Annotated in this window: 47 protein-coding genes and 1 pseudogene; 27 read left to right on the top strand and 21 right to left on the bottom strand. The window is 60.8% G+C overall.

The window, feature by feature from the left end; genetic code table 11:
• A partial coding sequence (locus tag VF436_RS13650; protein WP_330904577.1) for an AIR synthase related protein occupies positions 1-312 on the bottom strand: 312 nt, incomplete at its 3' end.
• A 142-nt stretch (positions 313-454) separates the two neighbouring features.
• Between VF436_RS13650 and VF436_RS13655 the strand changes: the two genes are divergently transcribed.
• The 3 genes from VF436_RS13655 to hda all read left to right on the top strand — a co-directional run bounded on the left by VF436_RS13655 (position 455) and on the right by hda (position 3427).
• Positions 455-1453: a DUF2066 domain-containing protein gene (locus VF436_RS13655; protein ID WP_330904578.1), complete on the top strand. Its 999-nt coding sequence runs from the start codon at positions 455-457 to the stop codon at positions 1451-1453.
• 88 nt (positions 1454-1541) lie between these two features.
• On the top strand, positions 1542-2735 hold the full coding sequence (locus VF436_RS13660) for an AI-2E family transporter (protein WP_330904579.1): 1194 nt from the start codon (positions 1542-1544) through the stop codon (positions 2733-2735).
• On the top strand, positions 2732-3427 hold the full coding sequence (hda, locus tag VF436_RS13665; RefSeq protein ID WP_330904580.1) for a DnaA regulatory inactivator Hda: 696 nt from the start codon (positions 2732-2734) through the stop codon (positions 3425-3427). The genes VF436_RS13660 and hda overlap by 4 nt, the downstream gene beginning before the upstream one ends.
• Before the next feature lie 149 nt (positions 3428-3576).
• Here the strand turns inward: hda and VF436_RS13670 are convergent, their stop codons facing one another.
• Complete coding sequence (locus VF436_RS13670; protein WP_330904581.1) at positions 3577-4380, bottom strand: inositol monophosphatase family protein; 804 nt, start codon at positions 4378-4380, stop codon at positions 3577-3579.
• 266 nt (positions 4381-4646) lie between these two features.
• Here VF436_RS13670 and VF436_RS13675 point away from each other — a divergent pair, with 266 nt between their 5' ends.
• A complete protein-coding gene (locus VF436_RS13675) occupies positions 4647-5393 on the top strand; it encodes an RNA methyltransferase (RefSeq protein ID WP_330904582.1) in 747 nt (248 codons plus the stop codon).
• 211 nt (positions 5394-5604) lie between these two features.
• Here the strand turns inward: VF436_RS13675 and VF436_RS13680 are convergent, their stop codons facing one another.
• Positions 5605-6939 (bottom strand): hemolysin family protein, encoded by a 1335-nt coding sequence (locus tag VF436_RS13680; RefSeq protein ID WP_330904583.1) that lies wholly within the window; start codon positions 6937-6939, stop codon positions 5605-5607.
• Positions 6940-7092: 153 nt separating this feature from the next.
• Here VF436_RS13680 and VF436_RS13685 point away from each other — a divergent pair, with 153 nt between their 5' ends.
• Both VF436_RS13685 and VF436_RS13690 read left to right on the top strand, forming a co-directional pair.
• Entirely contained in the window at positions 7093-7722 is a 630-nt protein-coding gene (locus VF436_RS13685) for a pit accessory protein (protein ID WP_330904584.1), read from the top strand.
• A 55-nt stretch (positions 7723-7777) separates the two neighbouring features.
• Positions 7778-8902 carry an inorganic phosphate transporter gene (locus VF436_RS13690; RefSeq protein WP_330904585.1) on the top strand — a complete coding sequence of 375 codons (1125 nt, stop codon included), beginning with the start codon at positions 7778-7780 and terminating at the stop codon, positions 8900-8902.
• A gap of 104 nt (positions 8903-9006) precedes the next feature.
• Here VF436_RS13690 and VF436_RS13695 read toward each other — a convergent pair whose 3' ends face one another.
• On the bottom strand, positions 9007-9411 hold the full coding sequence (locus tag VF436_RS13695) for a hypothetical protein (protein WP_330904586.1): 405 nt from the start codon (positions 9409-9411) through the stop codon (positions 9007-9009).
• Between the two features lie 79 nt (positions 9412-9490).
• Between VF436_RS13695 and VF436_RS13700 the strand changes: the two genes are divergently transcribed.
• From VF436_RS13700 to ybaL, 3 genes are all read left to right on the top strand, one after another.
• Positions 9491-9832, top strand: a complete 342-nt coding sequence (locus tag VF436_RS13700; protein ID WP_330904587.1) for an MGMT family protein — start codon at positions 9491-9493, stop codon at positions 9830-9832.
• A gap of 143 nt (positions 9833-9975) precedes the next feature.
• A complete protein-coding gene (recQ, locus tag VF436_RS13705) occupies positions 9976-11793 on the top strand; it encodes a DNA helicase RecQ (protein WP_330904588.1) in 1818 nt (605 codons plus the stop codon).
• Positions 11794-11954: 161 nt separating this feature from the next.
• On the top strand, positions 11955-13634 hold the full coding sequence (ybaL, locus tag VF436_RS13710; RefSeq protein ID WP_330904589.1) for a YbaL family putative K(+) efflux transporter: 1680 nt from the start codon (positions 11955-11957) through the stop codon (positions 13632-13634).
• A gap of 15 nt (positions 13635-13649) precedes the next feature.
• Here the strand turns inward: ybaL and VF436_RS13715 are convergent, their stop codons facing one another.
• The gene (locus tag VF436_RS13715) at positions 13650-13910 is read right to left on the bottom strand and encodes a hypothetical protein (RefSeq protein ID WP_330904622.1); all 261 of its coding nucleotides are present in this window, start codon (positions 13908-13910) and stop codon (positions 13650-13652) included.
• 189 nt (positions 13911-14099) lie between these two features.
• Here VF436_RS13715 and VF436_RS13720 point away from each other — a divergent pair.
• A pseudogene (locus tag VF436_RS13720) lies at positions 14100-14702 on the top strand (MBL fold metallo-hydrolase).
• A 59-nt stretch (positions 14703-14761) separates the two neighbouring features.
• Here VF436_RS13720 and betA read toward each other — a convergent pair.
• From betA to betI, 3 genes are all read right to left on the bottom strand, one after another.
• Positions 14762-16453 carry a choline dehydrogenase gene (betA, locus tag VF436_RS13725; RefSeq protein WP_330904590.1) on the bottom strand — a complete coding sequence of 564 codons (1692 nt, stop codon included), beginning with the start codon at positions 16451-16453 and terminating at the stop codon, positions 14762-14764.
• Positions 16454-16525: 72 nt separating this feature from the next.
• Positions 16526-17998, bottom strand: a complete 1473-nt coding sequence (gene betB / locus VF436_RS13730) for a betaine-aldehyde dehydrogenase (protein WP_330904591.1) — start codon at positions 17996-17998, stop codon at positions 16526-16528.
• A gap of 41 nt (positions 17999-18039) precedes the next feature.
• Positions 18040-18630, bottom strand: a complete 591-nt coding sequence (gene betI / locus VF436_RS13735) for a transcriptional regulator BetI (RefSeq protein WP_330904592.1) — start codon at positions 18628-18630, stop codon at positions 18040-18042.
• 194 nt (positions 18631-18824) lie between these two features.
• On the opposite strand from betI, the gene VF436_RS13740 reads away from it, so the two are divergent.
• The 5 genes from VF436_RS13740 (at position 18825) to VF436_RS13760 (ending at position 23975) form a co-directional block, all read left to right on the top strand.
• A complete protein-coding gene (locus VF436_RS13740) occupies positions 18825-20375 on the top strand; it encodes a BCCT family transporter (RefSeq protein ID WP_330904593.1) in 1551 nt (516 codons plus the stop codon).
• Complete coding sequence (locus VF436_RS13745) at positions 20372-21175, top strand: TorF family putative porin (RefSeq protein WP_330904594.1); 804 nt, start codon at positions 20372-20374, stop codon at positions 21173-21175. Before VF436_RS13740 ends, VF436_RS13745 begins: the two co-directional genes overlap by 4 nt.
• 248 nt (positions 21176-21423) lie before the next feature.
• Entirely contained in the window at positions 21424-21696 is a 273-nt protein-coding gene (locus VF436_RS13750) for a hypothetical protein (RefSeq protein WP_330904595.1), read from the top strand.
• Positions 21693-22205, top strand: a complete 513-nt coding sequence (locus VF436_RS13755) for a hypothetical protein (protein WP_330904596.1) — start codon at positions 21693-21695, stop codon at positions 22203-22205. Before VF436_RS13750 ends, VF436_RS13755 begins: the two co-directional genes overlap by 4 nt.
• 117 nt (positions 22206-22322) lie before the next feature.
• Entirely contained in the window at positions 22323-23975 is a 1653-nt protein-coding gene (locus VF436_RS13760; protein WP_330904597.1) for a M28 family metallopeptidase, read from the top strand.
• Positions 23976-24377: 402 nt separating this feature from the next.
• On the opposite strand, the gene VF436_RS13765 is transcribed toward VF436_RS13760, so the two are convergent.
• Positions 24378-24620 (bottom strand): hypothetical protein, encoded by a 243-nt coding sequence (locus VF436_RS13765; protein ID WP_330904598.1) that lies wholly within the window; start codon positions 24618-24620, stop codon positions 24378-24380.
• A gap of 418 nt (positions 24621-25038) precedes the next feature.
• Between VF436_RS13765 and VF436_RS13770 the strand changes: the two genes are divergently transcribed.
• Positions 25039-32196 carry a beta-1,3-glucanase family protein gene (locus tag VF436_RS13770; RefSeq protein WP_330904599.1) on the top strand — a complete coding sequence of 2386 codons (7158 nt, stop codon included), beginning with the start codon at positions 25039-25041 and terminating at the stop codon, positions 32194-32196.
• 189 nt (positions 32197-32385) lie between these two features.
• Here the strand turns inward: VF436_RS13770 and VF436_RS13775 are convergent, their stop codons facing one another.
• Positions 32386-32829 (bottom strand): hypothetical protein, encoded by a 444-nt coding sequence (locus VF436_RS13775; RefSeq protein WP_330904600.1) that lies wholly within the window; start codon positions 32827-32829, stop codon positions 32386-32388.
• 274 nt (positions 32830-33103) lie between these two features.
• On the opposite strand from VF436_RS13775, the gene VF436_RS13780 reads away from it, so the two are divergent.
• A complete protein-coding gene (locus VF436_RS13780; RefSeq protein ID WP_330904601.1) occupies positions 33104-33295 on the top strand; it encodes a hypothetical protein in 192 nt (63 codons plus the stop codon).
• 483 nt (positions 33296-33778) lie between these two features.
• Positions 33779-35368 (top strand): MASE1 domain-containing protein, encoded by a 1590-nt coding sequence (locus tag VF436_RS13785; protein ID WP_330904602.1) that lies wholly within the window; start codon positions 33779-33781, stop codon positions 35366-35368.
• Here VF436_RS13785 and VF436_RS13790 read toward each other — a convergent pair.
• The 5 genes from VF436_RS13790 to VF436_RS13810 all read right to left on the bottom strand — a co-directional run bounded on the left by VF436_RS13790 (position 35346) and on the right by VF436_RS13810 (position 42006).
• On the bottom strand, positions 35346-35969 hold the full coding sequence (locus VF436_RS13790) for a hypothetical protein (RefSeq protein WP_330904603.1): 624 nt from the start codon (positions 35967-35969) through the stop codon (positions 35346-35348). The two genes, VF436_RS13785 and VF436_RS13790, sit on opposite strands and share 23 nt — an antisense overlap.
• A 415-nt stretch (positions 35970-36384) precedes the next feature.
• Positions 36385-37506 carry a hybrid sensor histidine kinase/response regulator gene (locus VF436_RS13795; RefSeq protein WP_330904604.1) on the bottom strand — a complete coding sequence of 374 codons (1122 nt, stop codon included), beginning with the start codon at positions 37504-37506 and terminating at the stop codon, positions 36385-36387.
• Complete coding sequence (locus VF436_RS13800; RefSeq protein ID WP_330904605.1) at positions 37503-38075, bottom strand: chemotaxis protein CheB; 573 nt, start codon at positions 38073-38075, stop codon at positions 37503-37505. Before VF436_RS13800 ends, VF436_RS13795 begins: the two co-directional genes overlap by 4 nt.
• On the bottom strand, positions 38072-38902 hold the full coding sequence (locus VF436_RS13805) for a CheR family methyltransferase (RefSeq protein ID WP_414649859.1): 831 nt from the start codon (positions 38900-38902) through the stop codon (positions 38072-38074). The genes VF436_RS13800 and VF436_RS13805 overlap by 4 nt, the downstream gene beginning before the upstream one ends.
• Positions 38899-42006, bottom strand: a complete 3108-nt coding sequence (locus VF436_RS13810; protein WP_414649860.1) for a response regulator — start codon at positions 42004-42006, stop codon at positions 38899-38901. The genes VF436_RS13805 and VF436_RS13810 overlap by 4 nt, the downstream gene beginning before the upstream one ends.
• A 417-nt stretch (positions 42007-42423) precedes the next feature.
• Here VF436_RS13810 and VF436_RS13815 point away from each other — a divergent pair, with 417 nt between their 5' ends.
• The 5 genes from VF436_RS13815 to VF436_RS13835 all read left to right on the top strand — a co-directional run bounded on the left by VF436_RS13815 (position 42424) and on the right by VF436_RS13835 (position 45310).
• On the top strand, positions 42424-43347 hold the full coding sequence (locus tag VF436_RS13815) for a hypothetical protein (RefSeq protein ID WP_330904607.1): 924 nt from the start codon (positions 42424-42426) through the stop codon (positions 43345-43347).
• Complete coding sequence (locus tag VF436_RS13820) at positions 43344-43904, top strand: GTP-binding protein (RefSeq protein ID WP_330904608.1); 561 nt, start codon at positions 43344-43346, stop codon at positions 43902-43904. The genes VF436_RS13815 and VF436_RS13820 overlap by 4 nt, the downstream gene beginning before the upstream one ends.
• On the top strand, positions 43901-44296 hold the full coding sequence (locus VF436_RS13825) for a roadblock/LC7 domain-containing protein (protein ID WP_330904609.1): 396 nt from the start codon (positions 43901-43903) through the stop codon (positions 44294-44296). Before VF436_RS13820 ends, VF436_RS13825 begins: the two co-directional genes overlap by 4 nt.
• A gap of 66 nt (positions 44297-44362) precedes the next feature.
• Positions 44363-44722, top strand: a complete 360-nt coding sequence (locus VF436_RS13830; RefSeq protein WP_330904610.1) for a hypothetical protein — start codon at positions 44363-44365, stop codon at positions 44720-44722.
• Between the two features lie 237 nt (positions 44723-44959).
• Positions 44960-45310, top strand: coding sequence for a VOC family protein (locus VF436_RS13835; RefSeq protein WP_330904611.1), 351 nt, complete (start codon positions 44960-44962; stop codon positions 45308-45310).
• A gap of 5 nt (positions 45311-45315) precedes the next feature.
• On the opposite strand, the gene VF436_RS13840 is transcribed toward VF436_RS13835, so the two are convergent.
• The 3 genes from VF436_RS13840 to VF436_RS13850 form a co-directional block, all read right to left on the bottom strand.
• Entirely contained in the window at positions 45316-45690 is a 375-nt protein-coding gene (locus tag VF436_RS13840; protein ID WP_330904612.1) for an ankyrin repeat domain-containing protein, read from the bottom strand.
• A gap of 452 nt (positions 45691-46142) precedes the next feature.
• Complete coding sequence (locus tag VF436_RS13845; RefSeq protein ID WP_330904613.1) at positions 46143-47933, bottom strand: DUF3300 domain-containing protein; 1791 nt, start codon at positions 47931-47933, stop codon at positions 46143-46145.
• Positions 47934-48492: 559 nt separating this feature from the next.
• Entirely contained in the window at positions 48493-48681 is a 189-nt protein-coding gene (locus VF436_RS13850) for a CsbD family protein (protein ID WP_330904614.1), read from the bottom strand.
• Positions 48682-49239: 558 nt separating this feature from the next.
• On the opposite strand from VF436_RS13850, the gene VF436_RS13855 reads away from it, so the two are divergent.
• The gene (locus VF436_RS13855) at positions 49240-50877 is read left to right on the top strand and encodes an MASE1 domain-containing protein (RefSeq protein ID WP_330904615.1); all 1638 of its coding nucleotides are present in this window, start codon (positions 49240-49242) and stop codon (positions 50875-50877) included.
• A 6-nt stretch (positions 50878-50883) separates the two neighbouring features.
• On the opposite strand, the gene VF436_RS13860 is transcribed toward VF436_RS13855, so the two are convergent.
• On the bottom strand, positions 50884-51306 hold the full coding sequence (locus VF436_RS13860; RefSeq protein ID WP_330904616.1) for a hypothetical protein: 423 nt from the start codon (positions 51304-51306) through the stop codon (positions 50884-50886).
• A gap of 1011 nt (positions 51307-52317) precedes the next feature.
• On the opposite strand from VF436_RS13860, the gene VF436_RS13865 reads away from it, so the two are divergent.
• Positions 52318-52566, top strand: coding sequence for a flagellar biosynthesis anti-sigma factor FlgM (locus VF436_RS13865; RefSeq protein ID WP_330904617.1), 249 nt, complete (start codon positions 52318-52320; stop codon positions 52564-52566).
• A gap of 202 nt (positions 52567-52768) precedes the next feature.
• Entirely contained in the window at positions 52769-53851 is a 1083-nt protein-coding gene (locus tag VF436_RS13870; protein WP_330904618.1) for a DUF6765 family protein, read from the top strand.
• A 160-nt stretch (positions 53852-54011) separates the two neighbouring features.
• On the opposite strand, the gene VF436_RS13875 is transcribed toward VF436_RS13870, so the two are convergent.
• The gene (locus tag VF436_RS13875) at positions 54012-54746 is read right to left on the bottom strand and encodes an SDR family oxidoreductase (protein WP_330904619.1); all 735 of its coding nucleotides are present in this window, start codon (positions 54744-54746) and stop codon (positions 54012-54014) included.
• Positions 54747-54992: 246 nt separating this feature from the next.
• Positions 54993-55367 carry an H-NS histone family protein gene (locus tag VF436_RS13880; protein WP_330904620.1) on the bottom strand — a complete coding sequence of 125 codons (375 nt, stop codon included), beginning with the start codon at positions 55365-55367 and terminating at the stop codon, positions 54993-54995.
• Between the two features lie 349 nt (positions 55368-55716).
• On the opposite strand from VF436_RS13880, the gene VF436_RS13885 reads away from it, so the two are divergent.
• Entirely contained in the window at positions 55717-56931 is a 1215-nt protein-coding gene (locus VF436_RS13885; protein ID WP_330904621.1) for a hypothetical protein, read from the top strand.
• Positions 56932-57531 lie beyond the last annotated feature (600 nt).

Below are 57531 nucleotides of genomic sequence, written 5' to 3' on the forward strand. Positions count from 1 at the left end.
GAGAAAGAACAGCGGCTCGGCGCCCTGGACGAGGATGTCGTTGACGCACATGCCCACCAGGTCGATGCCGATCGTGTCATGCCGCCCCAGTTGCTGGGCCAGCTTGAGCTTGGTGCCCACGCCGTCGGTACCCGATACCAGCACCGGCTCCTTGTAGCGCCCGGCCAGGTCGAACAGGCCGCCGAAGCCACCCAGGCCACCCATCACTTCCGGACGGAAGGTGCGCTTGACCAAGGGCTTGATGCGTTCGACAACGGCGTTGCCGGCGTCGATATCCACGCCAGCGGCGCGATAGGTGAGGGCGTCGGACATGGGGCGACCCAGGTGAAGTTCGGGAAGCGAGCAATCATACCAGATGAGCGTAGTCGCCTTTGGGCTTTGGCAACCCCCGCCATTGGACGATCGGTCGCGGATTCGGCAGACTTCCTCTGTTTCCCTCCACGGACGAATCCCCATGCGCCTGACCCGCCAGCTACTTGCCGGCTTTTGTTTCAGCCTGTTCCTGTTGCTGACGGTAGCCCATGCGCAGCAGGCGTCACCCTATACCGTGGCGATACCGGTCAAGGACACCTCCGAGCAGGCCCGTGATCAGGCGTTCGGCGAGGGCCTGGGACAGGTGCTTGCCCGTGTGGCCGGCGGGCAGGACCTGCGTGGCAAAGCCGGGTATGGCGACGTGATCAAGGGCGCAACCAGCCTGGTGCAGCAGTATCGCTACACGCGCAACGCGCCCAATGTATCGACTGGGGTGAGCCTGTCGATCACGTTTGACCAGGCCGCAGTCCAGCGAGCCATCGCGCAGATGGGGGTGGCGACCGCAGGCGTGAAGCCGCCGGTGTTGCTGGTCGTACGGGGAGAAGACCACCGCGTGCTGGACAAGAGCGCCCTCGCTACCCTCGGCCAGACTGTTGCCTCGCGCGGCTACGGCGTGGTGTTGGCCGATCCGGACCAAGTAGGCGATACGCCGACCGTATCGAGTGTGGACCCTGAGGAAGTCATGGCGCTTGCCAAGCAATATCACACGGGATTGATACTGGTGGGTCAGGTGCATGGCAATGGCAACTCCGCCGACTGGAACCTGATTTCCGGAGGTCCGCAGCAACGCTGGAGCACGCAATCGCCCGATGGCAACACCATGCAGGCCGACGCCGGCAACAACCTGGCCGATCGCCTGGGCAAGCAACTCAACATGATCGGTACATCCAACGTGGATGGAAAACTATGGGTGGTTGGCCTCAATTCGGCCATGGACTATGCCAACCTGCTGTCGGTGCTGCATAACGATCCGATGGTGCATCAAGTGACTACACTGAATGCCCAGGGCGACGGCATGCTGTTTTCGATCAAGGCCGGGTTGCCGATCGATGCCTTGTCGGCGAATCTGACCGCCAGTGGTCGTCTGTTGCAGGGGCAGGCCCATGAAGGCGCCGACGCCAGCCTGCGCTGGCTGCACTGATCGGGCAGCAACGCATCGGATCGATCACGCGCCGGCCATGTCGGCAACGTCACGATCCGATTCCACGTCATTCGTAAGGAAGGCACTCGTGTCGACACCGTCCCATACGCCCAATCAGCAGGATATTTCCCGCCGTTGGCAGATCCTCGCCATCACGGCAGTCATCTGCTACCTGGTGTGGCTGTTGGCACCGGTGCTCATGCCCTTCGCGGTTGCAGCGATGCTTGCCTACCTTGGCGATCCGCTGGCCGATCGGCTTGAGCGCATTGGTTTGGGGCGCACCCTGGCTGTATCCATCGTTTTCCTGGTAATCGCGCTGCTCGCGGTCGGCGCACTGTTGCTGCTGATTCCGTTGATCTCGCGCCAGATCGAGAACCTGGTGCAGAACATGCCGCGCTACGTAGAGTGGGTGCGTGTCACGGCGCTACCGTGGTTGCAGCACAAACTGCACTTGGACCCGGACGTGTTCGATACCGACCGCCTGGTGCAGACGATCAAGGAACACATGGATTCGATCGGCGGCGTGGCATCGACCGTCTTGGGCAAGCTTTCGCGCTCCAGTGTCGGGGTGGTGATGTGGATGACCAACCTGGTGCTGATTCCAGTCGTGGCGTTCTATCTGTTACGCGACTGGGATCGCCTGACCGCGTGGATCGATCACATGCTGCCACGTTCGATCGAGCCGACCATCGCCTATCTGGCACACGAATCGGACATCGTGCTCGGTGCCTTCGTGCGCGGCCAGTTGCTGGTGATGATGGCGCTGGGCGTGTTTTATGGAGGCGCACTGGGCATCGTCGGTCTTTCCGTTGGGCCATTGATCGGCATGATCGCGGGCCTGCTGAGCTTCGTACCGTATCTGGGCTTCATCGTCGGTTTCGGTTCGGCCATCATTGCCGTGCTGGTGCAGTATGGCGACTGGACCCATCTGCTGATCGTGGTCGGCGTGTTCATCGTCGGCCAATTGCTGGAAGGCTATGTGCTGGTGCCACGCCTGGTTGGCGAAAAGATCGGCCTGCATCCGGTTGCGGTGATTTTTGCGGTATTGGCTGGTGGCTACCTGTGCGGTTTTCTGGGGGTGTTGCTGGCCCTGCCGGCGGCATCGGTGATCATGGTGGTGCTACGTTACCTCGCCGAGAGGTACCGGCACAGCGAGCTCTACACCGAGGAAGGTCCTCAGGACCCAGTGATTGCCGAAGTGGATGTCACCATCGACACGGAAAAGGGTGAGGTCGAGACAGAAACCCGAGTGATCGAGAAGGGCGGCAAGACGTCATCATGATTCCGCAGTTGCCGCTTGTCCTGCGCTGGCCGCGTCGCCAACGCTTCGAGCATTTCTATTCTGGTTCCAATGACGCGGCGCTGGCTGCGGTGCAGGCTGTAGCTGAAGGCCGGGATGCCTCATGGCTGTACCTCAATGGCCCGTCCGGCAGCGGCAAAAGTCATCTGTTGATGGCGGCCTGTCAGGTCGCCAATGAGCGCGGCTGCACGGTGCAATACCTGCCGCTGTCGCGTCTGCCCGATCCAGCGGCGGCGATCCGAGGTGTCGTTGGTGGCGATCTGCTGGCCATCGACGATCTCCCGGCCATCGCCGGCCTGCGTGATGCCGAACACGCATTGTTCGACGTCTACAATCAGTCGCGCGCCGAGGGCACGGTGTTGCTCTTCGCCGCCGATGCCGTGCCGGCATCGCTGGGCCTGGGACTGCCAGATCTGCGCTCGCGCCTGGGAGCCTGCCAGCAAGTATCGCTGCGGCCGCTGGATGATGAAGAGCGTCGCACGGTATTGAAGAAACACGCGGCCGACCGCGGCATTGGCCTGGACGACACCGTCCTGGATTGGCTCTTTGCACGCTATGCCCGAGACCTTGGTGGCCTGTTCGACCTGTTCGATAAACTCGACCAGGCCTCGCTGGCAGCACGCCGTAAGGTGACGGTACCGTTCTTGCGAGAGGTATTGAGGGAATATCCGTGAGGCCGTCCGCTCCGCGGACAGTGAGAACCAAAAGAGCGTAATCCGAGGCGCTTGCTACGAGCGCCTAACTCCCGACGGGCTGCAAAGCCGTCGGCTTCACAGCTCGCGCAGCGAGCGGCCTTACAGGCTAGACCGAAGATCAGCCGACCTCACGCCTTCAGCAATGAAGGCGTCGCCTGCTGTCCGATCGCATCGACCATCGCCTGCGCGACATTCAGATTACCGGCGACGATATTGCCGCTCTCGGGAATGCCATCGCGACCGGCGAAATCGCAGTAGCGACCGCCTGCTTCGCGGACCAGCAGCACGCCTGCGGCCATGTCCCAGGGCTTAAGGCCGATCTCGAAGTAGCCGTCGTAGCGAGCGGCGGCGACATAAGCCAGATCCAGGGCGGCCGAACCCGAACGGCGGATGTCTTCGGCCTGGCCGAGGATGGCGCGCGTCATGTCCAACTGCGGCGCGAGATGCTCGCGCTGACGGTAGGGAAAACCTGTGGCGATCATGGCGCCGCCCAGGTTCTCGCGCTTGCTGACGCGGATGCGGCGATCGTTGAGATAGGCGCCATCACCCTTGCTGGTGGTGAATAGTTCATCGCGCAGCGGATCGAACACTACGCCATAAACCGGTTCGCCGCGGTCGAGCAAGGCGATGGACACGGAAAAGTGCGGGATGCCGCGAAGATAATTGTGCGTGCCGTCGAGCGGATCGATCACCCAGACCAGCGGGCCCTTACCAATCGAGCCACCTTCCTCGCCGAGGATGGCATGGGCGGGATAGGCGCGGCGCAGTTCCTTGACGATCTCGGCCTCGGCCATGCGATCGACTTCGGAGGCGAAGTCCATGCGTTGCTTTTCGACGACATTGAGGCCGTCGATGCGGTTCATGTAGCGCAGGATCACGTTTCCAGCGGCGCGAGCGGCGCGCACCGCGACGTTGACGGCGGGTCTTGGCATGGCTTCGGCTTTCAAAAGAGCGGGTTACGGTCTCACATTCTAGCAGGTTGGCAGGCTTCAGTGGGACGATCGATGCTTGGGGTCTTAGAGAACGGGGACGGGAGGCGGGGGTGCGACATCCCCGGTAGCAGGCCGTCCAGGTTGCGACAAATGCAGGCAATTTGGTCGTCAGGCGAAGGTCGGCGAACTGGCGCCCGGCTACCCGTCTCCCATCCCCCGCCTTGCATGCATCCTTTATCCTTGCCTATTTCCCCCTAAGCCTGCCCATGTCCTCTGAACTTATCCGTTTCGTCCTCGTCCGCACCTCCCATCCGGGCAATATTGGCAGCGCCGCGCGTGCCATGCGCACCATGGGGTTTACGAAGATGGCGCTGGTGGCTCCCCACCGGTTTCCCCATCCGGATGCGGCAGCGCTGGCGGCAGGGGCGGACGAGGTCATGGGGAGTGCAGGGGTGCACGAGGAACTGGTCGGAGGCCTGGCCGGCTGCAGTCTCGCCCTGGGATTATCCGCGCGTCGCCGTGGCGTAGACCTGCCCGAGCTGACTCCGCGAGAGGCTGCCGAACGCGTCCTGGCCGCCGCCGCGCGTGGCGAGCAGGTCGCCCTGGTTTTTGGCAATGAGCGCACCGGCCTGGAGAACGAGGAACTGGCCCGCTGCCATGCCATGGTGCGTATCCCCAGCGTGGACGATTTCAGCTCCCTGAACCTGGCCCAGGCCGTACAGGTGATGGCTTATGAACTGCGCTTGGCTTTCCTGGGCGATACCCCGCTGGCGCCGCCCCCGCGTGAAGACGCCGAGCCGCCAGCCGACGCGCAAAAGATGGAGCGCTTCTTCACCCATCTGGCGCAGACCCTGGAAGACATTGAATTCCACAAGGGCCGCTCGCCGGGCGTGATCATGCTCAGGCTACGCAAGCTGTTCCAGCGCGCCCAGATGGACGAACGCGAATTGCGTGTCCTGCACGGCATTCTGGCCGATGCACAGCGAATGGCTGGGTTGGCGAGGAAGGAGTGAGGTCGCTCGCTGTGCGAGCTGTGAGGCCGCTCGCTGTGCGAGCTGTGAAGCCGGCGCTACGCGCCTGTGAGACCGTCTGCTGCGCAGACTGTAAGGAGTGGAGAGAAAAAGCACAGAGCCAGACCGATAGCCTGGTTCATGCCCTTGCTTTTCTCTCCTCACAGCTCGCGTAGCGAGCGGCTTCACAGGCGCGCAGCGCCGGCCAGCGGCTTCATCCCGTCTCGTCATCGGACGCATCGGCTTGCAGCGGTAGCGTGACCAGGAGCTTATCGATGCGGGCACCGTCCAGGTCGACGACTTCAAAGCGGATGCCCTGCCAGGTGAATACTTCGCCGGTTTGCGGGATATGGCCCAGGGCGACCATCACCATGCCGGCGGCGGTGCGGTATTCGTGTTCCTTTTCGCCAGGTAGGTGATCGACGCGAAGCAGTTCGCGCAGGTCGTCGCTCGATAGCGAACCGTCGATCAGCCAACTGCCTTCCCCACGGGGGACGATCGGCGAATTTTCCTCGTGATTGTGCCCGTGGCTGTGGCCTAGCTGGCTTACGCCGACCACGGCGGCGAGCAGATCGTTGAGGGTGACCAGGCCTTCGATATCACCGTATTCATCTACCACCAGCGCCATGGGGGTTTCCGCATCGCGGAACTCTTCCAGCAGGTCCAGCGCCCGAGCGGTCGCCGGTACGTACAGCGGCTTGGCCATGCGCGCGAACATGTCTGGTTGACCACCACGGTAGTGGCGCAGCAGGTTCTTGACCTCGATCACGCCAACCACATCGCTTTGGTCGCCGCGATAGACCGGGTAGCGCGAGTAGGGGGTGTCGCGCAGCACTTCGTCGTTTTCCGCCGGGGTCGCGGTGGTATCGAGCCAGGCGATGCGCATGCGAGGCGTCATCACGCTATCGACGGTGCGATCGCCCAGGCGCAACACACGATTGACCATGTTGTGCTCGTCGCGATCCAGTACCCCTTGTTCGGCGCTTTCAGCAACCAGCAGACGGATTTCCTCTTCCGTTGCCGCCTCGCGACTGCCGCCCTCGATGCCCAGCAGGCGCAGCAAGACCCCACTGGAGGCATTGAGAAGCCAAACGAAGGGGGCGCAGACGCGCGACAGCACCAGCATCGGCATGGCCACGTAACCGGAAGCGCGCTCGGGCGAGGCCAGGGCCAGCCGCTTGGGTACCAGTTCACCGACGACGATCTGGATGAAGGAGATAAGCACGAAAGCCAGTACGACCCCGATGATGCGTGCGTAGGGTTCCAGCCAAGCGGCGCGTCCGCCGTGAATGGCATTGCCGATGTGATCGCCCAGGGCGTCGCCAGCCACCGCGCCGGTCACCAGCATCACCAGGGTAATGCCGACCTGCACCGTGGAAAGAAAGTGCTCAGGCGCCTCGGCGTGGCGCAAGGCCACCCGTGCGCGGCGGCTGGTCTTGGCCATCTGCTTGAGGCGGCTCTTGCGGGAGGCGACCAGCGCCATTTCCGACAGCGCAAAAAAGCCGTTGCAAAGCGCAAGAAGGATGACAAGCGCGATTTCGGTCAGCATCGCGGCGGCTGTGGTCTAGGTTCCATAGGAGGGCAAGTGTAAAGGCAACCGCCAGCGGCTCAAGGCCCCCCGGGTTTGTCAGGGCCGGGTGCGGGCCTTCGCGGGTGTCCTGTAACATATTGGACATATTGACCCTTCCCCGGATCGCTTCCCATGTTTTCACTGCAAACCATCTTCGGCAAAGGCGACAAGTTCTACGGCCTGCTCGAGCAAAGTGCCGAAGCGGCCCGGGACAGCGCCAGAGCCCTGCACGACCTGGTATCCCGCAAGGAGCACGCGCCAGTGATGGCTGCCTTTGCCGCCAGCCGGGCCCGCGAGAAGGCCCTGGCCGCCCAGATCAGCGAGGAACTGGTCAACACCTTTGTGACCGCCCTGGACCGCGAGGACATCGAGGCACTCAATTCGGCGCTTTACAAGATTCCCAAGACCATCGAAAAGTTCGCCGAGCGCTACGACATCGTCAGCGTACGCCTGTCGGATATCGATTTCTCCCCGCGCACCATGGTGCTTGAACGTTCCACGGTGGTGGTGCAGGAAATGATCGGCGAATTGCGCCGAGGCCTACGCATCGATCCGGTGAAGAAACTGCAGGACAGCCTGCAAACCCTGGAGGCCGAGGGCGATCGCATGCTGCTGGCACCGTATCGCACGCTCTACGTGGAAAACAACGATGCCATGCGCGCGATGCTCGCCAAGGACCTGTTCGAACTGCTGGAAAAGGCGATCGACAAATGCCGGGACGTTGGCAATATCGTCTATTCGATCGTGCTGAAGAACTCCTGAGGCTTCGCCCGATGCGTCTGGCTTATCGCTTCTGCCTGGCCATGGGGGTTCGCCCATGAGCCTGTTCTTCGTCGTCGTATTGATTGCGCTGGCCTTTACGTACATCAACGGCTTCCACGACACCGCCAACTCCATCGCCACGGTCGTGGCTACCAAGGTACTCACGCCCATGCAGGCGGTGCTGCTGGCGGCGGTCACCAATCTGGTCGGCGCGCTGTGGGGTACCGCAGTGGCCGCTACCATTGCCTCAGGCATGATCGACACCAGCGTGATCGACGTGGGTCCGCAGTTGCTGATCTGCGCCTTGCTGGGCGCGACCATCTGGAACCTCATCACGTGGTGGTGGGGGCTGCCATCCAGTTCCAGCCATGCACTGATCGGTGCCCTGGTCGGGGCCGCGTTGGCAGCCTCGGCGGGTAATCTTCACTCGGTGATCTGGTACCAGCCAGGTCCGCACTGGTGGAAGGCCGGCGGCGTCGTGCCCAAGGTGATCGTGCCGATGGTGGCATCGCCCATCATCGGTTTCGTGCTGGGCTTCTTGCTGATGGGCGCGCTGTATGCGCTGCTTGCGTGGTTCTCCTCGCGCAAGGGTTTCCTGTTCCGCTTGGGCCGCACGCCCTTCGTGAACAGTTTCTTCGGCAAGGCTCAGATACTCTCAGCGGGTGCGATGGGCCTGGCGCATGGTTCCAACGACGCCCAGAAAAGCATGGGCATCATTGCCTTGGCGCTGGCTGGCGGGACCGCCGCCGGCCAGTTCGACCACCTGCCGGCCTGGCTGGATTTCCTGCGCATTCACGGCGATGCCCACGGCGGTTTCGCCGTGCCGCTATGGGTGGAAATACTTTGTGCACTGACCATGGCCGCCGGCACCGCCGGTGGTGGCTGGCGCATCATCAAGACGCTGGGCCACAACATGGTCAAATTGCATCCCATCAACGGTTTTGCAGCTGAAAGCGGCTCAGCTGCCGTGATCCTGACCGCCGCATCGATGGGATTGCCGGTGTCCACCACGCACAACGTATCGGCCTCGATCATGGGCGTGGGTGCGGCCAAGCGCTGGAATGCCATCCGCTGGTCGGTGGTCAAGCGGATGGTCTGGGCCTGGGTGCTGACCCTACCCATTACGGCGTTGCTGGCGTATGGGCTGGTGCGTGCGCTACAGGCTGTCGGCGCCTTTTGAGCGCCGACAGGCTAGGAGTGAGTAACTAGGAGTAAGGAGCGAGAGAAAACCCGTCCCTCAAGGTCGCAGGGACTGCTTACTTCTCTTCACTTACTCCTAGGCTTTCAAAGCTCATCCCCTCCCGCAGCGACCAACTGCTCCAACTGATCTCCCAGCGTGCCCACCTCCTCGATCACGCGCTTCAACTCCGCTGCGTCGAGCAGGTCGTAGGGACGGTTTTCGCACAGGTGCAGGAAGGGCGAGCCATCCAGGTCGGTCACGGCCAGAAACCCGGTGCGCTGCTCCCAATTGAAGCGCAGGCAGCGGCGGGCGTCCGCACCCGCCAACGGGCCCACGGGCGTGGAGATACGCAGGAACCGGCGGCCGGACTCATCTTCCAATTCGGCCAAGTAGATGCCCTGGTGGCGATTGCGCGGCAGGACCAGGTCAAAGCTGATCAGGTATGGGTCGTTGTGGCGCAGTGTGTGCTGGCTGCCGATGTGTGATCGCACGGCTTCAAAGTGACGCATGGGGAACAGTCCGGGATTTACGACGGGCGTACTTTGCCACGGGTGGGAAATCGATGGGTTAGCGTTACGATATGCGGTCATGAACCAAGCCCATGACCGCGTGTTCGCCGCCATCGCCGCCATCCCGCGTGGCCGTGTCGCCAGCTACGGCGCCATTGCCCAGCGTGCGGGATTGCCGGGTCGGGCTCGCCTGGTCGGCAAGTTGCTCGGTGAGGTTCCCGAGGGCATGGTGCTGCCGTGGTTCCGCGTGCTGCGCTCCAGCGGCCAGATTGCCTTTCCGCCGGGTAGTCGTGGTTTTCGTGAACAGAGCCGCCTGCTGCGCGCCGAGGGTGTGGAAGTAAAGAACGGCCGGGTCCCCCTGTCGCGCTTCGGCCTGGATGCGGATGTCGATCGGGCGTTGTGGGGAATGGCAGACGGGTGAACGTCTGCGCCGGAACTGCCGGTCCCGGTCCCTATGGCACACGGCGGCAAGCGTGCGGACTTGCACCCTCGCCAGCCTTTCATCCGTCGAGCAGCTAAGCACCACTCCCGCCTCGCGACCCGCCTTTGCTAGCATTCGACGCGATGGCTTCCACTCCCCTCGATATCCTCCAGAGCGTTTTCGGTTACTCGCAGTTTCGCGGTCAGCAGCAGGCGATCGTTGAGCAGGTTGCCGAGGGCGGCGATGCCCTGGTGCTTATGCCCACCGGTGGCGGCAAGTCGCTGTGCTACCAGATTCCGGCCTTGTTGCGACAGGGCACGGCTATCGTGGTATCGCCGCTGATCGCACTGATGCAGGATCAGGTCGATGCCCTGCGCGAAGCGGGCGTATCGGCGGCATATCTCAATTCCACGCTTGCCTCCGACGAACAGCGTGAGGTCGAACGGCGATTACTGGCCGGAGAACTCAATTTGTTATATGTCGCCCCGGAGCGATTGCTTACCGGCCGTTTCCTTGGCTTGCTGGAACGGACCGAGATCGCCCTGTTCGCCATTGACGAGGCGCATTGCGTGTCGCAATGGGGTCACGATTTTCGGCCTGAATATCGCGAATTGGCTGTGTTGCACCAGCGTTTTCCACAGGTGCCGCGGATCGCGTTGACCGCCACCGCCGATGCGCGTACCCGGGAAGAGATCGTCGAGCGTCTGGCGCTGGAACAGGCCAAGCAATTCGTTTCCAGTTTTGATCGCAGCAACATTCGTTACCGCGTGACGTTGCGGCACAACGCCCGGCGGCAACTACTGGATTTCCTCGATGGCCATCGTGGCGAGGCAGGTATCGTCTATGCCATGAGCCGGCGCAAGGTCGAGGAAACGGCCGAGTGGTTGGCGGGTGAGGGTATTGAAGCGCTGCCTTATCACGCCGGGCTGGATGCCGCCATACGCGCGGCCAACCAGCAACGTTTCCTGCGGGAAGACGGCATCGTGATGGTGGCGACGGTGGCATTCGGCATGGGAATAGATAAGCCCGATGTACGTTTCGTCGCGCACCTGGACTTGCCGCGCAGCATGGAGGGCTATTACCAGGAAACCGGGCGAGGAGGACGCGATGGCCTGCCTGCGGAGGCCTGGATGATCTACGGCCTGGCCGATGTGGTCACGATGAGCCAGATGATCGCGCAGTCCGAATCGGCCGATGAGCGCAAGCGTGTCGAGCGCCAGAAGCTCGAATCGTTACTGGCCTACGCCGAGGCCACGCAATGTCGTCGCGAGTTGTTGCTCGGTGCTTTTGGAGAGACCTATAAGGGGCCATGCGGCCACTGCGACAATTGCAGCGAACCGCCGCGCACCTGGGATGCCACCATTCCAGCGCAGAAGGCGTTGTCGTGTGTTTATCGCAGCGGCCAACGCTATGGTGCAGGTCATGTCATCGACATCCTGCGCGGCGTGGACAGCGAGCGCATGAGCCAGCTTGGCCATGATCGCCTGAGCACTTTCGGCATCGGGGCGGACATGGATGCCCGGCACTGGAATTCCGTATTTCGCCAATTGCTGGCGGCAGGCCTGCTTGAGGCGGATGCCGAGGGCTTTGGCACCTTGCGCCTGACCGGCTCCAGCCGCGATGTGCTGGTGGGCAACCGGCGCGTGTCGCTGCGTGAAGACACGCGTCCCGAGCGACGTTCACGTCGACGTGCCGACAGCAAGCTGGTCACGGGCGGCAGCCTGGGCATCGAAGCCTACGAGCAGCCGATGTGGGATTCCCTGCGTGCCTTGCGCGCGCAACTGGCCAGGCAGCACGGCGTACCAGCCTATGTGATTTTTCACGATGCCACGTTACTGGGCATGCTGCGCGCGTTGCCCTCCACGGAAGAGGAAATGGCGTCGATCAGCGGCGTGGGAGAGGCCAAGCTCAAGCGCTACGGCAAGGATTTTCTTGCCGTGATCAATGCTGGAGCAGAGTAGGTTGTTCCAGGAATCGGGCTTTGCCTGAATATCCGCTCAGGTTTCGACTTGTGCGAGCGGACGAGGCAGCTTAAAACCGTCCTTGGCATGGGAGGTGGCGAGCGCAGGATGATGCTCTCGAAGGTCCCTGCCGTGCCTCCCCCATCGAAAGGAACCGCCGCATGCATGACGCCCCGCTCATATTCACCCTGGTCGGCGGCATCGTGCTCGCATTTGTGTTCGCCGCGATCGCGCACCGGCTGAAACTGCCGATCCTGGCCGGCTATCTGTTTGCCGGCGTGGTAGCTGGTCCGTTCACGCCAGGCTTCGTGGCCGATGGCGCCCTGGCGCACCAGTTGGCCGAACTTGGCGTGGTACTGCTGATGTTTGGTGTGGGCCTGCACTTTTCGTTGAAGGATCTGCTGGCGGTCAAGGCCATCGCCATTCCGGGCGCATTGGGGCAGATGGCTGTCGCCACCGTGCTTGGCCTGTTGCTGGGCTGGCTGGTCGGCTGGCCATTTGCCCAGGGCTTCGTGTTCGGTCTTGCGCTGTCGGTAGCTAGTACCGTGGTGCTGCTGCGGGCACTGGATGAGCGCCGGCTCATGGACACCGAACGCGGTCGGCTGGCGGTAGGCTGGTTGATCGTCGAAGACTTGGCCATGGTGCTGGCCTTGGTGCTGCTGCCGGCCATTGGCGCGGCTTCGGGCGACGGTCAGTCCGGCCTGTCCTTCGGGGCCTTGTTCGCCACAGTCGGATTGACGCTCGGCAAGGTTGCCTTGTTCATCGTGCTGATGCTGGTGGTCGGCAAGCGCGTCATTCCATGGCTGCTCAAGACGGTGGCGCACACCGGTTCGCGTGAGCTGTTTCGCCTGGCGGTGCTGGCCATTGCCCTGGGCGTGGCTTTTGGGGCGGCTGGCTTGTTCGGCGTGTCCTTCGAACTGGGAGCGTTCTTCGCCGGCATGATGATGGGCGAATCCAAACTCGCCCACGACGCGGCGGAAGAAACGTTACCGTTGCGCGATGCGTTCGCCGTGTTGTTTTTCGTATCGATCGGCATGCTGTTCAACTACCACGTGCTGCTTGAGCACCCCTTCATTGTGTTGGCGGCCCTGGCGATCATCGTGATCGGTAAATCAGCCGCGGCACTGGGGATCGTACTGGCGTTCAAGCGTCCCCTGCGTACCGCCCTGACCATTGCGGTCAGCCTGGCGCAGATTGGCGAATTTTCATTCATCCTGATCGGCATGGGTGTCAGCCAGAACATGGTGTCGCGCGAAGCGCAGGATGTACTGCTTGCCGCGGCGATCATCTCCATCCTTATCAATCCCTTTATCTTCAAGTGGCTCGATCGCCGGTTGGCGACCGTGGATGCGCATGAGAGCACGGGGCAGGACAGGTCTGATGCCGTGCCCGAACTTCAGCCTGCATGGCATCGCACGGCGCTCAGCGGTCATGTGGTGATTGCCGGTTACGGTCAGCTCGGCCAATTGCTCGGAGAGAAGATCCGCGTGTTGGGCGTGCCATTGCTGATTTTGGAAGAGGGCGAGGATCGTCTGGAACTGCTGCATGCCAGCGGCATCGAGGCAATTCCCGGTAATGCCTCGCGTGACGACGTACTGGATGCGGCGAACCTGCCCAGTGCGCGAGCCCTGATCGTCACGTTGCCAGACGCCTTCGAAAATGGCGAAGTGATCCGCGTCGCACGTATGCTCAACCCGTCACTGCGCATCATTGCGCGCGCCGATTCATCCGAATGCAAACAGCACCTGGATGCGCAAGGCGCCGACGTGGTGTTGTTGATGGAGCGGGAGATGGCTCGCGTGATGGTGCAGCATCTGGATGGCGAACCCGTGCCGGTATGACGTGTGATGCCCTCGTCAGACGGCCACTTGCCAGCGCATGACCGGCTCATTGGCTGGACGCGAATGCAATAAGGCCAGGGCAGGCAGATGGCGCCAGCTCTCGATGTCTTCGGGCAGGCGCGCCTGCGGATGATTGCCGCGCAGCGCGGCAATGGCCGCTTCAAGCGTTTCGTGGCGTCCCACTTCCTGCTCGCCGCACAGGCTGCGCCAGCGGCGACCGTGTTGCACGATGCGGAACAAACCTGTTTTCGCGGAATAGACGTATTGGGCTAGCACGGTGATCAATCTGCAATCCTTGGGGCGGGCGTACTTTACGGATCGGGCGTGACTGATTCGTCAGCAGGAAGTGACATTTTGATGGCCTGCTGACTGGTTGTTCAGGAAGAGCCATCGTGCGGCGAGACGGGCTGGATGTGCGGGGCCTGTGTCACCTGCACTGTATCGGCCCTGCGTGGATGCGCGCAGATGCGTTCGGCGGCCTACAAGCCTGAGCAGGTCGACGACATTCCGATTAGCCATCTGCATCCCGATCATGTGGCTGGTCTAGTCGCCGATGGGAACCCCGTGTTCATCCATGCCACCGTGCACGTGGCTAAGGCCGATGCCGAGTTCTGGCTGTCGCAAGTGCATGCCGGGACCGCATAGGCCGATAGCAAGGCGTTCTTCCAGGGCGCGATGACATCGATAAAGCCATATCGCGATGCCGGCAAGCTGGTCACGTTCGATCATGACGGCGAGGTGGTTGCCGGTTTCTATGCGTATGCCACGCCTGGCCATACGGCAGGGCATACCGCTTATGTACTCGATAGCCACGGCAAGCGTCTGGCCTTCCTCGGTGACCTCATCCACGTAGCGGGGGTACAACTGGCTTCGCCGCGAGTCACGGTGGGCTTTGACAGCGACGAAAAGCTGGCCTACCAGTCGCGCCAGGATGCGTTCGCCAAGCTGTCGCGCGAAGGCGTGCTGGTCACCAGCAGCCATTTCAATTTTCCTGCCTTGGGGTACCTGCGGGCGGCGGATAAAGGCTGGCAATGGATTTGGGCCGATTACGATTCGCGCGTCGAGTAAGCCTGGCCGCACGATCCCCTGACCCGTACCGGTCAGGGGTGCCGCTCGAGGGATGGAAGTCAGGCCATGGCGGTCTGGCTTCGGTGTAGCGGGGCACCTTGGGCGCGGTAGAAGGGGGCGGTCGAACGTGCGAGTGCTGGCCGTCCGCGAATCGCGTCGGCAATCTTTTCGGCCATCATGATGGTCGGTGCATTGAGATTGCCGGTGATGACCTGCGGCATGATCGAGGCATCGACGACACGCAGGCCTTCCATGCCGTGTACGCGGCCTTGGCCATCGACGACGCACATGTCGGTATCGCCCATCTGGTTCGAGCAGGAGGGGTGATAGGCCGTTTCGGCGTGCGCACGCACGAATGCATCGAGCTGGGCATCAGTGATTAGATCGGCACCGGGAGAAATCTCGCGGCCGGTATAAGGTTGCATGGCCTTTTGCCGAAAGATGTCGCGCGTGATGCGAATGGCCGAACGAAATTCGCGCCAATCCTGCTCATGCGACATGTAGTTGAACAGAATGCTCGGGTGCATGGCCGGGTCCCGCGAGCGCAGGTGCACGCGGCCACGGCTGGGTGAACGCATCGAGCCGACATGTGCCTGAAAGCTATGCACCTTGATCGGATTGGACCCATTGTAGTTCACCGCGATCGGCAGGAAATGGTATTGCAGGTTCGGCCATTCGAACTCTTCCTCCGAGCGAATGAATCCACCGGCCTCGAACTCGTTGCTGGCGCCCAGGCCAGTGCCGGCGAACAACCATTCCGCCCCGATCTTCGCCTGGTTGTGTAGCCTCAGTGCGGGTGCGATCGATACGGGTTGCTTGCACTCATATTGCAGGTACATCTCCAGATGGTCCTGCAGGTTGGCACCCACGCCGGGCAAGTGATGCACGAGCGGTACGTCCAGGCTGCGCAACAGGTCCGCCGGCCCCACGCCAGAGCGTTGAAGAATCTGCGGCGAAGCGATAGCGCCACCACACAACAGCACTTCGCGGCGCGCGCGTGCCTCGCGTGGCTCCTTGCTGCGATCGAGCCATGCCACGCCAATGGCGCGCTTGCCAGAAAACAGGATGCGATCGGTCAGCGCGTGCGTGACGATGCTCAGGTTGGCGCGCGAGCGTGCCTGGTCCAGGTAGCCGCGCGCTGTGCTGGCACGACGGCCATGGGGCGTGACTGTGCGATCCATCGGACCAAAGCCCTCCTGCTGATAACCATTGAGGTCTTCGGTACGCGGATAACCCGCCTGCACACCAGCTTCGACCATGGCGTGATACAGCACGTTATTGCCAACCTTGGGCGTGGTTACGCTGACCGGCCCATCAGCGCCATGGTAATCGTTGGCACCGATATCGCGGCTTTCCGCTTTCCTGAAGTAGGGTAGGCAGTCGGCGTAAGTCCAGTTTTCCAGGCCTGGGCGCGTGGCCCAGTGGTCGTAGTCCATGGCGTTGCCACGGATGTAGCACATGCCGTTGATCAGCGATGAACCGCCCAGCCCCTTGCCTCGGCCGCATTCCATGCGCCGGTTGTCCATATGCGGTTCCGGGTCGGTCAGGTAAGCCCAGTTGTAACGTCGTCCCTGCAACGGGTAGGCCAGCGCAGCAGGCATCTGCGTACGAAAGTCGAGACGATAGTCGGGGCCACCGGCTTCCAGCAGCAGCACGGTGGTCTGGGCATCTTCGGTCAGGCGCGTGGCAAGCACGTTGCCCGCCGAGCCGGCACCGATGATGATGTAGTCGTATTCCTTGATCGATGGCATGGGTAACTCCGCAGAAAGGCATCGGCGGCCGTGGAGGCGGCCACCGTGGCTGGTGTACAGGTCGGGGATTTTTCAGAACGCCGAGGCGTAGGGTCCCAGTTCGACTTGCACCGACTTGATACGCGTGTAATGGCCGAGCGTGCTGATGCCGTTCTCGCGACCGACGCCCGATTGCTTGTAGCCGCCGACGGGCATTTCCGCTGGGGATTCGCCCCAGGTGTTGATCCAGCAGATGCCGGCCTGGAGCTGATGGATGATCCGGTGCGCGCGGGCGAGATCGGTGGTGACGACGCCAGCGGCCAAGCCGAAGGTGGTGTCATTGGCACGACGGATGGCTTCGTCCTCGGTGTCGTAGCTGAGGATGCTCATCACCGGTCCGAAAATTTCTTCACGCACGATGGTCATGTCATCGCGGCAGTCACTGAAGACCGTCGGCTGCACATAGGCTCCCTTGGCGAAGTCACCGGAAAGCTCGCGTTCACCGCCCGTCAGCACCGTGGCACCTTCGGCCCTGCCGGAAGCAATCAGCGACAGCACTTTTTCCATGTGCGCGAAGCTGGCCATCGGGCCGAAGTTGGTTTCCGGCTGCAAGGGATCGCCCATGCGGATGCGCTTGACGCGTTCGACTACAGCCGTTTCGAATGCATGCTTCATCGTGGCCGGCACGAATACACGCGTGCCGTTGGTGCAAACCTGGCCAGAACTGAAGAAATTGGCCGTCACGGCGATATCTGCCGCGCGCGCCAGGTCGGCATCGGCGCAGACGAGCAGTGGCGATTTGCCGCCCAGTTCCATCGTCACTTCCTTGAGCGACGACTGCGCCGCATGCGCCATGACCTTTTTGCCGGTGGCGACGCCGCCGGTGAAGGAGATCTTCTCGATGCGAGGATGCCCGGTCAGCCATTGGCCTACGTTCTGGCCCTGGCCATGCAGCACGTTGAACACGCCGTGAGGTACGCCGGCCTGCGTGTAGATTTCGGCAAGCTTGATGGCTGTCAGCGGCGTGACCTCGCTGGGCTTGAACAGCATCGCGTTGCCGGCGGCGAGCGCCGGCGCGGATTTCCACAAGGCGATCTGGATGGGATAGTTCCAGGCGCCGATGCCGGCGACCACGCCGAGCGGTTCACGACGGGTATAGAAGAAGCTCGACTCGCGCAACGGCACCTGTTCTCCCTCGATCGCCGGGGCTAGCCCTGCGTAATATTCGAGTACGTCGGCACCGGTCACAATGTCCACGGTGGAGGTTTCGGCGAAGGCCTTGCCGGTATCGAGGGTTTCCAGCATGGCCAGTTCGTCGTTGCGGGCGCGCAGGATGTCCACGGCACGGCGCAACACGCGTGAGCGCTCCATGGCGGTCATGGATGCCCATACACGCTGGCCCACTTCGGCACTTTGCACGGCACGCTCAACGTCGGCTTGCGAGGCCACCTGGACTTGGGCAAGAACGTCGCCGTTGGCCGGGTTGATGGTCTGGAAGGTCTCGCCGCTGGTCGCTTCGACCAGGGCGCCGTGGATATAGAGTTTTTGTGTTTCGAACTTCGCCATGATGCGTATTCCGTGCGAGCGGTCGGGCAGGTCCTTGCCGGTCAGGGCGTCGACTCCGGCAGCTGGTGGTTGAGATAGTCGTAGGCGAGACGGCGCGCCTGGGGGACGTCGAAGTCGCCGCCTGCCAGGCTGCCGCGCAGCCACAGGCCGTCGATCATCGCGGCTAGGCCGCGCGCTGCCTGGCGCGCTTGGGCAGGGGGCAGTTCGCGGCGGAACTGGCAGGTCAGGTTGGAATGCAGACGCCTGTCGTTGGCGCGTTGCAGCCTGCGCAATTCGGCGTGATGCATGCTTGCCGACCAGAACGTCAGCCATACGCGCATCGCGGTACTGCTGACCTGGGTATCGTGGAAATTGCCGTCGATAATGGCTCGCAACTGGCTGCGCGGATCGGGGGCGGCATGGTTACGGCACTCGGCGACCGCTTCGCGCAGTTGCCGCAGGATGTGCCGCATGGCCGCGTTGAGCAGGCCGTCCTTGTCGCCGAAATAGTGGCTGACGATGCCGGTCGACAGGCCGGCATGGGCGGCAATCTGCGCGATCGTGGCGTCGGCAAGGCCTACCTGCTCGATCGTCTCGAAAGTGGCGCGGATCAGTTGCTCGCGCCGGATCGGTTGCATGCCGAGCTTGGGCATCGTGCGGGCCTCCTATGGCGGCAGCGGGCGGGTATCCGCTGCGAATACGTAGACACTATATTTTATTTTGATTGAACGTTCAATTATAAAACGATAAGCTTATTTCCCATGCCCGGAAGTCACCCCGGGCCTGGACCCCTTCCAGGCACGCGGCGAGCGATCAACGGCGTCGATCTTTCCAAGGAAGTTGGCTTATGGATCAGCGTGTTATTCCCACGGCGCCGGCCGTGCCCCGGCTCAACAAGCCCGTGTTCATCAGTTCCGCCACGCTGATCCTGGCGCTGGGCACGCTCACGGTGATCTTTCCCACCCAGGCCATGCACTGGCTCGGACTGGTCCAGGATTGGGTTTCCGAGGCATTTGGCTGGTACTACATGGTGGTGATGGTGGCCGTCATGGTGTTCGTGTTCTGGCTGGGCGCGTCGCGGTATGGAACCCTTCGCCTGGGGCATGACGACGACCGGCCGACCTTCAGTTATGGTGCCTGGACCTCGATGCTGTTCTCCTCGGGCATCGGCATTGCGCTGGTCTATTACGGGGCCTACGAGCCGCTCGATCACTTCCTGTTGCCACCGGAGGGTGAAGGCGGGTCGGCTCAGGCGGCCAGGCGGTCCATGGAAATCACCTTCCTGCATTGGGGGCTGCACGGCTGGGCGCTATATGCGTTGATGGGCGTGGTCCTGGGCTATTTCGCGTTCCGGCGTGGCCTGCCACTGGCGTTGCGTTCACCGCTGCATGCCTTGTTTGGTGAGCGTATCCATGGACCGATCGGCCATGTCGTCGACGGCTTCGGCATCCTGGCAACGCTGGTGTCGATGGTGACCAACCTGGGTATCGGCGCCCTTGTCCTGATGTCCGGGCTACATTTCCTGTTTCCATCCATTCCCCAGACACCGAGCATGCTGGTGGGCCTTGTTCTGGTGATGATGGTGGTGGCAACGATCGCTGCAATCACCGGCGTGGAGAAAGGCATCGCCTTGCTGTCCCATATCAATGTGCGACTGCTATGTCTGTTGCTGCTGTTCGTATTCGTGTGCGGCCCGACCCTGCACCTGTTCGACGGCATGGTGCAGAATGTCGGCGATTACCTCACCTCGTTCGTCGGCAACAGCTTCGATCTCTATGTCTACAGCCATGCACGCGAGTGGCTGGGGCGCTGGACCTTGTTCTATTGGGCGTGGTGGATCGCCTGGGCGCCATTCGTGGGCATGTTCATCGCGCGTATCTCGCGCGGCCGCACCATTCGCGAGCTGGTGATTGGTGTGATGCTGATTCCACTGGGTTTCACGCTGGCATGGCTGTCGATTTTCGGCAATACGGCCATCGACCTGGTCATGAACCACGATGCGGCCGCATTGGCCGACGCCGCGCGCCATGACCCGCCGCTGGCGCTATACGAACTGCTCAATCATCTGCCTGCCACCCGTTTTATCGCTGCCGCCACCGTGTTGATCGGTTTCGTACTGTTTCTGACTCCGGTCGATTCAGGCACGTTGATGATTGCCTCGTTGTGTACTACTGGTGGGGAAGGTGAGCACGATGCGCCCATCTGGTTGCGTGTGTTCTGGGCCGTTGCGACCACGGTGGTCACGATCGGGTTGCTCTACAGCGCCGGTAACTTCGATGCGATGCAGACCGCCGTGGTGTTATGCGGCTTGCCGTTTTCGGTGGTGCTCCTGTTATACATGCGTGGATTGCAGAAATCCTTGCATCAGGAATACATGGCTGGCCGGGCGGGCGCATGAAGCAGGCCTGGTCTGCCGTAGCCGGCTGGATGCTTATCGCGGGGGGCCATGCCGAGCAGGAGCAATCCTCGTCCCTGCTGGGCATCGAGGTGACCGCCGCCACCCAATATGTCTCGCGCGGTTTCCAGCAGAGCTGGGGCCGGCCGGCCTTGCAGGCCGGGTTCGAGCATTCCTTCCCGGCAGGCTGGTTCGTGGGCACCTGGGCCTCCACGGTGAGCCCTCGTTTCATCGAACGTGGCCGAGTCGAATGGGATGCCTATGCTGGCTACGGTGGTACATGGCACGCCATCGGCGATGAATCCGTCGACTACCGGCTGGGCTTGTACGGCTATCGATACCCTGGCGCGCGCATGACGGCGACGGGCACCGGCTACGATTACGCCGAGCTCATCGCCTCGACCGACTGGCATGGCTGGTCGTTGAGTTACGCGATCACCGTCACGCGTGATTATTTCGGCTTCAACAGCCGGACGCTTGGATTGCCTGGGCAATCTCATTCGCGCGGATCGGGCTATCTCTCGATCGGGCGTGGTCTGCAACTGGGCAATGGATACCGGCTCGACCTTCATTATGGCTGGCAGCGGGTCAACCACTTTTCCGATTACAGTTGGACCGATGCCAGCATCGCCGTGTCGCGACGTTTCGCCGGCTTCGATATCACGGGCAGTTACGCACGCGGCTGGAACGCGGCCGGGGTATTTCGTCACTACGGCACTGGAGTGCCGGACAAGGCCGGTCGAATCCATACGTCCAACCCGATCGCCGGCGCCTGGTTCCTGACTGTGGGTCGCGCTTTCTGACGACAGTGCATCGCCGCTTGCGCGCAGAGATGTATACAAGCGTCTTCAATTCGTCACGGATGCGCTGAGAAAATCACCCGTGGCCGGCTGGCGGACGCAAGCTCGCGCGTAAGCGTCGAGATCCCCAGGCATCGCGTGCTGGCCATCCAAGGCATTCATGGTCGGTGGCGGCTGGTTGCACCATTGGTCGACGTGGATTGTTCAGGGCGCCGGTCTTGCGCCCGTGACGATCAGCAAATGCAACGTGCATGGGTAAGTGGCGAGTGATGCGTGACGCGACCTCCTACTGTTCGCCTGCTGGCGCTGGCTTGGCCGGGTTTGACGCGGTCACGCTGGATCTGGCGGTATTCGTGACCAGCGTAGCGCCAGCTCGCGCGGTTGGATTGCTGCGCGATGAGCGTCACCACGGCTTGCATGAATCCTTGGCGATCGATGCACGCACCGTATGCCGGGAAACATCTTCCGGTGACGTTTTCGAAAGACTGGGCCATATCCAGCTTGCAGTGAAGGAAGCAACATGACAAACGGACGTCTCTACTACGTGATGGGCCCCTCGGAAGCGGGCAAGGATAGTGTACTTGGCTGGGTGCGCGAACACGGCGTGCCGTTGGGCGTGGTATGCGCACATCGTTACATCACCGGTGCGGTGCCGATGGATATGGATCCCAGCCGCGTACCCTTGAGTGAGCAGGAGTTCGCCCGGCGTGAAAGCCGTGGCCTGTTCGTGCTTACCTGGAAAGCGCACGGACACCGCTTCGGCATCGGTCGCGAAATCGAGCACTGGATGAATCGCGGTGCCGATGTTCTCGTCAACGGATCGCGTGCCGCCTTCGGCGAGGCGCTAAGGCGTTTTCCCAGCCTGCAACCCGTGATGCTGGTCGCTCATGGCCAGCATCCGCCCATGAATGACGGCGTAGACGATGCCGTGCAAGCAGTTCCTCGTGGTGCTTGGGTCATCCACAGCGACACCAGCCTGGTCTGCACGGGAGCGCAACTGCTCGACGCCATCCGGGTAAGGCAGGCCGGCTGAGCTGCGATATGCTCGGCAAGCCCTTGCCCCAGGGCCACCAAATGTGGAACCGCAGCGTGCCGCGACTTCCTGCGCTGCTTTACTATCGAGGGGTAACTCCACGAGGAACCTCCAGCCGTGCAACGATTCGCTCTGACCCTGCTTGCCCTTTCGGTCGCCACCGCCGTGGGTGCCGCCGACGCCCCCAGCTTCGATCCGCACCGCCTCTCCTCAGACGTCAAGACGCTTTCGTCGGATGCCTTCCAGGGGCGTGGGCCGGATACACCTGGAGAAACCAAGACCATCGACTTCGTGGTGTCGCAGTTCAAGGCAGCCGGCCTGGAACCCGGCGGTGACTTGAAGAATGGCAAGCGCGAGTGGACCCAGGCCGTCCCGTTGTTGCGCACCGAGATCGTAGGCACCCCTTCGCTCAGCCTGACCATGGCCGGAAAGGCGCAGCCGCTCACCCAAGGCGATCAGATTGCCGTACGCGCGCCGCTCGATGGCGCCAAGGCCGTGTCGATCAAGGATGCGCCCCTGGTCTTCATCGGCTACGGCGTCACCGCCCCGGAACGTCACTGGGATGACTTCAAGAACGTAGACCTGCACGGCAAGATCGCCGTGGTGCTGGTCAACGACCCGGATTTCGAGACTGGCCAGGGCGACTTCGGTGGCAAGGCCATGACGTACTATGGTCGCTGGACCTACAAGTATGAAGAAGCCGCACGGCGTGGTGCGACGGGCATCCTGGTGATCCATGAGACCGCACCGGCCTCCTATGGCTGGGCCACTGTGAAGAACTCCAATACCAATGCGATGTTCGACATCGTGCGCGATAACCCTTCCAGCGTGCACACACATCTGGAGGGGTGGATTCAGCGCGACCTGGCCGTGGCCATGTTCAAATCCGCGGGCCTCGATTTCGAGGCGCTCAAGAAGCAGGCACAGACGCGCGACTTCAAGCCGGTAACGCTCAATGGCGAGAGCCTGTCGGCATCGTTCAAGGTTGACGCCAAGGTGATTACCTCGCACAACATCGTCGGCCGCATCGATGGCAGCAAGCATCCTGATCAAACGGTCATCTACAGTGCCCATTGGGACCATCTGGGCGTCGGCGCGCCGGATGCCAAGGGCGACCGCATCTACAATGGCGCGGTGGACAACGGTACCGGCACGGCGGCACTTATCGAACTGGCGCGCGCTTTCGGCAAAGGACCCAAGCCGGATCGCTCCATCGTATTCCTCAACGTCACCGCCGAGGAAAAGGGGTTGCTGGGCTCCGAATACTATGCAGCCAAGCCGCTGTACCCGCTAGGCAAGACTGTTGGCGTGATCAACATGGATGCACTGGACCCGCATGGTCCGGCGCGCAACTTCACCATCTCTGGCAACGCCAAACTGGACCTGCTTGACCAACTGACGGCCACGGCCAAGCGTTGGGACATGACTTACTCGCCCGACCCGCGCCCCGAGGCGGGTGGCTTCTTCCGCTCCGATCACTTCTCTTTCGCCAAGCGCGGTGTGCCGGCCATCTCGTTCGATTCGGGCGACGACTGGGTCGATGGCGGCGTGGCTGCTGGCAAGAAGTGGGAAGAGGAATACACCAACGACCACTATCACCAGCCCTCGGATGAGTGGCAGGCCAGTTGGTCGTTCACCGGCATGGCCCGCGATCTGCAAGTGCTCTACACGCTGGGCAACGACCTGGCGCATTCGAATGCATGGCCGAACTGGAGCGTCGACTCGGAGTTTCGTGCCGCGCGCGACGCCAGCTCAGCCGATCGCAAGTGATATACCGGAAAGCCGGCCTCGCGCCGGCTTTCTTCTGGCCCAGGTTATTGGCAGGGCAGGGACCCCAAAAACCCGTCTCCTGCGCACTTACCTCCCTGCGTAGGAGCGACTTCGGTCGCGAAGCAATCTGCGCCCCAGTCGCAGATTGGGGCTCTAAACCACCAAGCCACGACCACGCCGCAACTTGTTCGTCGCGACTGCAGTCGCTTATGCCGGCCCTGTTGCCACCGGCGTGGTGTGAGTCGATCCCGATCACGCGGCCTGAATTGGCGTCGATCTGAAGTTTGACGTTCTCGCCGGCACGGTTCTCGGCGCGCACATGCCACATGCCGCATGCCGTCGCGGCAATCGGCCGAGCTAACATAGGTGGCCAACCGAGAGCAAGCCGGCGCTTACATAGCGTTAGCTCGGGCGTGACACTTGCGCACCAGGAAAGGCCTGGCGTGTTTTCAGATCAACATAAGCGACCACCTTGTTGCCTTCACCGCGACATGCATAGGTTTTCCACATGTCATCACGAAACTTGAGGCCATGCACTGTGGAGTAATCCAGCTGTTCACGTGCATACGTACCTGCAGTTCCGTCAGGATGTCCTGCGCCACGGCGACTGTCGGGAGCCAAGTGCCAAGGCAGAGGCCTTTTCATGGCTATTCCTGTTCAGGCTTGCGTGGGGGGCTGCAAGCCTGGGGCGTCTGCATCCACCTCGATGAAAAGTGGCTGTGGGTTTGCTTGATTGCCCATGCATTGATAGCGTCTTACGTTCATTTGCTTTTTTGATCGAACGTAATATTTTGTAACAAATTTAGACGATTTTCCGTTCGTCAAAATAAATGTGTGGATCGCAGAAATGGGCGTATAGCCGTCTATTCGATGGCGTATGGGATTTGCGCTGCCTATCGATCCGATCGTTGTGGTCTATCGGTGGCGCCAAAAAATACGAACTGCATCGCAATATCCAAAGGTGATTTGTTTTTTATGTAAGCCAGGTGCCATCACGCATTGCAGCGTTCATGAGCAACGCGGATGATCCGCGCACCCAATCCCTGGGCTTTAGGGGCTCTCCATGAAACACCCTGTCGTAGTCGTAGATCGGCTGCGCGGCAGGCGATGGCGCCAACTGGGCGCTTTCGTTTCTGCCGTCTTTGCCGTGGCTGTCGCCGCCCCCGTTTTCGCCGATGGCGTGACACTCGCGCCATCCCAGCGCACGGATATCAACCTGGGCGCGCAACCTTGGAGCTACCTCGCCGAGGACAACGGCAACAACCTGATCGATGGCAATAATGCTTCGACACCGCCGCCCGCTGCCGCCGTGAACTTCGATGATTCGAAGTGGCAGAAGGTCGGCCTGCCGTATTCGACCACTCAGTTCACCACCTTCATCAACGAGAAATCCGGCGGCGGTGACGGCGAACTGCACGGCACCATTGGTTGGTACCGCACCAAGCTCACCGACTCGGCCCAATACAACGGCAAGAAGGTCACGGTGGAGTTCGAGGGTGCCCACATGGGCGCCCAGGTCTACGTGAATGGCCATTTCGTGCCTACGACCAGTGCGGTGGCCAGGGATGCCACGGCCACGCACGTCAATGGCTTCCTGCCGTTCATCGTCGACGTCACGCCGTACCTGCACTACGACGGCACTGACACCATCGCGGTCAAGGTTGCGCGTAATGGCGATTTCTTCGAGGACCCGCAGATTTCCGGGTCCTTCCGGTTCGGCCAGGCCGACACCGGTATCTTCCGACCGGTGCGGCTGCATGTCACGGACAAGGTCTATATCCCGGAAAACGTTTATTCCGGGCAAAAGACCTGGGGCACCTATGTTGGTACCGTTGCGGCCAGCGACGATCAGGCCACTGTTCGTGTTCAGACCAATGTCGCCAATGAGTCCGATGATTCCGTCACCGCGACGTTGACCACACAGATCGTCGATGCCAGCGGCAAGGTCGTGGCAACCCAGCAGGACCAGAAGCTGCTGCCGGCGCACTCGATTCCCGGGGCTGATCCGGCTCCGGTCTTCGATCAGACCTTGACGGTCTCCAAGCCCACGCTGTGGTATCCCAACAACAGCCCGTGGGGCAAGCCGTATCTCTACAAAGTGTTCCACACGGTCAGCATCAACGGCCAGGTGATCGACGCCAAACAGAGCACCCTGGGTATCCGAGTGATCACCTGGGACAAGGATTTTCCGTACATTAACGGGCACAAGCACTACCTGTGGGGTGCCGCAGGCCGTTACGACTACCCGGGTCTGGCATCGTCCGTGCCCGAAGAACAACAGTGGCGCGACCTGGCCCAACTCGCTGCCGCCGGTGGCAACCTGTGGCGCCCAGGGCACTCCTCATCCAGCCCCGAGTTCGTGGCCGCGGCCGATGCGTACGGCGTTTTCATCGTGCAGCCTTCTGGCGATGGCGAGAACGGCTTTGCCAATGCTTGCGCCGGCACGGACAACGTCCAACAGTGCCAGGACAAGGAAACGCTCAAGCGCGAGCTGCATCGCGACATGATCATTCGTGATCGCAGCCACCCGTCGATCCTTGCATGGGAAGCCAACAACGGTACCATGCACGAGGATTTTGCCGCACTGCTCAAGCAGATCTCGCTGCAATGGGATTCGATCAACAGCCGAGCGCAGACCGATCGCACACCGGACGTCAACAACGGTGACGTGATCTCCTGCGACGGGGCCGGTTGTGAAGTGAACCTGCATCAGCACGATGCCGCCAGCAAGCCGACTTACGGTGCGGAATACTGGTCCAACTGGGGTGTGCAGCGTTCGTCCTACGATTATGAATTGGCCTTTGCGCTGCAATACCTCACACCGTGGATGCAGGGTCGCAAGGCGAACAACTTCGGCATGACGCAGTGGTACTTCGCTGACAGCCCAGGTGAAATCTTCGAGTTCGTCGACGGTACCGACCAGACGCTGGTGCGCTCCATGGCCCAGTCGATGGTCGATATGAACCGTTTCCCGCGCCTGCTTTACTACATTTATCAGGCGAACTGGGCGCAGTATCCGCAGATCAAGTCGATCAAGCTCGCCGGTACATGGAATCGCCCTGCGGGCATGACGCGCGTAAATGCCTTCAGTAACTGCCCGGCCGTGCAGTTGATGGTCAACGGCTCACCGGTAGGTGGACCGCAGGTTCCCAACAGCTGGGATTCCGATACCACGGCCGATTCGGCCCTGGTCGGTACGGCGCAGGCTGGCACTGACCTGGAAGGCAATCCGACGCGGCAGCCCGTACCGGCTGATGTACAACTGGCCGAGCAGACCACCAAGCTGCCGGGCCAGGTGCATTGGGATACGGCTTACCAGCCTGGCACGGTCACCGCGCAGTGCCTGGATGAGACGGGTGCCGTACAGGCTTCCGATACGCTGACCACCGCCGGCAAGCCCGACCATATCTTGCTCAAGGCGGTCAATGAACTGGTGCGTCCGGATGGCACGGCGTTCGAATTGACGGCCAACGGTTCGGACACGGCATTTGTCGTGGCGGCCGTGGTCGATGCGCAGAATAACCTGGTGATGACGGGTGATGGCTCCCAGACCAACATCACGTTTGCAGTCGATGGGCCGGTCGAGTACCACGGTGGTTCAGAGCAGTTGGTTACGGCCGGCCAGCCACTGAGCTATCACGCGCCAGGCGATCATGAATTGCAGACCGAAGGTGGCCTGACCAAGATCGCGATGCGTACCCTGTTCCAGACAGGTCCCGTCACGGTCACGGCCACCGCACCTGGGCTGGCGCCGGCACAGGTCAGTTTCAATATCGATGCGGTGCCCAATCCTGTGGTGACACTGGGCAAGCCCTCGATCATCGCCCAGCCGGTGGAGCAGGATGTCACGTCCGGACAGACGGCACAGTTCAGCGTTGCCGCTTCGGGTGCGCAGCCGATGAGCTTCCATTGGTTCAAGAATGGTCAGCCGGTGGGCGGCAATAGTGCGGTGCTGACGACGGATGCCACGACCAAGGCCGACGACAGCGCGGTGTACACCGTGGATGTCGTCAACGGGCTGGGCGATGAGCTATCGGCCCAGGCGGTACTGCATGTGTTCGATCCCGCGCCGATCGTGATCCAGCAAGCGCCTCAGGCGGTGAACGTGGATGCGGGCCAATCGGCGCATTTCGCGGTCTCGGCTACCGGCTCGCCGACAATCAACTACCAGTGGCTCAAGAACAACCAGCCCATTGCTGGCGCCCAAAGTCCCTCGTACGACACGCCCGTGCTGACAACGGCGGACAACGCAACCTATTCGGTAACGGTAAGCAATCCAGTCAACCAGATCACTACCACGCCGGTCGCCTTGACCGTCAATGCGGCGCGCCCGCCGGTGGTGACGCAGGACCCGGTGAGCGTTGTGATCAATCCCGGGCAGCCGGCCACGTTCAGCGTATCGGTCACCGGTTCGGCGCCCTTCCATTACCAGTGGACCAAGGACGGGGTCGTGGTGGGAGATGATGCCTCGACGCTGACCCTCGCCAAGGTGACGCCCAGCGATACGGGTAGCTACCAGGTAACGGTCAGCAACATCACCGGGCAGACCGCGGTGAGCAAGGCGGCAACGCTCAAGCTGGCCCCGCCGGGTGCCAACCTGGCACTGAACAAAAAGACCTTCGATTCCAGTGAGGAAAATACCGGCGCAGGTGGCACGCGCGGCGAATATGCCAATGACGGCCAGGATGGTCAGAACGGTACCGCGAACACACGCTGGGGCTCGGCATTCAATAACGTGGCCGATGCAGACAACCAGTGGCTGGATATCGACCTGGGCTCGGTGCGTACGTTCAATCGCGTGGTGCTGGAGTGGGAGGCTGCCTACGGCTCCGCCTACAAGTTGCAGTATTCCAACGATCGCCAGACCTGGACCGATGCCTTCTGTGAAGGGGACGGCGCCAATTGCGATGCGGCGGGTACCGGTGGCACTGAAGACAAGACATTCCCCAGCGTGCAGGCGCGCTATGTGCGCATGCAGGGCGTCAAGCGTGGCACGGCCTACGGTTACTCGTTGCTGGAGATGCAGGTGTATGACGGCGCCAATTGTGGCGCGGCCGGCACGTCGAACGAACGCTTCACGGTCAACGACACGGAGACGGCGACCGATAACCTGAGCAAGCTGATCTGGACGCGCACGCCGCATATTCCGGCCGATGAAAGTGCCCAGCTCACTCAGGACAAGGCCGCCCAGTATTGCGCCGGGATTGGCGCACGGCTGCCGACGGTGGCCGAAGCCAAGGCGATCAGTGGAGCCAATGCGGTGACCTGTGCGTTTCCTGCGCCCTGGAACGCGTGGACCTCGGAGACCGATCCGAACAACAGCACTAATGGCCTGGTCGTGTCCTCCGCCGGTGTCATCAACAGCGAAGTGGCGACCAACTTCCCCGGTCAGGCCATGTGCGTGAGCGGTGATCGTGTGCTGCCGCCGGTGATTGCGAATGCTCCAGTCTCACAGACCGTGGGTGTGGGTCGCAGCGCGCACCTGACGGTCACCGCGACCGGGACCGGTCCGCTTAGTTACGAGTGGTTCCGCAATGGCAAGTCGGTATTCGTCAGTGCCGATCCGTTTCTGGACACGCCGGCCGGTGTGCTGGGTAACAACGACAGTTACGTGGTCGAAGTAACGAGTGCGCAGGGCCTGACCGTAGCCAGTTCCGCGGCGACGGTGACCGTGGACGACTCCACCAACGGCAACGTGCCGCCGCCCGATACCAATAACAATAACGCCAGTGATCCGAACGAAGGCAATGGTGGTGGTAACAACGGCGGAGGTAACAACGGCGGAGGTAACAATGGTGGCGGGCAGAACGACGACAACACCCCTGGTGATGGCCACAATGGTGTAAACCTCGCCCTGGGCAAGACAGCTAGCGCCAACGGCAGCGAGAGCGGCAACGATGGTGCCGATGCGGGCTATCTCGATTCCGCGCAGGCTTTCGACGGCGACATCGGTAATACCCGCTGGTCCTCGCCATTCCAGGACGAAGCGTGGCTGGCCGTGGATCTGGGTGCGATACGTACCTTCGACCACGCCGTCTTGCGTTGGGAGCGTGCTTACTCGACCAACTACCAGTTGGAAACCTCGATCGATGGCGTGACGTGGAATACGAAAACGCCGTTCTTCACGCGTAATCCCGGTCTGGGTGGTACGGAGCGCATCAGCTTTGCGCCGCAGACTGCCCGTTACGTGCGCATGCACAGCTTTGCCCGCTCCTCGCAATATGGAGTGTCGCTTTACGAACTGGAAGTTTATGCAGCGGCGGCACCGACCATCACTACGCAGCCGGCCACCCAGTCGGTCGCCGCGGGACAGTCGGCGCTCTTCGAGGTGGGCGTGCAGGCGGGTGGTCCGGTGTCCTACCAATGGCGGCGCGGCGGGACGGCGATCGCCAATGCCACGCAGGCAACCTACGGTTTTGTGGTCGCGCAGGGTGACACGGGGGCATCGTTCGATGTGGTGATAACCGATGCCAACGGCAATGCGACGACCAGCCAAGCCGCCGTGCTCACCGTGACCGCAGCCAACAACACAGGCACCAACAATACCGGTGGTAGCAATGGCAATGGTGACGGCGTTGGCAACAGCGGCTCGGGCAACACCCAGCCGACGGCCGGCACCAATCTGGCGCTTAACAAGCCGGTGAAGGTATCCGGTACCGAAAACGACGTTGCATTCAAAGGCGCCAACGTCAACGACGGCGATCCGAATACGCGTTGGTCGTCGGCATTTGCCGATCCGCAATGGATCGAGATCGACCTGGGTTCAGTTCAGTCGATCAACCGCGTCGTGCTCAATTGGGAAAATGCCCACGCCACGGCTTACCAGATCCAGGTATCGACGGATGAGCAGCACTGGGATACGGCCTTCGACCAGCCCAAGGGGCAGGGCGGCATCGAGAACGATACGTTCCCAGCAACGGTGTCCGCGCGTTACGTGCGCATGTACGGCACGCAGCGCAATACCCAGTACGGCTACTCGCTATGGGAGATGGAAATCTACGGTGATGCAGGTGCGCCGACGCAGCCAGGTGGCAGCAACCCGGGATCGGGTGGTGAGGAGGGCGGTGGCGACAACGGATCCGGCGGTGCGGACTACACCGTCTATCCTGGCTTCATTGGAACCACGTTGAAGAACAACACCCACGGCGCCTATACGGATGACCAGGTGTATGTCCAGGTGATCGCGCAGGATCCGGCCACGCATGTGTTCTCCTGGCTCAAGCCCGATGGCACGTTCGCAGCCATGTCCATTGCCGACAATGATGCCAGCGGTCATTTGAGCAAGAACGGCCAGAACTATCCGAACTACGCCTTTACCTTGGCGCAGGCCAAGTTGATGAAGCTGCCGAAGATGGATTCGGGCCGTATCTTCATCTCGCTGGGCGAGCCGCTGTATATCAAGGTGCTCACGGATGCCAATGGCAACATCGGTTTCGCCGGTCCCAACCCGCTCAACGGGACTGATCCGAACATCGGTGTGCGGTATGACTGGTACGAGTTCACCTACAACGATGGTGGTCTGTGGATCAACACCACCCAGGTGGATGATTTCGGCTTGCCGCTGCTGCTTGACGTATGGGGTGATAGCAAGAATTTCCATCAGCAAACCGGCTTGACCGAGACGCATGATGCCTTGCTCACTGAATACGCCACGGAAGTACCGGCGGCTTTCCAGGTGCCGCTCCAAGGGCAGTTACGCATCATGGCGCCCGGCAAGTCCACGTTTGATGCGGGGCAGGTCAATCAGCACTACTTTGACGATTACGTGAGCCAGATCTGGACCCAGTACGGCAGCAGCACCTTGAACATGGATGTCGGCGGGCGTCACTTTGCCGGCCAGGTGGTCAACGGAGACCTGATATTCAATGAGCTGGACGATACCGGCCAAGTGGTTGCTGGCGGCCCATACATCGTGCACAAGCCTTCCACCCAGGACATCCTGGAGGGTAAGGGAGCGTTGGCCACGGGCAATGCAACGGAGCTGGCGATCGAGGCGCAGATCTGCGCGGCCTTCAATCGTCACGTCATGGAGGACAGCACGCTCTGGGCGGTCAGTAGTGCGTACTACCTCGGCGCGCCGGCCAACTACTACGCCAGGTTCTGGCACACCCATGGCGTGAGTGGCCTAGCCTATGGCTTTGCCTACGACGATGTGTCGAACCAGAGTTCGACGATTCACACCGACAAGCCCGAGCACATGGAATTGGGAATTGGTTGGTGAGTTGGGCAGTGATGTAAAAGAAACGGCCCCTCGGGGCCGTTTCTTTTTATAGAAGGCGTCAGATCATGGGGCAAGGCGCGTGATTGGACTCGTTCATGGTGACGATGATCGGAGCACAGCACCGTGTGGCTTTGCTACTCGCCCCCCCCACCCTGAACACTCACTCCCGGGCTTCTGGCCCCTAGCCCTTCATGTTCTCTCAACCGCATGCAAGCGCGTCACCTGTCCCAGCGGCAGGTTGGAAAGCAATGCACGCTCGGCGCGATCCAGGTGCTCGCAAGCCGAGTCGGCGGCGTAGCGCATCAGATAGGTCAGCTGATTGGTGTATTGCGATCCTACGCCATGCATGCGAATCATCTGCGCGGCATCGGCTAGGCACTCGAAGTCGTTATAGGCCTTGTCGAGCGAGGCGCTGGCCTGTGTATGCGTGAAGGCGAAAGCGTTGGCGCCCTGGGTCAGGGAGTTGATGAACTCTTCCAGTTTGCAGGTGGCTTGTCGCGCGGCGAAAGCCATCATGTCCGCACCTGCCAAGGCGATCTCATTATCGGACATGGCCCGATGGGTGAGTTCGGCAAAACTGCGCGCAACCTCGAGCAGCTCCGCGGCTGCGTCCTTAGCTGGGTTATGACCCATGGCCCTTGATCTCCCGTCACCTGGCACAATCGGTCTATTGTGGACCTGTTGAGTCTGTTTTGCGCGTGCTGCGACAGGTGATATCGGAAAAAATCCTAGACGAGCTCTACTGTTACAGGATTGTTCCGTAAGTGCTTGTAAGCTCGGTAAAGCTTCGCGTGAAGAAGGGCGCATGCCTGCAGGCGCGTGAAGAAAATCAGAAATTCTTGTGCATTGCCACTTTCAATCCGTTCACGAATGGTTATAGTCAGGTTGTCGACAGGGGGACTGTGACATGACCATTCCGCAACTTCTTTCTGCCTTGCTTGATATGAGTCGTACGCCAGCCATGGCCACGCCCAGGCGCCACAGTAAGCCGCAGCACTCCCAGCTGGTGAGTTGGAGCGGTCAGGCGCGCACCCGGCGTGAAGATGAGCTCGCCCGTTTCCAGCTTCAACAGCAGACTGACGCCGCTATTCAGGGCTGAGCTCTCTGGTTCATGTAAGCCGTGGTCCAAGGTATGTCTGAGGCGCCTTGCTGGCTTGCACCGGCGCTCGGCTGCCTGCCCATGGTCGCCGGATGAGCTGAGCTTGCCAGGCCATGGCTTGTCTTTGCAGTCGCTAGCAGTGGACGCCTTTTAATTCCATCGGAAATTTTCTGAAACAGGGTTCGCCTTGTGTGATGGATTTTGTCTATTTGCCTGACGCGTTAGGGCAGAAACTGCCCTAAAAAAGCGATTTATTTTTTATCTCGATCTAAAGCGTCGAGAAATTATTTTTTGATGTTTTTCTTAATTGATTCTGTGCTTGAATTATTTTAAGGTCGCTCAAATATTCGGGCCCAGGACGGGAATTGCAGTTACCGTCACAGTCAGGGCCATTTCGCGTCAAAGGTATGATTTAACGCGTTAGGGGGACAAATGCAGGGGGCATGGAAGGGGACGTGGTCCCGGCACGTCACGGTTGCCGTGATGTATGCCGTTACTTATGAATTATTGCGACAGGTTTCTTTTTCGCACTGGCTGCTATTTGCCGGTTTCCGCTTGAGCGCGTTGCTACTGGTGCCTGTGCGCTATTGGCCAGCGATGGCCTTGGGTGAGATGGCTCCTTTGGCCCATACGGCCGTGACATGCGTGGACGAGTTCGGGCTCACGTGGGCGATCTTCAGTGTCCTGCCTCCGCCGATTGCGTTCGCTATGCCGATCGTGCGCTTTTGCCAGAAGCGATGGCCGGTCTTTTCGGTACGCGGCCAGACCCATGTCGGCGCTTTATTGCTGGTGTCTTTCCTGGTGTCGGCGGTATGGACCTTGGTTGACCTGGGCGGCTTTGCTACCACGCGCCTCCCTCCCAGCTATTCGGCGCAATACCAGATACTGCTGGCGCGCTGGTTCATCGGCAATTTCCTTGGCGTACTCACAGTCGTGCCGCTGCTGGCATTCCTGCGTGAAGCATGGAAGATCACGCCGGTGGCGCGGCGCTGGCAGACGGCTTGCGATAGCCGGTTGCTGATCGAAGGCATGCCGTTACTGCTGCCTGCCCTGGGGCTGCTGGTCTGGCTTGCTACCCGTGCCAGTTTCGAGGATGGCCGGCAGGCTGCACGCATGGCGATGTTTCTGCCGGTGGTATTTCTTGCCTTGCGCCATGGCTGGTACGGGGCGGCGGTAGGTGGCACAGCCGCCAGCCTGGCAGTCGTGCTGACGATGCCGGCGCGCAACGATCCCGGCACGTTGCAGGCAGAGGTCTTCGTGGCGTTCGCTATCACCACCATGCTCATGCTTGGAGCACGTATCTCGGCGCTGCATCGTCGTGATGAGCAGGAGCGCGTGCAGGTGCGCGAAGCACTGGCCCTGGCACAGAGGAACATCGACGTGGGCGAGGAACGGCTGCGCGCTGCTGCCGAATTGCTCGAACACGTTCGTGAGAATGTGCGGGTCGGCTTTGAGCACGTGCTCGGCCGTATGCAGAACGTTCCCGCCTCCGACGGCCGGCGCTACGTGCGGCAGGCCGCTTCGGCCCAGGAACAATTATTTCGCCTTTCCGATAGCCTTTATCCAACGGGCTGGAACGACAAGGGCTTGCTCGTCTCGTTGCGCCAGGGATCGGTTGCGCGAGCGTTGTCCGAAGCAGGGGTTTCGTATTGGTGTGATGCCGAGGGCGATTTCGACCAGCTGTCACAGGCCATGCATTTGGCGCTTTATCGTCTGGTTTGCGAAAGCGTCACCCAGGTCTGGGCCGAAGGCGCCGCGTCGCGCATCCAGGTGCGTATTCGCGCCGGGGCCTTCGGCGAGGGTCGCTGGGCGGTCATCCAGGTGCATGCCGCCGATGAGGCGCATGCGCAGGCCATGATGCTCAGCCAGGGCGACACCCGGATGAGTCTGGGCCTGGGGGGCACGGGCCTTGGCTGGGAAGCGGTAAACAACCGCGTTGCCGCATACCAGGGCAGGTTACGCCGACGCGGCACGGATCAGCAGCGCCGCGTGAGCATCATCGTGCACGACCGAAGGCCGCCGAGGGATGCGGCCCGCGGCGGCGAAATGCTTATTGAATCTGGTTGCTATTGATGCGACTGTTGCATTCAACCGGATCGCACTGGCTGGCGGCAGTGTTGAGTATCTGGACGCTGCTGGCCTGCGGCTGAGCCTGGATGCTGTTGACGCGGCTATTGCATTCAACCGGATCGCACTTGCCGGTCGTTGCGTTGAGCAGCAGCGTGGTGGTGGTCGAGGATGGTTGGACACTCCTGACACGGCTATTGCATTCCACCGGATCGCATTTGGATATTGCCGTGAACAGCAACGTGCCATTGCTCAGTGCCTGTGCGGAGATCTGTACGCCGACGTCCTGGTAGACTGGTTCGCCGGCCGACGAAGGCTGGGCGCTGGTTGAGTCAATGATGACCTGAGAGGCGGTGCCGATCGGCAAGTTCATTAGCTGGTTGCCGGCCGTGGCTATGGCTGCGCGAACATTGCCGGCGGTATCGTTAACCTGGATAAAGCGCACGCCATCCTTGACAAAGACGTAGACGTGAAAGCGAGTGCTTGAACTGACGTCCTGTGCATTGGGCCACGCCTGACCCAATCCGGATGAAGGCGGTGAGCCAGCCATGGCGGCGCCCGCAAAAATAAAGCCGCCCAGGGCGACCAGGTGCATCAACTTGCGCATATATTCCCCTTGTGACGTAAACATTGGCGCCCAGCGCGCCCCGCGAAGGCGATCACGTTATCGTTTTCAGTTTGAATAAAACACGCACAATGCCTCACTTTCAATGGGGCGATAGTGTTAATAACGATATAAAACCGTGATCGGTTCCGCTGATCTAATGATTAGTCAAGGTTTATTTCTGCTGGCTGTCCTTGGCCAGGTCTTTGACTCGATTTTAGATCCCGTCGTCATTTCGGGCGGACTTGTCGTGTCGGCCAGTTCCCTGGCTGGGGACACCGGCCAGGAGCGACGAGCGATCCGCCATCCTTGCCTTGGGTTCAAAAGTGGCTAGCCGACGTGCCGGTCGCAGGCCGCACGCCTGGCCTGCCATGGGAAAGCGCGGTGATCACCAGTCGACCGAAGAGGTGCTGGCCGGTTAGCGGCGCGGCAGGCGTGCCCTGAAACGGACGCCGTCGGCCACGTTCGCCGCCGTGACCGTGCCGCCATGGGCGCGGACGAACTGATCGACGATATAAAGCCCCAGGCCTAGCCCCTGGCTGCGATGGAAGTGTCCCTTGAAGGGTTCGAAGATCCTGGGAATCAGCGTATCGGGAAGCTTGCCGGCGTTTTCCACCATGATGTCGATATAGCGCCCATCGCTGCCGTCCAGATGCAGCCGGGCCGGCGTATCCGGCGGGGCATACTGGATAGCGTTGCCAAGCAGGTTAGCCAGTACCTGGGTCATGCGTATGGCATCGAATGCGCCGCGCAGGTCGCCGGTGCGCGTCACCTCCACGTTGCGTCCAGGATAGGCGTGCTGCAATTCGCCGACGACATGTTGTCCCAGTTCGTCCAGGTCGTGCTCGGACCGGCTGACTTGGAAAGACTGCGTACGGATGCGGCTGAAATCCAATAACTGGTCGACCATGCGCGCCATGCGGCGGGCACTGGTCTCGACATGCTCGGCGGTCCGCGCCAAGCGGGTCCCGGCTGCGTCTTCCTGCATTTTCTCCGAGCACAGCGTAATAGCCGCCAGAGGCGTTCGAAGGTCATGCGTGAGCACGGCGATCATCATTTCGTTGAGTTGCAGTGCCTGTTCCAGCCGCTCATTGCGTACGCGCAGCAACTGGCGCTGCCGATGCAACTGGATGAATACATCTACCTTGCCGGTGATGATGCGCGGGTCCAGCGGCTTGTGCAGGAAATCCACGGCACCGGTTTCATAGCCCTTGAACGAGCGCGCCGGATCATTCGGCGAAGCGGTGAGGAAGATGATCGGAACATCCCGGGTACGCTGTGCTCCTCGCATGAGCTCAGCCAGGGCAAAGCCATCCATTTCCGGCATTTGCACGTCCAGCAAGGCCAGCGCCACTTCGTGGGAGAGCAGCAGCTCCAGTGCCTCGGCCCCAGAAGAAGCTTTGAGGATCGTCACGCCATCGCGAGTCAGCAGCGCCTCCATCGCCAGCAGGTTTTGCGGGACATCGTCCACGATGAGGATGTGCGTCGCTGGCAGCGCTTCGGCTGTTGGCGTGGCGACATGATCGGTGGTGTCGGTCATGGCTGCGAATGCACTAGTCGTTGGCATAGCTCGTCCAGGGGCAAAATTAAATCTGCGCCAGCCTTGGCGATGGCCGATGCGGGCATCGTGGGAGCGACCGCATCCTCGGGCGCCTGGATCCAGACAGTGCCGCCTTCGCGCCGGACCTGCGCGACGCCATCACTACCGTCGGCGCTGGCGCCGGTGAGCAGGATGGCAAGCACGCTTGGTCCGAAAGCAATGGCGGCGCTTTCGAACAGAACATCAATGGCCGGTCGTGAAAATAACACTGGCGCGTCATGTGACAAGGCCAGGCTGGACCTGTCCTCGATCAGTAAATGGTAATCCGGTGGCGCGAAAACTACCGTACCCGGCCGGATCGGCTGTTTGTCCTCTGCTTCGCTGACCGGCAGGGCACAGCTGTGTGCCATCAGGGCAGCCAGGCCACTGGGACGGTCACGCGGCAGATGCAGCACGCACACCACGGGCACCAGCCAGTCCGGTGGCAGGCTTCCCAGGACGGCCTGCAATGCATGCACGCCACCGGCTGATGCGCCCACTACGACGATATCGATTCCTGACGGACTCATGCACCGACCTTCCGGTAAAGCCGCTGCGGTGGCTCGCAGAGCACGAAGTCCTGTGCGTATTGGCCAAATTGCAAGGCCTCCTTGGCCCCCAGCCCCAGGAAACCCTTGTGTACCAAGGCATCCTTGAACAGGCCGACGGCGCGATCCTGCAAGTCGCGATTGAAATAGATCAACACGTTACGGCAGGACACCAGGTGCACTTCGGAAAACACCGCATCGGTGGCCAGGCTGTGGTCGGCAAATACCACCGACTTGCGCAGTGCGCGGTCGAAGAGAGCTCCGCCGTAACCGGAGGTGTAGTAATCGGAAAGCGACCCCCTGCCGCCGGCCTCCAGGTAATTGCGGCTGAATTGTGCCATCCGGTCCAGCGGATAGATGCCGGCCTCGGCAGCCGCCAGGGCCTGGGGGTTGATATCGGTGGCATAGATCAGCGTGCGATCGAGCAGCCCCGCCTCGGCCAGCAGGATGGCGAACGACCACACTTCTTCGCCGGTGCTGCATCCGGCCACCCATAGCTTGATCGATGGGTACGTGCCAAGCACCGGGACTGCATGTTCACGGACCGCGCGAAAATACGCCGCGTCACGGAACATCTCCGAGACCTGCACGGTGAAATAGCCCATGGCCTGCGCGAACAGATCCGGCTCGTGCAGCAGGCGATGCTGCAAATCGGCCACGCGCTTGCAGTCGAAGCGCGTCATGGCCTGGCGCACCCGCCGGCGCAGCGAACTGATCGCGTAACGGCGAAAGTCATAGTGATAGCGCAAGTACAGCGCTTCGAGCAGAACGTGCAACTCGAGATCGAACAGGGCGCTTTCGTCGCTCATCGACGTGCGCACCATACTCGGCACAGGGAGATCAGCTTGTCCACGTCGATCGGCTTGGCAATGTAATCGTTGGCGCCGGCGCGCAGGCATTGTTCGCGATCGTCGGCCATCGCCTTGGCGGTAAGCGCAATGATCGGCATGCCCGCCCAGGCCGGATCAGCGCGGATATGCCCGATGGCGGTCAGGCCGTCCATCTCGGGCATCATGATGTCCATTAAGATCAGGTCCACGTCCTGGCTGCGCAGTCGCTCAAGTGCCTCACGGCCATTCCGGGCGATTTCAAGGCGCACACCTAGCGGTTCAAGCACGCTTGTGAGCGCGAAGATATTGCGCACATCGTCCTCGGCCAGCAGGATCGTGCGACCATCAAGCATGGCATCGCGCTGGCGAGCCTGTTGTAGCAGGCGCTGCTGGTCACTGGGCAGCGAGGCTTCCACGCTGTGCAGAAACAAGGTGACTTCGTCGAGCAGGCGCTCAGGTGAGCGCGCGCCTTTGACGATGATGCTCTTGGAGTATTTACGCAGGCGGTGTTCTTCCTCGCGCGTCAACGAGCGTCCGGTATAGACAATGACCGGTGGAAAGGAGAACGCATCGCTGTGTGCCATGTGTTCGAGCAGGTCATAGCCACTGCCATCGGGGAGGGCCAAGTCCATCACCATGCAATCGAAGGTGGCATGGGCCAGTTCGGCCAGGGCATCGGCGACGCTGCCGACCGCGCGGATGTCCAGTTGGTCGCGATCCAGCAGCAATACCAGGTTCTGCCGCAGTTGCTGGTCGTCTTCGACGATCAGCAGGCGGCGCATCCGTTGCCGGTGGCGATCTTCCAGTTGGCCGATGGCATGCACGAGCATCTCGCGCGTGGCCGGCTTGGCGATATGGCCGATCGCGCCCAGCTCCATGGCGACTGAATTGCGATCCTGAGCAGACACCACGTGCACGGGAATATGCCGGGTAGCCGGGTCGCGCTTGAGCCGTTCGAGCACGCTCAGGCCCGATACGTCCGGCAGGCCTATATCCAGCAGGATGCCGCAGGGCGAGAGTATCGGGGTGAGCTCCAGCGCTTCCTCGGCCGTGCCAGCCACCACGCAGTCGAAATCCAGTTCGTGTGCGAGTGCGACCAGAGCCTGCGCAAAGCCCGCATCGTCTTCGACTACCAGGATCAGCCGTCCCGGCCGGCCGGGAGCATGGCGATCGTCTGCGATACTTCCGGCCGGCATGGGCACCGCAGGCGCGGCCGGTGTCGGGACCTTGGTGTCGCGCTCCGGTGGAAATTGTGCAGGTGCGCTAATGGCGAGGGGAAGGCCGGTGGTCTCGAACAGCGAGGCCTGGTCGAAGACGACAGGCAGTTCCAGCGTGAAGCAACTGCCCTTGCCGGGTTCACTGGTCACGCTGATGTGGCCGCCCATGCGCTGGGCCAGGTCACGCGAGATCGACAGGCCTAGACCTGTGCCGCCGAACTTGCGGCTGGTACTGCCATCGGCTTGGCGAAACGCCTCGAAGATCGCCTGGGTCTGGTCCGGCTCGATACCGATGCCGGTATCGCACACGATATAGCGAATGCGCTCGGCATCGGTTGCCTCCACGCGCAAGCTGACCTTGCCCATATCGGTGAACTTCACCGCGTTGGCCAGCAGGTTCTTCAGGATCTGCATCAGGCGCTGGAAGTCACCCACGATATTGGCTGGCGTACCGGGAGTCCGGGACAGTTCCAGTGTGAGCTGCTTGTTGGTACACAGCGGCTCGAAGGTTTCACGCAGGCGCTGGAGTACCGCGTCTACCTCGATCGGCTCGGCGGCCAGGTCGATATGGCCTGCTTCGATCTTGGATAGGTCGAGGATGTCATTGATGAGGGCGAGCAGGTCATTGTTTGACGCGTGGATGGCACGAGCGTAATTGACCTGCTGCTCGGTGAGGGTATTTTCTTTGTTGTCGGCCAGCAACTTGGCCAGGATCAGCGCACTGTTGAGCGGTGTGCGCAACTCGTGCGACATGTTCGCCAGGAATTCGGATTTGTAGCGGCTGGTCGCCTCCAGCCTCTGTGCGCCTCGCGCCATGTCCGCCTGTGCACGCAGCAAGGCATGGCGTTGGCGTTCCAGTTCCTGGGTGCGTTCTTCCAGTTGTACGTTGGTCTGTTCCAGTTCGGCCTGCTGTGCTTCAAGCGAGACTTGCGAGTGCTGAAGGCTGCGCGCCTGCTCTTCGAGTTCTTCATTGGCAACGCGCAATTCTTCCTGCTGGGTTTGCAGTTCATCGCTCTGTCGCTGGGTTTCCTCCAGCAATTCAGCCTGGCGCTGTCGATAGGTGGCCGTGCGCAATGCTGTGCCGATGAGCTCGGCGCTTTGCTCGAGCAGGCTCAAGTCCAGGTGAGCTCGTGCCGGGCGCCCGAGTCTGCCCAGTTCCATCGCACCGATCGGCCGGCCATCGGCAAGTAGTGGCAACAGGAGCAGGTCCGTGGGGGCGCTGTGTCCCAGGGTGGACGTAATGGGCAGGTGGGTAACTGGAATGCCGGCAACGCGGCGAGGCTGTCGTTGGGCCAACACTTCGCCAAGCAGGCCGGCATGGGCGGGCAGGCGTTCGGTCTGGTTTTCGCGCAGGGCTATGCCGCCGATCAGCACGAGCTGCGCACCCTCCAGGCGATAGAAAGCCCCCACCTGGGCCTCCAGTCGATCACACAGCGCACGGGTGGCGTGGACCGCGATGTCCTGGAGCGTTTGTTCGCCACGCAGCACCGTGGCCAGCAGATTTTCGCTCTCCTGCAGCCACAGCAATTGTTCGACGTTGCCGCGGGCACGCAGGGCCTGCCAGACCACGGTGGCGATGATCCAGAACGATACCGAGCCCAGCACACGATTAAATACGGTGTGTCCCCCCGACGAGGCGCCCGGCGAAAGCCAGAGGCTGCCCGCGGTGCAGATCATGGAGACCAGGGCCACCCAGAAGGGCAGCGTGGGCCTGGACTGGAACAACGTCAGGCCGATTGCGACGAAGTACGAACACCAAAGCGCATAGCCCAGGGGCGTGAACGCATCCAAACCCAGGTTGATGATCATGAATATGACGATGACCGCCCAAATGGAGCGGTCACGGGCAATGCGGTTCGGTGTCATGACGCGAGCTCAGCAATAAGCCGCGTATCGTAACTTAACGTTCCGTGCAGGGATGTCGAGGAGTTGTGAGGGCGGCATGACGGCGCCGCTCATGGTCACGTTGCGCGCAAAAGTGACCTGGGAGGGCAGTCGGGTGCCCGCACTCATGATCTTCAAAGCGGTAGCACATGAGCATATCGAGTGTGATTTGAATCGCATATCCATTGGCACCTGGAATAGCGCCTGTGCCGGCCCTCACAAAATCCCGCCGATGGCATGCGAACAACCGCGTCGTGGCTCAACCGATGCATTCGCAATCGGAAGGTGCATCAGGCCGGAAACAAAGCCCCGGAATCTATCGCCGGTACGTGAAGAACGAATCGTTCGAATGTCATGAGGGCTCCCGTCTTTAACGCATTCTTGAAGAGGCAAGGGGTTATGTGGGCCGACACGAGGGTATGGAAGATCAGTGACGTCGGTTTACCCGAAGACGCCTCCCATGCGCTGCATTCCATGCTGAAAATACTGCATGGGAAATCTGCGGCGTTATGGCAACTGAGTCGGTCGGCTGATGCCGACGTATTATTCGTCGGCGTCGACGCCGGTGCGCGCGCGCTGGATGTCGCGCGCAGCGCCGGCAAGATCACAGTCGCGGTCACTGAAGGTCGGCCCACCACGGATGGTTGCAGCTTTGTGCTGCAACGTCCTTTCCGGGTGATCCAACTGCTGGATCTGTTAGATAGCATCGCCGAGCACCTGCGCAAGCATCCGTTGACCAGGACCTTGGTTGGGCAACCATGGGTTTCGTCGCTTTCCTTGCGCGAGGCATTGACACAGCCCTGGAATGGATGGCGGGTTGCCTCGACCGACGATGGGGGCTCGTTGTGGCTGGGCGAGGGCAGGGCCATGGCCGAAGCGCAGGTCATGCAGCGCCTGCGTCAAGCCCCGATCGAATTGGGGCGGTTCATGCCGTCCGAGCGGCCACCTCCCGAGACCGCTTGCAGCATCAGCTTGCCTGACCTGGGCTGGTACATCGGCATGCACACCAGCGGGCAACTGGCGCCGTGGCTAGACGAGCGCCAGCGCTACAGCCTGCAACGCTGGCCCGACCTGGGCCGAGTGGGCGCGACGGCGATGATCCTGGAACTGTGTGCCGAAGCATCCGCGCGCCCATCTGCTCATGCCGAACTAATACAACGCACCGACTGCGATGCGGTCCAGGCATCGCGATTTTTGACAGCGGCTTCATTGGCAGGCTGGCTGCAATCGGCCCCTCCACGACGCGCCGTGCGTATGACGGATGCGCCCAGGCACGGTGGTTGGATGCGGTTGGTGAGCCAATTGCGTAAGCGTCTGGCATGAACGATTTCGCTTTTGGAGAGTTCAAACTGGTATTCACTGGACCGATGGGCGCTGGCAAGACCACGGCGATCGCGGCCATCAGTGAAGTGCCTCCGGTCAGGACCGAAGTTGAAAATACCGATCGGCAAGCCCACGCCAAAGAGACCACCACCGTGGGGCTCGACCTTGGTCGGATCACGCTGCCCGATGGGCACGTCGTGCATCTCTACGGCACGCCCGGACAAAGCCGCTTTCGTCTCATGTGGCAGATCATCAGTCGAGGAGCTGCCGGAGTAATCGTGCTGCTCGACGCCAGCCATCCTGAAGTAGTTGCTCAGGCCCGCCAATACATCGACGCGTTTCGCGCATGGGTGCCAGCCGGCGCCATCGTGGTTGGGCTGGGGCGTACCGATCTGCCAGGGGCGATCGATAGCGATGACCTGATCGCGCGGCTGGACTACGAAGGTTGGCGACCGCCGGTTTTTTCCGTCGACGTGCGCAGGTCCGGCGACGTCTTGCTGCTGGTGCGCGCGTTGGCCTGCATCCTTCAATTCCAGTCGGAAAGCGAGTCGGCATGAGTGAGCGTTGGGGAAGCAGGGTGCTACAGGAACTGGCAAGAAAACAGCTCGCCATACTGGGCGGCATGACTGGTGTGCAATCGGCGGTGCTATTTTCCGCCGATGGATTCGAAGTTGCCTCGCACGCCGTCTCCGCCGAGGCAGCCGGTCGCCTGGCCGCGATCGGTAGCTCCTTGTCATCGCTGGGTTCGGCCATTTCGGCCGAAGCTGGCCTTCGCGTCGCCGAGCGCACCATTGTTGAAAGCGCCAACGGTACGGTAATGATCATGCAGGTGCCCGCCACGCCAGCCATGTCGTTGGCCGTGGTGGCAGATCGCAGCGCCTTGCTGGGTCGCCTGCTATGGGCTTCGAAACACTGTTGCCAGGTGCTGGCCGATGCCATGGGCACCTGATGCACGCCGTGCGTCCGGGACAACGCCGGCGATCTTTTTTGTCCCATCGCCTCGAGGAACAGAATCATGCCGAACCTGACCGATACGCTGAATAAACTGCTCGAACCGGATGGCGCGATGTGCGCGGCGCTCGTCGATTCCGGCAGTGGCATGCTGCTAGCCAAGGTTGGCAGCGGGCTGGATCTGGATCTGGCGGCGGCAGGTAATACCGAGGTGATGCGAGCCAAGATGAAGACCATGAAGTCGCTCGGTTTGAACGACAGCATTGAGGATATCCTGATCACGCTGGGCAAGCAGTACCACATCATCCGTCCAGTCGCGAACAAGGAAGGCCTGTTCCTGTATTTGGTGCTTGACCGCGCGCGCAGCAATCTTGCCTTGGCCCGTCGTGCTGCGCAGGATGTGGAAAAGGGCATCCAGCTTTAATCCGGGTCGCAGCCGGTCAGGGAAGGCCAGAGCAACGATTGCCCGGCACGAAGGCGAGGCGGTTCGAAGTGACGTCGTTTCGCCTCGCGATTCGTTTCGTGCCGCCGGAACGGATCATGTGTCTTAAGCGGGCCTGGAATGGCTTGGCGCCATCGCGCATGGGGCGTGCTCGCGTACGATATGCATGGAGGCAAGGATCTGGATTATGCTGATTTCAATTTCCAGGACAGGCACACCATGTCACGAGCCGAACAGCATCACCGTATTGATTATCTGGAGTTCGCTGTTCGCTCCATTCCCGCATCCAGGCAATTCTTTGGCGATGCGTTTGGCTGGACATTCAACGATTACGGTCCCGATTACTGTGAGTTCCGCGATGGACGCCTGACAGGTGGTTTTTTCCACGGCGAGCCGAGCCCTGGCGGTGCTCTGGTCGTAATCTATTCGCGTTCGCTGGAGCAGACCCAGGCGGCCATCGAGGCATCGGGCGGGCGAATGACCCGGTCAATCTTTGTTTTCCCCGGTGGTCGGCGTTTTCATTTTGTCGATCCGGACGGTTACGCATGGGCTGTCTGGACTGAAGCCTGAAGCTGTCAGCGGTTGGTAGCGTCGTGCTCGCCGAGCAGTTGTTCCATGCTGGGCTGGCCCAGATAGCGGGCCAGGTCCTGCGGCGTCAGGCCGTCATCCGTCTTGGCGTTTATATCGGCGCCGCGCTCCAGCAGCCAACGCACTGCCGGGGCATGTCCCTGTTCAACGGCATTATGCAAGGGGGTGTAATTGTGTTCGCCCTTGCAGTTGATATCGGCATCGTTCGATAGCAACACCTCCATTTCCTTGATCGCTCCACGCGTGGCCGCGATGTTGAAAGGGCAATCATTGAACAGGCTTTTTTGATGCACATCGACCAGCCGTATCCCGCTGTACTCGGGTAGTGTCTGGTAGTCCGCCAGAATCTCGAACAAGGTCATTGGATCGGTTCCACAAAGGGTGGACAGGGTGGCCGAGATGGCCCAGCCAATAGGGCATTGTATGCCCGCCGCATGGTTGCGTTCGAAGGCCCGGCGCAAGATCGCCGTGCGCCTTTATGGCGGCGGTCTGCGCGGTCCGCGTCACGGAATGAGGCAGGCACAATGCGGGATCGTCACGCCGCAGCGCGCGTGGCGCTTTCCACTCTATATCCTCTTCCTTGCGAGCCTATCGCCGGGAACCCATGGTGCCGAGCTGGCGTCGATGTGTGTAGCCCTGGAGAAGAAGATCTTCACTTATTTTGCTGAAAGACCGGAAAACAGTAGCAGTTTGTGTTGGCCCAATTTCCGTCGAACACGACTTTACCGGGCCACCTTATCCCCTCGTGTTGCCTGGAGAGAAGGTGCTGGCTGAAAGCGAAGCTTGAAGGTCGGCGGCGACATGCCGCCATGCATCAATGCTTCTTATCGTCCTTGTGTTCTTGACGCGGAGACGGATGTTCCTCGTGGTGTTGCTGAGGCGGTGGCGCCTGATGCTGCTCAGGAGCAGGGCGCGGCGCAGCCTGCGGATGAAATGCCGGCGACGCATGCTGTTCCATATGTTGCATCGGCTGCTGGTGCGGTTGCATGGGCTCGGGACGCGGAGCTTGTTGTGGGCGCGTTGCGGCTTCCTGGTGTTGCATGTGCGGCGGCATGCCTTCGTGTGAGACAGGCATCGCGTGGCCTGGCTGCGCCGATGGTGCATGCACGGGCTGGAGGTGCGGTTGCATATGCGCCGCCGCTTGCGGTGGCTGGTGTGGCTGCATGGGCTGCGGGTGTAACGGCTGCATGGGGTTGCCCCCAACGTGCGCAGTGGCCTGTTGCGGCAGGGGTGCTTCGTGTGTCGGGTGTAACGCAGCGCCGGGCATCCGATGCGCGTCGGCCGCTGCGGACATGCCATGCGCTTGCGGTCCATGCGGTTGCGTTGTTTCACCGGGGCGATGGCCTTGGGCGAAGTTCGGTATCGTCATATGCTGTGGTTGGCCCTGAGCTTGAGGGTGCTGTGCTCCCGGTGGCTGCGCCATGTTGTGGCCGTCGAACGCATGATGCCCCTGTGCGTTCGCCATCGCGGGATTGGGTGCCCCGGGGGGAGCGAAACCAGGCACACCTGGGCCGCCAGGACGATGTTCATCCACGCGCACGTTGTTGTTGACCGTGCGGTTATTGCTATTGACGTTGGTGATGTTGTTGGTCGTGTAATGGTTGATCACGGTCGTCGAGCGCGATACGTAGTTGTGGTTGTTGTAGACCACCGCCGGACGATGCCAGCCGCCGCCGTTGTCGGGTCGACCGCCGCCCCAGTGCATGCCCCAGGAGTGCCAGCCACCATCGTCGCGGTGATAGTGATCATGCATGCTGCCAATGAGGACGCCGACGCCGAACGTCACCGCACCCACCGCAAGGAGATCGGTGCCGCTGTATGCGGGGCGCGCGTAGGTGTAGCCGGGGTAGTAGGCCACATCGCCGCCGTATACGGTTTGCGGGTCATAGGTGGGGACGTAAACCGTATCTTCTTGTGCTGGTTCGATTTCGATGACCTGAGCCGGTGCCGGTACTACGGCAGGGCCGTTGTATACCGGTTCGCCACCGTCATCGGCATAGACCGCCGTGTCTTGTGGCGGTGGAGGTGTCGCGGCGCGCGTGGTCACCTGCTGGCGCTGGGAGCTGCGCAGATTGCCATGGGCGGATGCGCGCTGGCGCATTACCTGGATGGCATTGAGTACATCGGTCGGATCGTTCGCGTAGGCTTGGCCCAATGCCGTGGTCCACTGGATATTCTGCGCCATCTGATCCAGCGTCGATGGAAACTGGGTCAGCCCTTTGACGCTGGCATCCCACGGTTGCGGATCCACCGCAGCCTGTAGCAAGGTGCCTTGCAACTTGGGATTCTGCGCCATCAACTGGTCCGCCGCGGTGATTTGATCCGGATAGGTCGAGCCGGCGAGTACTTGAGCCACCAGCTTGTCCGGGAATAAAGCAATGGGGGCAACCAGTTGATACAGCTCATCCGCGCTTGGTGGCGTATAGGCAGCAGTGGCCTGCGAGACCGCGTTCGATGCTGCATTAGCAGGAGCTGGCGCGCCGCTGGATGCCGCTGCGGGAGGGGATGACGCATCCGGTTGTTGCTGATTGCAGCCGGCAAGCACGAGCGTGCAGGCACAGAAGCTCGCTCCAATAACCGCACTGAGTAAACGTTGCCTGTTCAAGACATTTCTCCTGGAAGAAACCCCGGGACGGCGTCGCGCCGGCCACGATCGTTATGCGTGAGCTATGAGAGCTTACGTTAGGCTGACGAGACTGAGAGATCATCCTGTCCCCTGCGTGTCGCTCGGTAGTGCGCCTTAAGTGATAGCTGGCAGTCGTATAATCGTGGCTAAACAAAACCCTGGTATGGCAAGACTCACATGGCTGGCAGTCAGGCTGAGCTGCCGGCACGCATCGTAGGCCGGCCATGTGTCTTCGTACGACAACGCCTGGTTAGCGCGATTTTCTGTTTGCGCGCTCGTTCGTCGTGGTAGAGAGGCGAGCTTCGGCGTTGCGCACGAACTGCCATGGAATGCGACGCAAAAAAATGCGCACGTTCTTGCGAAGAGGCAGGCCTTGAAGTGATGCGAGGGATTTGTAGATAGTAATGGTCTGAAGTGCCGTCGCCTGTACCTCCATGCTCATCCCCATGACTCATCGTCCAGATATGGGCTGAGCGGCGACCAAAAAGGAACAGCCAGGCATTGAGCCTGGCTGTTGGGGAGATATCGACGGGCAGTATCAGGGCTGCTTGCGATCTTCCTTGCGGATTTCGTCGGCAGTCTTGCCCACTTCCTTCTGGACCTTGCCAGCGTTCTTTTCCAGGTTGCCGGCCACTTCCTTGGAGTGGTTGCCAGTGACTTTGCCAATGGCTTCTTTGACGGCGCCCTTGGCTTGATGCTTGGCGCCCTCGGTGCGGTTCTTGTCCATGATGATGCCTCGTATCGTGTGGGGAATCGGCCGCTGCTGCGGCACAACCGTTTTAGGGCGCGCTTCGCATCTTCTTCGTGAAATAACCCCGTGGGTGTTTTGACCCTGGTCAGCAATGTGTGCGTAACGAGATCCAGGCGTCTTGGAGCCGTCAGTGCAGCGTGCCTATTCAGGCAGGTCAAAGCATTGCGCTCAAGAGGCTTCCGACCAGTGATATCTCATGCCATGACTTTGCACGCGCTCAGACACGATCGGGATCGCTATGCGGTCGCCTGATATTTTATGAAGCAATCCTTTTTATTTAGCCGGTCGTGGATTTCTTGAGCCACCGAGATAATCCATTCGGCCGGATGTGATGGAAATGTGCACAATTGGCGCCGGATGTCCGTGGGATGCCGATTCTCTATGGCGTGATCCATAACACATAACCCTCGCGGGCCCGCTGCTGGAATAAGGTATGCTGCTCGCGTCGCCTTGGGGCGTATCGATTTCCACGCCTGCGACTACAAGCAGTCGGCAGGTGTCTCGCGTCAGGCTTTTTGAGCGCAGAGGTGGGGGATGCAAGGAGCAATTCGGGGAGCATGGTTGCAGCAGGGCCTGGTGGCCTTGGGATATGCAGCCGCGTACGGGTTATTGCAGAAAGTGTCGTTTGCCCATTGGGTCCTCTTCGCGGGATTCAGGCTGATGGCATTGATATTTGTTCCACGCCGTTATTGGGCGGCCATGGCTATCGGTGAATTGGGCCCGGTAGGTTATGTCGTAATCAAATGCCTGGACCAGTTTGGCTGGGCCTGGGCTGTGCTCATGATGGTTCCCTCCCCGATCGTGCTGGCCATGCCCATCACCCATTGGTGTCAGGGAACCTTGCGCATGTTCCCGCCACGCGGCGATGTGCGCATCGGGGTGCTGTTGCTGAACATGTTGCTGGCGGCCATCGCATGGACGGGTATCAATCTACTCTGCTTACTCGTGATGCGAGTACAACCGGGTTATAACCTCGACTACCTCACCGTGACTGCGCGCTGGTTCGTTGGCTATTTCCTCGGCGCGCTGACCGTCGTGCCTCTGGCCGTGTTGCTTCGTCAGGCCTGGCGCTCTTCGGTGGCGGGCGAGCGTTGGCGGCGCGTATGGGACAGTCGCCTGTTCCTGGAGACGACCTTCCTGCTGGTGCCGACATTGTGCTTCCTGCTTTGGGTGTCCTCGCACGCCGATTCGGAAAGTGCCCGCCAGGCGGCCAGGATGGCGATGTTCCTGCCAGTGGTTTTCCTGGCGCTTCGTTACGGATGGCAAGGCGCGGCCCTGGGTGGCGCGCTGGCCAGTGTGGCCGAAGTCATGACCATGCCCGCCCACAACGACCCGGCTGCCGTGCAGGCCGAGGTCTTCATGGCTTTTGCCATCACCACCATGCTGATGCTGGGCTCGCGCATTTCGGTGCTCAACCATCGAGACGATCAGGAAAAAGCCAACATCCAGGATGCCTTGGCCCTGGCGCGCAAGAACATCGCCATCGGTGAAACGCGCCTGCGTGTGGCCTCGGAATTCCTCGAGCAGATCCGCGAATCGATTCGTGTGGGATACGACAACCTGCTCACGCAGTTGCGCCACGTACCCAGCGTCGACGGTCGAGGTTATGCGCGCCAGGCGGCCTTGGCCCAGGATCAATTGTTCCGTTTGTCCGATGGCTTGTATCCCAGTGGTTGGCGTGACATGCAGTTGCTGCCAACCCTGCGTCAAGGACCCTTCGCTCGCGCGCTTTCAGAGGGCGGCGTCAGTTATTGGTGCGATGCCCATGGCGACTTCTCGCGCCTTTCCAAGGGCCTGCATCTGGCAATCTATCGACTGGTGGGAGAGTGCGTGGCCCAGGTCTGTGCGCAAGTGCCGCCCACCCATGTACGGGTTCGTTTGCGAGTGAGCTATTTCTGCAATCGCCCCATGGTCGGTGTGCGGGTGCACGCTTGGACGGAGCTGGATCGCGTATTTGCGGTACAGCTCAGCGACGTGCGGCTTCGTCTGGCTGGCATGGGGCTCGATTGGGAGGCGGCGACAGATCGCGTAAAGACCTATCAAGGGCGCCTGCGGTGCTCGCATGGCTCCCGTGGCCATCATGTCATCAGCGCCGTTCTCAGGGACCCGGCGCTTCGACAGGAGCCGTCCGGTGAGCGCCAGGTAGGCGCGGTCACCGGCTTTGGCTATTAGGCAAAGTTACTGGGCGTGCGTGGTGCAATCGACCGGATCACACGCGCTGGCAGCCTGGAGCAGCAAGGTACCGTTTTTTTGCGGCTGGGCGGTGATACGCACCTGATCGTCCTGGTAAATGCGCTCCCCTGAGGTGGGGCGCACCGTGGTCGGGTCTTGCGTGACGACCTGGGTAGCCGAGCCTACCGGCAGGGTGAGGAACTGGCCTCCAGCGGCGGCCACGGCGCCTCGGACATTGCCGGCGGCGTCATTGACCTGGATGAAGCGCACGCCGTCTTTCACAAACACATAGACGTGATAACGGGCGCTGGAGCTCTGATCCGGCGCATTGGGCCATGATTGCCCAAGGCCGGAGGACGGCGATTGCGCCAGGGCTGCCCCGGACACCAAAACTCCCAATACTGCGATATAACGCAACAGCTTGCTCATATGATCCCTCGTGGTCGGCGCTGGCATGGAACGGGCCCTAATCTAGCATCCAATCTAAAGCCAGAGACGGTACAAAAACGGGGAAGATTACGCATTTTCACAGGCTGGTCGCCGGATTCAGGATTTTTTTAATGCCTCCATCGCCGATCGTCTTCGTTTAAATCGATGCGATATGCGCCCTGGATGTTTTAATCGGGTGTTTTTTTTATCGGCAAGGATATGGCCGCGTGGATAGGGCCGCCCAACCAAGCCAGGCGCGATATATCACCTCGATCGAAGCGGGTGATCAAGAGGCCGATTCGATCTTCTTCAATAGCATGCCTCGACGATGCGTCGTAGCGGCGCCTCGTCGTGGGGAAGCCATAGCAGCGCTTTCCATCGGGCGCGCTTGGCCGCTAGCCCCGGTGCGATGGCTTCGCCCTAGTACGTGACCTTGGTCGTGGCGATATGGATGGCGTAATCGCCGAAGCGGACATGATGATCGTTCAAGCTTACATTTCCCGACGACATCAACGACGACAACGCCAGTTGCACGCTTGATAAGCAAACAGGCGGCACTCCGGAACATCGCCCATCAACGGGTTGTGCTGGCCCCGGTCTTGAACACTTGGTCGCCTGTCGCGAAGTCTCACGTCGGAGAAAGGGGGTAGATCAAGGCGTCGCCGCGGGCCGCTGGCGGTTGTGGTCAGTGACCAGGCCACATAGCCTGTGCGAGCTATTGGTCTTGCGGCAGCAAGCCCAGCAGAGTGTATGGTCCGACGGACATCAGTTCGAATGTCGCCAACCTGGCGGCCGCGATCGGGTGTGTATCGACCTTCACATGTGTTGCCGGGGCCCTGGCCTCCATCCGGGAAATCACGTCGGGTGCCCAATATGGCTCGGTGATCCCATCGAGCCCTACAAATGAGCCGTGCCCAGGTAATGAGTTGGGTCGACGGTAATCGCTTAAGAAGTGGCCGCGCCAGCCGTTGAACTCCCCAACGGACCAGTCCTCGATATCCCTGATGCCGCATGCCGACCCAACCCCCTGATCACCGCGCACTTGATGGCAGCGATGGGGAGCTGCACGAAGCCGATCAGCCCGCCGTACTGCGCTTTCCGGTAGAGCGGGTGCGGATTGCGGGCGCGTCGGCCGAAACGGCGACCGATGTTAACCTGGAGCGCGTCGAGGCGCTGAAGGTGGCGATTGCCCAAGGGCATTGGAAACTGGACATCCGCCGACTGGCCGATGTGCTGCTTCTCAAGCTGAGGTGGTGGTAACGCTGGTAGCCATTGGTCCAGCGCCCGTCAAGCGATTACGACATGCGTGAGCATGCCACTGAAAACACCTATTTCTCCTTGCCCGTGCCGAACGAATGATCTTTCGGTCGCATGTCTGTCGTCACGCGGCCGAACTCCTTTATATTCCCCAAGGTGGATGTATCGAAAACATGCCGGCCAACGGCTTGCACTGGGGGAGTGCATGAATATCGATTTTCATTATGGTTACATGTACATCGTTGCCCGGCTGGGTGGCTTGGGCCAGGCTGACGCGGCCACGATGTCGCATGCCTGCCAGTACATTGATGACTCGACGACTAACGGTATCCTGAAATTCAGTCAAGGTCAGTCGTTCGAACGATTTGCAGCGGCGCACGAGATTTTCGACTACAGCGCAAACGCCGATCAGGGCCAGGACAAGGTCGTATGGACGCCCTTTCATTTTCTGCCAGGCGGCCACGGCCAGACCATTGAAGATATGGCCGTGTGCAAAAAGGACAGCTTGATTGCGCAGCGGATGATCGAACACACACTTAAGCAATGCCATGACAAAGCCGATGATCCTGGGGAGATCAACAACGCCTTGCATCGCCTCGGCGTGGCGTTGCATGCGTACGTGGATACCTGGGCACATCACGAATTCTCAGGCTTTCCGAGTCGGAGAAATGACGTCAGCCACCTGGAGAGTGACGATTTCGATCACGACGCATGGTGGCAGCGATTGAAGGATGCGCTGGCCTCATCTGGCGTGGGCATCTTTTCCCGGCTCGGACACGGTGCAGCGTTGCATTTTCCTGATTGGCCTTGGGCTCGCTGGCACTATGTCGATGGCAATGGCAAAACCGTCCATCGTGATAATCTGCCGGAGTTCGTTGAGGCTGCGAACTCGGCGTGCAAGGTTGTGCAGGCGTTCGTGCACGGTTCCAGTCAACCCTCGGGGCAGTCTGGATTGACCGAAGATGCCAAAGCGGTATTGCGCCAGTTGATGGAAACCAATCGCGACGAAAACGAAGCCGAGCGCCTGGATGTCGTCATGCGATCCGTTGCTGCCGGGCACATCCCGGGCCTTCCGGCCGAACAGATGCCGAGCTACGTCGCCAAAGGGCATGGCTCGTGGAAGCACATCGCTACCGGTATCGATCAGGTCGATGACGGTGGCACGCTGCCGTCATGGTCACCAGCGTTCGAGGCATCCGATTACCGCAAGTTTCATGACGCGGTCAAAGAGCATCGCTTTTATGTCATCGGTACGCTGTTGCCAAGGCATGGTATTCGCCTTGTGTAGGGATACCCGACGATCGTGCATGGGGCCTTATCCACACAGCGACACTGTAGCCAGCTTGAGGCGCCAAGGATCCAGAACAGGCGGGACCTTTCGTCCGTTAGAGCAGCTCTCAGGAGGGCCGCTCTACCGGATGAGTGCTGGGCAGGGTTTTGCTCGATACTTACCAGGGCAAGGTCTTACCGAGATATGTAAAGCTCCCGGTGGGGCCGTCGGCATCGATCAGCGCCATGCCAACGCTGCTCTTGGCGCCCGTCGGGATGTCGATCTCCCCATGACCACCGTTCATTTCTGTCTTCACATAGCCGGGATGAATGGCATTGACCTTGATCGGCGTATCACGCAGCTCATAAGCCAGATGAATAGTCCATGCATTCAAGGCGCTCTTTGATGCGTTGTAGGCGGGAATCTTGAAATTGTAGATCGCCGAAGCCGGGTCGACATGCAAGCCGAAAGAACCCAGTTGGCTGGAAACATTCACGATGCGTGCGGCGGGTGCTTTTCGCAGCAACGGCAAGAAAGCGTTGGTGACTTCGACAACAGCGAACAGATTGGTGTCAAACGTCTCGCGCCAAGCTTTGAGGCTTTGCTGAGAGGGGGGCTTACTCGGGTCCTCGACCATGATGCCGGCGTTGTTCACCAGGATATCGAGCTTGCCGAATCGTGATTGCACCTCGGCGACTGCATGCTCGATGCTGTCCGGGCGGGTGACGTCCAGGACGATCGGTTCAACGGTCAGGCCCTCAGCTTTGAGCGAATCTGCGGCGGCCTTGGTTCGTGTGGCATCGCGCCCGGCCAGGAGCGTCACTATGTTTGCCTGCGCCAGCTGGCGCACCGTTTCTAGGCCAATGCCACGGGTAGCGCCCGTGACGAGGGCGATTTTCTGATCTGTAGACATGGATGGTCCTTTGAGGGGTAAGGAAGGGCACAACCATCAACAGATGGGGTCGTATTGCACAGTTCAACCCCCCAGCCGTACCTCCGCACTCGTGGGAGCGAATTCATTCGCGAAACCATCTGCGACCCAGTCGCAGATGGGGGCTTTAAAAACTTCCAAGCTGCAATCTCGTCGCGTCTTGCATCGCGACTGACGTCGCTCAAACAGAAGAGGCGGCAATCTCGATGCCATGCAGCTTACTCCCAGTCAGCTCTCTCGTTTTGCCCGCCTTGGCTTCTTCGGGGCGGTGGGAGCCTTCACCAGAAATTGCTCAAGGCTTACCCCGCGTTGCTTGAGCGCCTCGACAACCCAACGCGGTTTGCGTCCCACGCCAGACCAGGTTTGCAAGGGATCAGACGGATTGCGGTATTTGGCAGGCAGAGCCGGCCGGCTGGTCGGCGCGCGTTCGTCGTGCCTGGAAAAGAGCTCCTCAAGCGTCACGTGGTATTGCGTCAGTATGGCCTGAATTTTGCGTCGAGCATCACTCAGGCGATCTTTCTTTGTCGAGCTTATCTGAGCTTGCGCGCGCTCGATAAGGTCTTGTAGCTGATCGTACGACAGTGAGTGCAAATCAATAGCCATGCTTGATTCCTTGGTGTGGCGATGGGCGTGGGCGAATGTTGAAACATGGATTGACATACACCGAGGCGCTTGTTCCCACCTTGGTATATGTCAGAAAGTGTTTCCTCAAAGGAATAGGCTAAAACCTGATTTTTTATGAATGGATTGTTCTGGCTATTTTTAATCGCGAGGATGTGTATAAGCTTCCTCGTCAAGAAGGCATGAATAGATAAAAAAGATGACTACGTCGCGACGTGGCCGGGACGCTGATGCGCCAAGTTATTGACCTTTTGCACGGAGATCCGGCGATAAGCACAGAGTGCAGGTGGGATAAACAGCAAGGCTTCGCTCATTTCAATGAGGGGTATTTATGCGTGCCTTTATTCAGCTGGCGCTGCTGGCTGTTACCGCTTTCCTGACTCTCATGGGTTGTAGTGCGCTGGATGGAACGGCGCGCCTGAAAGATCCGGCCATCATCAGCCCGATTCGTTCGAAAGATGACCCGGTATCCGTGGCACTCACTTCTGATCGGCGGCTTATGGTCTTCTACCCGGATGGAAAGACCTGCCCGGAAGCGCCACCGGATACTTCATCGAATATAAGCGGTTCCGTGTCGGCTGCCATCAATGCCGCCGCGACAGCCAAAGACGCAGCCAATGCCACGCTCGCGGTGACGCTGGCCGACCAGATGGCCATGGCATTGAGTCATAGCACGCCGCAATCCCAGGGCTCCATCATCATGCGAGCGGCTTTTGCGTTCGCTTGCACGTCGGCCAGAAACGGCATGATGAACGAGCAAGAGTACAACGCTTTTCTCTCCGCTGCGCTAAGTGCCGCAGTCGCACTTAGTTACGCTGAGCTCAGCCTCAACGGAGGGAAGATCGGTGGGAACGGAAGCGCCGCCAGTGATACTCTCGCCCAGGGAGCGAGTCAGGGAGGTGTCGACTTTGCTGCCGCCAAGGCCGCGCAGGCGGCCAGCAGTGCGACAAAAGAAGCCGGCACGAAGGCATCGGCGGATGCGGGCAAGGCCGCTAGCGATGCGGTCAAAGCCACGGTGGATGGTGTTGCGACACCAACGGCCAACAGTCTCGCTACAAGCGCTGGCACCGCAGCACATGATGCAGTGCTCGCAAAAACCGGAAACAGTACGAAGGCGCTGATTGCCCAATTGACGGCGCAGAATACGGTAACCTCCGGACTTGCCGGCGCGTCGCCCGCTTCGACTCCTGCGAGCAGATTCGATTTGCAAAATGCCGTAGCCCTGGCGGCGCCCTTTACGAACCTCTCCAGATCCTATTCGCAGATGAGCGATACCAGTTCGCTCGCTACCGAGGAGAAGACTGCTTTCCAAGCGATGCTTTCCCAGGATGTGGATAGCGCCTTGGCAGCGTTGAACAGCGTGTACCAGGCGTCGCCTCAATATCACGATATTGCCAGCATACGGATGCTTGTTCAGAGTCGTTATGCCCAGCTAAAGGCCAAAGACCAGGCGTCCTGGAAAAACCTCTATGCGACGATCGTCAAGCTTTATGCAACGAACGCACCGTCGGATGAATTGACGCGTATGAGCCAGTTGGCGCAATAGCGAATGGTCGTACGGCCTTGGGCGCCAGGCGCAGCATGGTCATCCAGGCATGTGCGCCTCTTGATGCGGATGACTCCCCAACGGCCGATGGCTCTACCTTAAGCCGCGACAAATATGGGGATAAGGATCAGTGATCCGCACCGAGCAAATGGCAGTCGCGCAAAAAGAGAACAGCAGGGGCCCACTGCGGGCCCACAACTGAAAAAGCCCGCCGAGGAGGCAGGCTAAATCATTGAAAATCTGGTGGCCGGGGACGGAATCGAACCGCCGACACGGGGATTTTCAAAAATCGGTCGGACGAATGAGGGGCGTTGTTGGATCTAATATCTTATTGATAGATAAGTTTTTCATCATGGAGGCGGCCTCATTTGGCCACATTGAACTACACCTGATCCCCTTTTGTCTGCGGCCATATCGCGGCCAGAAAAATTGCTACCATCCTTAGCTAGGAAACCGTGGAACTGGGGAACACCTATGGCTGTGGTCGCGCTTCTGACAAGGAAGTTGGTCGAGAGCTTGAGCTTTGAGCGACAGGTTGTCCACGATGGAAAGGGTGGTTTGATGACCATCCAAACTCCTTCATCGGTGAAGAAATGGAGT

This window comes from Dyella sp. (assembly GCF_036384435.1).
Taxonomy (GTDB): domain Bacteria; phylum Pseudomonadota; class Gammaproteobacteria; order Xanthomonadales; family Rhodanobacteraceae; genus GSA-30.

Bases quoted from the DNA above. Each gene is read 5' to 3' on its own strand.
- VF436_RS13805 (WP_414649859.1), bottom strand. From the start codon at position 38,902: ATGAGCGACGAAAGCGCCCTGTTCGATCTCGAGTTGCACGTTCTGCTC.
- VF436_RS13680 (WP_330904583.1), bottom strand. From the start codon at position 6,939: ATGCTGACCGAAATCGCGCTTGTCATCCTTCTTGCGCTTTGCAACGGC.
- betI (WP_330904592.1), bottom strand. From the start codon at position 18,630: ATGCCCAAGCTCGGCATGCAACCGATCCGGCGCGAGCAACTGATCCGC.
- VF436_RS13835 (WP_330904611.1), top strand. From the start codon at position 44,960: ATGTCACGAGCCGAACAGCATCACCGTATTGATTATCTGGAGTTCGCT.
- VF436_RS13765 (WP_330904598.1), bottom strand. From the start codon at position 24,620: ATGAAAAGGCCTCTGCCTTGGCACTTGGCTCCCGACAGTCGCCGTGGC.
- betB (WP_330904591.1), bottom strand. From the start codon at position 17,998: ATGGCGAAGTTCGAAACACAAAAACTCTATATCCACGGCGCCCTGGTC.
- VF436_RS13865 (WP_330904617.1), top strand. From the start codon at position 52,318: ATGCCGACCCAACCCCCTGATCACCGCGCACTTGATGGCAGCGATGGG.
- ybaL (WP_330904589.1), top strand. From the start codon at position 11,955: ATGCATGACGCCCCGCTCATATTCACCCTGGTCGGCGGCATCGTGCTC.
- VF436_RS13875 (WP_330904619.1), bottom strand. From the start codon at position 54,746: ATGTCTACAGATCAGAAAATCGCCCTCGTCACGGGCGCTACCCGTGGC.
- VF436_RS13810 (WP_414649860.1), bottom strand. From the start codon at position 42,006: ATGACACCGAACCGCATTGCCCGTGACCGCTCCATTTGGGCGGTCATC.
- VF436_RS13815 (WP_330904607.1), top strand. From the start codon at position 42,424: ATGTGGGCCGACACGAGGGTATGGAAGATCAGTGACGTCGGTTTACCC.
- VF436_RS13745 (WP_330904594.1), top strand. From the start codon at position 20,372: ATGAAGCAGGCCTGGTCTGCCGTAGCCGGCTGGATGCTTATCGCGGGG.
- VF436_RS13740 (WP_330904593.1), top strand. From the start codon at position 18,825: ATGGATCAGCGTGTTATTCCCACGGCGCCGGCCGTGCCCCGGCTCAAC.
- VF436_RS13790 (WP_330904603.1), bottom strand. From the start codon at position 35,969: ATGCGCAAGTTGATGCACCTGGTCGCCCTGGGCGGCTTTATTTTTGCG.
- VF436_RS13770 (WP_330904599.1), top strand. From the start codon at position 25,039: ATGAAACACCCTGTCGTAGTCGTAGATCGGCTGCGCGGCAGGCGATGG.
- VF436_RS13695 (WP_330904586.1), bottom strand. From the start codon at position 9,411: ATGCGTCACTTTGAAGCCGTGCGATCACACATCGGCAGCCAGCACACA.
- VF436_RS13750 (WP_330904595.1), top strand. From the start codon at position 21,424: ATGGGTAAGTGGCGAGTGATGCGTGACGCGACCTCCTACTGTTCGCCT.
- VF436_RS13755 (WP_330904596.1), top strand. From the start codon at position 21,693: ATGACAAACGGACGTCTCTACTACGTGATGGGCCCCTCGGAAGCGGGC.
- VF436_RS13825 (WP_330904609.1), top strand. From the start codon at position 43,901: ATGAGTGAGCGTTGGGGAAGCAGGGTGCTACAGGAACTGGCAAGAAAA.
- VF436_RS13795 (WP_330904604.1), bottom strand. From the start codon at position 37,506: ATGACCGACACCACCGATCATGTCGCCACGCCAACAGCCGAAGCGCTG.
- hda (WP_330904580.1), top strand. From the start codon at position 2,732: ATGATTCCGCAGTTGCCGCTTGTCCTGCGCTGGCCGCGTCGCCAACGC.
- VF436_RS13820 (WP_330904608.1), top strand. From the start codon at position 43,344: ATGAACGATTTCGCTTTTGGAGAGTTCAAACTGGTATTCACTGGACCG.
- VF436_RS13860 (WP_330904616.1), bottom strand. From the start codon at position 51,306: ATGAGCAAGCTGTTGCGTTATATCGCAGTATTGGGAGTTTTGGTGTCC.
- VF436_RS13870 (WP_330904618.1), top strand. From the start codon at position 52,769: ATGAATATCGATTTTCATTATGGTTACATGTACATCGTTGCCCGGCTG.
- VF436_RS13840 (WP_330904612.1), bottom strand. From the start codon at position 45,690: ATGACCTTGTTCGAGATTCTGGCGGACTACCAGACACTACCCGAGTAC.
- VF436_RS13655 (WP_330904578.1), top strand. From the start codon at position 455: ATGCGCCTGACCCGCCAGCTACTTGCCGGCTTTTGTTTCAGCCTGTTC.
- VF436_RS13830 (WP_330904610.1), top strand. From the start codon at position 44,363: ATGCCGAACCTGACCGATACGCTGAATAAACTGCTCGAACCGGATGGC.
- betA (WP_330904590.1), bottom strand. From the start codon at position 16,453: ATGCCATCGATCAAGGAATACGACTACATCATCATCGGTGCCGGCTCG.
- VF436_RS13885 (WP_330904621.1), top strand. From the start codon at position 55,717: ATGCGTGCCTTTATTCAGCTGGCGCTGCTGGCTGTTACCGCTTTCCTG.
- VF436_RS13785 (WP_330904602.1), top strand. From the start codon at position 33,779: ATGTATGCCGTTACTTATGAATTATTGCGACAGGTTTCTTTTTCGCAC.
- VF436_RS13880 (WP_330904620.1), bottom strand. From the start codon at position 55,367: ATGGCTATTGATTTGCACTCACTGTCGTACGATCAGCTACAAGACCTT.
- VF436_RS13775 (WP_330904600.1), bottom strand. From the start codon at position 32,829: ATGGGTCATAACCCAGCTAAGGACGCAGCCGCGGAGCTGCTCGAGGTT.
- VF436_RS13690 (WP_330904585.1), top strand. From the start codon at position 7,778: ATGAGCCTGTTCTTCGTCGTCGTATTGATTGCGCTGGCCTTTACGTAC.
- VF436_RS13800 (WP_330904605.1), bottom strand. From the start codon at position 38,075: ATGAGTCCGTCAGGAATCGATATCGTCGTAGTGGGCGCATCAGCCGGT.
- VF436_RS13850 (WP_330904614.1), bottom strand. From the start codon at position 48,681: ATGGACAAGAACCGCACCGAGGGCGCCAAGCATCAAGCCAAGGGCGCC.
- VF436_RS13855 (WP_330904615.1), top strand. From the start codon at position 49,240: ATGCAAGGAGCAATTCGGGGAGCATGGTTGCAGCAGGGCCTGGTGGCC.
- VF436_RS13670 (WP_330904581.1), bottom strand. From the start codon at position 4,380: ATGCCAAGACCCGCCGTCAACGTCGCGGTGCGCGCCGCTCGCGCCGCT.
- VF436_RS13685 (WP_330904584.1), top strand. From the start codon at position 7,093: ATGTTTTCACTGCAAACCATCTTCGGCAAAGGCGACAAGTTCTACGGC.
- VF436_RS13675 (WP_330904582.1), top strand. From the start codon at position 4,647: ATGTCCTCTGAACTTATCCGTTTCGTCCTCGTCCGCACCTCCCATCCG.
- recQ (WP_330904588.1), top strand. From the start codon at position 9,976: ATGGCTTCCACTCCCCTCGATATCCTCCAGAGCGTTTTCGGTTACTCG.
- VF436_RS13700 (WP_330904587.1), top strand. From the start codon at position 9,491: ATGAACCAAGCCCATGACCGCGTGTTCGCCGCCATCGCCGCCATCCCG.
- VF436_RS13780 (WP_330904601.1), top strand. From the start codon at position 33,104: ATGACCATTCCGCAACTTCTTTCTGCCTTGCTTGATATGAGTCGTACG.